General features: G+C 71.3%; 52 protein-coding genes (1 of these 52 cut by a window edge). 36 read left to right on the top strand and 16 right to left on the bottom strand.

Annotation, left to right across the window (positions count from 1 at the left end; genetic code table 11):
- The 5 genes from ACWDEW_RS23340 to ACWDEW_RS23320 all read left to right on the top strand — a co-directional run.
- A protein-coding gene (locus ACWDEW_RS23340; protein ID WP_450514863.1) for a hypothetical protein crosses the window boundary here: on the top strand, window positions 1–246 show its 3' portion. Its footprint begins 48 nt before the window's first position; only the last 246 of its 294 coding nucleotides appear in the window; its start codon lies beyond the left edge, outside the window; the stop codon is at window positions 244–246.
- 14 nt (window positions 247–260) lie between these two features.
- The gene (locus tag ACWDEW_RS23335) at window positions 261–1,076 is read left to right on the top strand and encodes a TlyA family RNA methyltransferase (protein ID WP_450514862.1); all 816 of its coding nucleotides are present in this window, start codon (window positions 261–263) and stop codon (window positions 1,074–1,076) included.
- Window positions 1,073–1,978 carry an NAD kinase gene (locus ACWDEW_RS23330; protein ID WP_026179466.1) on the top strand — a complete coding sequence of 302 codons (906 nt, stop codon included), beginning with the start codon at window positions 1,073–1,075 and terminating at the stop codon, window positions 1,976–1,978. The genes ACWDEW_RS23335 and ACWDEW_RS23330 overlap by 4 nt, the downstream gene beginning before the upstream one ends.
- A 137-nt stretch (window positions 1,979–2,115) precedes the next feature.
- Entirely contained in the window at window positions 2,116–3,834 is a 1,719-nt protein-coding gene (recN, locus tag ACWDEW_RS23325; protein WP_450514880.1) for a DNA repair protein RecN, read from the top strand.
- A gap of 227 nt (window positions 3,835–4,061) precedes the next feature.
- Window positions 4,062–5,198, top strand: coding sequence for a glycosyltransferase family 4 protein (locus tag ACWDEW_RS23320; RefSeq protein WP_450514861.1), 1,137 nt, complete (start codon window positions 4,062–4,064; stop codon window positions 5,196–5,198).
- Window positions 5,199–5,206: 8 nt separating this feature from the next.
- Here the strand turns inward: ACWDEW_RS23320 and ACWDEW_RS23315 are convergent, their stop codons facing one another.
- The 4 genes from ACWDEW_RS23315 to ACWDEW_RS23300 form a co-directional block, all read right to left on the bottom strand.
- Window positions 5,207–6,853 (bottom strand): PucR family transcriptional regulator, encoded by a 1,647-nt coding sequence (locus ACWDEW_RS23315; protein WP_450514860.1) that lies wholly within the window; start codon window positions 6,851–6,853, stop codon window positions 5,207–5,209.
- A gap of 44 nt (window positions 6,854–6,897) precedes the next feature.
- Window positions 6,898–8,280 carry an FAD-binding oxidoreductase gene (locus ACWDEW_RS23310; RefSeq protein WP_450514859.1) on the bottom strand — a complete coding sequence of 461 codons (1,383 nt, stop codon included), beginning with the start codon at window positions 8,278–8,280 and terminating at the stop codon, window positions 6,898–6,900.
- 159 nt (window positions 8,281–8,439) lie between these two features.
- Window positions 8,440–8,649 (bottom strand): DUF6243 family protein, encoded by a 210-nt coding sequence (locus tag ACWDEW_RS23305; RefSeq protein ID WP_450514858.1) that lies wholly within the window; start codon window positions 8,647–8,649, stop codon window positions 8,440–8,442.
- 56 nt (window positions 8,650–8,705) lie between these two features.
- Window positions 8,706–10,508, bottom strand: a complete 1,803-nt coding sequence (locus ACWDEW_RS23300; RefSeq protein WP_450514879.1) for a glycoside hydrolase family 15 protein — start codon at window positions 10,506–10,508, stop codon at window positions 8,706–8,708.
- 459 nt (window positions 10,509–10,967) lie between these two features.
- Here ACWDEW_RS23300 and ACWDEW_RS23295 point away from each other — a divergent pair, with 459 nt between their 5' ends.
- From ACWDEW_RS23295 to ACWDEW_RS23240, 12 genes are all read left to right on the top strand, one after another.
- On the top strand, window positions 10,968–12,635 hold the full coding sequence (locus ACWDEW_RS23295) for a CTP synthase (protein ID WP_450514857.1): 1,668 nt from the start codon (window positions 10,968–10,970) through the stop codon (window positions 12,633–12,635).
- Window positions 12,636–12,743: 108 nt separating this feature from the next.
- On the top strand, window positions 12,744–13,370 hold the full coding sequence (locus ACWDEW_RS23290) for an NUDIX domain-containing protein (protein ID WP_450514856.1): 627 nt from the start codon (window positions 12,744–12,746) through the stop codon (window positions 13,368–13,370).
- 199 nt (window positions 13,371–13,569) lie between these two features.
- Window positions 13,570–15,636, top strand: coding sequence for a tetratricopeptide repeat protein (locus ACWDEW_RS23285; RefSeq protein ID WP_450514855.1), 2,067 nt, complete (start codon window positions 13,570–13,572; stop codon window positions 15,634–15,636).
- A gap of 142 nt (window positions 15,637–15,778) precedes the next feature.
- Complete coding sequence (gene ald / locus ACWDEW_RS23280) at window positions 15,779–16,894, top strand: alanine dehydrogenase (RefSeq protein WP_450514878.1); 1,116 nt, start codon at window positions 15,779–15,781, stop codon at window positions 16,892–16,894.
- Window positions 16,895–17,307: 413 nt separating this feature from the next.
- Window positions 17,308–18,444 (top strand): ParA family protein, encoded by a 1,137-nt coding sequence (locus ACWDEW_RS23275; protein WP_078532803.1) that lies wholly within the window; start codon window positions 17,308–17,310, stop codon window positions 18,442–18,444.
- On the top strand, window positions 18,429–18,983 hold the full coding sequence (locus ACWDEW_RS23270) for a hypothetical protein (protein WP_381245578.1): 555 nt from the start codon (window positions 18,429–18,431) through the stop codon (window positions 18,981–18,983). The genes ACWDEW_RS23275 and ACWDEW_RS23270 overlap by 16 nt, the downstream gene beginning before the upstream one ends.
- A gap of 18 nt (window positions 18,984–19,001) precedes the next feature.
- On the top strand, window positions 19,002–19,979 hold the full coding sequence (locus tag ACWDEW_RS23265) for a segregation and condensation protein A (RefSeq protein WP_450514854.1): 978 nt from the start codon (window positions 19,002–19,004) through the stop codon (window positions 19,977–19,979).
- Complete coding sequence (gene scpB / locus ACWDEW_RS23260; RefSeq protein ID WP_450514853.1) at window positions 19,976–20,632, top strand: SMC-Scp complex subunit ScpB; 657 nt, start codon at window positions 19,976–19,978, stop codon at window positions 20,630–20,632. The genes ACWDEW_RS23265 and scpB overlap by 4 nt, the downstream gene beginning before the upstream one ends.
- The gene (locus ACWDEW_RS23255) at window positions 20,632–21,810 is read left to right on the top strand and encodes a pseudouridine synthase (RefSeq protein WP_450514852.1); all 1,179 of its coding nucleotides are present in this window, start codon (window positions 20,632–20,634) and stop codon (window positions 21,808–21,810) included. The genes scpB and ACWDEW_RS23255 overlap by 1 nt, the downstream gene beginning before the upstream one ends.
- Window positions 21,811–21,954: 144 nt before the next feature.
- Entirely contained in the window at window positions 21,955–22,683 is a 729-nt protein-coding gene (locus tag ACWDEW_RS23250; RefSeq protein WP_450514851.1) for an NUDIX hydrolase, read from the top strand.
- Window positions 22,680–23,702 (top strand): ADP-ribosylglycohydrolase family protein, encoded by a 1,023-nt coding sequence (locus ACWDEW_RS23245; RefSeq protein ID WP_450514850.1) that lies wholly within the window; start codon window positions 22,680–22,682, stop codon window positions 23,700–23,702. The genes ACWDEW_RS23250 and ACWDEW_RS23245 overlap by 4 nt, the downstream gene beginning before the upstream one ends.
- A 3-nt stretch (window positions 23,703–23,705) precedes the next feature.
- On the top strand, window positions 23,706–24,455 hold the full coding sequence (locus ACWDEW_RS23240) for a nucleotidyltransferase domain-containing protein (protein WP_450514849.1): 750 nt from the start codon (window positions 23,706–23,708) through the stop codon (window positions 24,453–24,455).
- On the opposite strand, the gene ACWDEW_RS23235 is transcribed toward ACWDEW_RS23240, so the two are convergent.
- From ACWDEW_RS23235 to ACWDEW_RS23220, 4 genes are read right to left on the bottom strand one after another with little or no spacing between them, the layout of a single operon-like run.
- Window positions 24,381–25,124 (bottom strand): nucleotidyltransferase domain-containing protein, encoded by a 744-nt coding sequence (locus ACWDEW_RS23235; protein WP_450514848.1) that lies wholly within the window; start codon window positions 25,122–25,124, stop codon window positions 24,381–24,383. The two genes, ACWDEW_RS23240 and ACWDEW_RS23235, sit on opposite strands and share 75 nt — an antisense overlap.
- 21 nt (window positions 25,125–25,145) lie before the next feature.
- Entirely contained in the window at window positions 25,146–25,556 is a 411-nt protein-coding gene (locus tag ACWDEW_RS23230; RefSeq protein WP_450514847.1) for a Rieske (2Fe-2S) protein, read from the bottom strand.
- Window positions 25,553–26,131 (bottom strand): DUF6529 family protein, encoded by a 579-nt coding sequence (locus tag ACWDEW_RS23225; protein WP_427923372.1) that lies wholly within the window; start codon window positions 26,129–26,131, stop codon window positions 25,553–25,555. Before ACWDEW_RS23225 ends, ACWDEW_RS23230 begins: the two co-directional genes overlap by 4 nt.
- Before the next feature lie 27 nt (window positions 26,132–26,158).
- Window positions 26,159–26,833, bottom strand: coding sequence for a hypothetical protein (locus ACWDEW_RS23220; RefSeq protein WP_450514846.1), 675 nt, complete (start codon window positions 26,831–26,833; stop codon window positions 26,159–26,161).
- Window positions 26,834–27,086: 253 nt separating this feature from the next.
- Here ACWDEW_RS23220 and aroH point away from each other — a divergent pair, with 253 nt between their 5' ends.
- The 5 genes from aroH (at window position 27,087) to der (ending at window position 31,715) form a co-directional block, all read left to right on the top strand.
- Window positions 27,087–27,455, top strand: a complete 369-nt coding sequence (gene aroH / locus ACWDEW_RS23215; protein ID WP_450514845.1) for a chorismate mutase — start codon at window positions 27,087–27,089, stop codon at window positions 27,453–27,455.
- The gene (locus tag ACWDEW_RS23210; RefSeq protein WP_450514844.1) at window positions 27,452–28,537 is read left to right on the top strand and encodes a prephenate dehydrogenase; all 1,086 of its coding nucleotides are present in this window, start codon (window positions 27,452–27,454) and stop codon (window positions 28,535–28,537) included. The genes aroH and ACWDEW_RS23210 overlap by 4 nt, the downstream gene beginning before the upstream one ends.
- Before the next feature lie 270 nt (window positions 28,538–28,807).
- On the top strand, window positions 28,808–29,503 hold the full coding sequence (gene cmk, locus ACWDEW_RS23205) for a (d)CMP kinase (protein ID WP_399123076.1): 696 nt from the start codon (window positions 28,808–28,810) through the stop codon (window positions 29,501–29,503).
- Window positions 29,461–30,162: a lysophospholipid acyltransferase family protein gene (locus ACWDEW_RS23200; RefSeq protein WP_450514843.1), complete on the top strand. Its 702-nt coding sequence runs from the start codon at window positions 29,461–29,463 to the stop codon at window positions 30,160–30,162. Before cmk ends, ACWDEW_RS23200 begins: the two co-directional genes overlap by 43 nt.
- Window positions 30,163–30,236: 74 nt before the next feature.
- On the top strand, window positions 30,237–31,715 hold the full coding sequence (gene der / locus ACWDEW_RS23195; RefSeq protein WP_431249650.1) for a ribosome biogenesis GTPase Der: 1,479 nt from the start codon (window positions 30,237–30,239) through the stop codon (window positions 31,713–31,715).
- 75 nt (window positions 31,716–31,790) lie between these two features.
- Here der and ACWDEW_RS23190 read toward each other — a convergent pair whose 3' ends face one another.
- Window positions 31,791–32,186: a hypothetical protein gene (locus tag ACWDEW_RS23190; RefSeq protein WP_450514842.1), complete on the bottom strand. Its 396-nt coding sequence runs from the start codon at window positions 32,184–32,186 to the stop codon at window positions 31,791–31,793.
- A gap of 37 nt (window positions 32,187–32,223) precedes the next feature.
- Entirely contained in the window at window positions 32,224–33,012 is a 789-nt protein-coding gene (locus ACWDEW_RS23185) for a hypothetical protein (protein WP_450514841.1), read from the bottom strand.
- A gap of 504 nt (window positions 33,013–33,516) precedes the next feature.
- Between ACWDEW_RS23185 and ACWDEW_RS23180 the strand changes: the two genes are divergently transcribed.
- Complete coding sequence (locus ACWDEW_RS23180) at window positions 33,517–34,248, top strand: transglycosylase family protein (protein WP_450514840.1); 732 nt, start codon at window positions 33,517–33,519, stop codon at window positions 34,246–34,248.
- Between the two features lie 58 nt (window positions 34,249–34,306).
- On the opposite strand, the gene ACWDEW_RS23175 is transcribed toward ACWDEW_RS23180, so the two are convergent.
- From ACWDEW_RS23175 to ACWDEW_RS23165, 3 genes are read right to left on the bottom strand one after another with little or no spacing between them, the layout of a single operon-like run.
- Window positions 34,307–34,942, bottom strand: coding sequence for an ATP-binding cassette domain-containing protein (locus ACWDEW_RS23175; RefSeq protein WP_450514839.1), 636 nt, complete (start codon window positions 34,940–34,942; stop codon window positions 34,307–34,309).
- A complete protein-coding gene (locus ACWDEW_RS23170) occupies window positions 34,939–37,944 on the bottom strand; it encodes an ABC transporter permease subunit (protein ID WP_450514838.1) in 3,006 nt (1,001 codons plus the stop codon). Before ACWDEW_RS23170 ends, ACWDEW_RS23175 begins: the two co-directional genes overlap by 4 nt.
- A complete protein-coding gene (locus ACWDEW_RS23165) occupies window positions 37,944–38,420 on the bottom strand; it encodes a hypothetical protein (RefSeq protein WP_450514837.1) in 477 nt (158 codons plus the stop codon). The genes ACWDEW_RS23170 and ACWDEW_RS23165 overlap by 1 nt, the downstream gene beginning before the upstream one ends.
- 122 nt (window positions 38,421–38,542) lie before the next feature.
- On the opposite strand from ACWDEW_RS23165, the gene ACWDEW_RS23160 reads away from it, so the two are divergent.
- The 4 genes from ACWDEW_RS23160 to ACWDEW_RS23145 all read left to right on the top strand — a co-directional run bounded on the left by ACWDEW_RS23160 (window position 38,543) and on the right by ACWDEW_RS23145 (window position 41,880).
- Window positions 38,543–39,100, top strand: a complete 558-nt coding sequence (locus ACWDEW_RS23160; protein WP_450514836.1) for a hypothetical protein — start codon at window positions 38,543–38,545, stop codon at window positions 39,098–39,100.
- Window positions 39,069–40,370 carry an ABC transporter substrate-binding protein gene (locus tag ACWDEW_RS23155; protein ID WP_450514835.1) on the top strand — a complete coding sequence of 434 codons (1,302 nt, stop codon included), beginning with the start codon at window positions 39,069–39,071 and terminating at the stop codon, window positions 40,368–40,370. Before ACWDEW_RS23160 ends, ACWDEW_RS23155 begins: the two co-directional genes overlap by 32 nt.
- 30 nt (window positions 40,371–40,400) lie before the next feature.
- Entirely contained in the window at window positions 40,401–41,402 is a 1,002-nt protein-coding gene (locus ACWDEW_RS23150; protein ID WP_450514834.1) for a helix-turn-helix transcriptional regulator, read from the top strand.
- Window positions 41,403–41,664: 262 nt separating this feature from the next.
- Window positions 41,665–41,880 (top strand): I78 family peptidase inhibitor, encoded by a 216-nt coding sequence (locus tag ACWDEW_RS23145; protein ID WP_450514833.1) that lies wholly within the window; start codon window positions 41,665–41,667, stop codon window positions 41,878–41,880.
- A gap of 97 nt (window positions 41,881–41,977) precedes the next feature.
- On the opposite strand, the gene ACWDEW_RS23140 is transcribed toward ACWDEW_RS23145, so the two are convergent.
- The gene (locus ACWDEW_RS23140; protein WP_450514832.1) at window positions 41,978–43,015 is read right to left on the bottom strand and encodes a phosphatase PAP2 family protein; all 1,038 of its coding nucleotides are present in this window, start codon (window positions 43,013–43,015) and stop codon (window positions 41,978–41,980) included.
- 417 nt (window positions 43,016–43,432) lie between these two features.
- Here ACWDEW_RS23140 and ACWDEW_RS23135 point away from each other — a divergent pair, with 417 nt between their 5' ends.
- Window positions 43,433–44,410, top strand: coding sequence for a helix-turn-helix domain-containing protein (locus ACWDEW_RS23135; RefSeq protein WP_450514831.1), 978 nt, complete (start codon window positions 43,433–43,435; stop codon window positions 44,408–44,410).
- Between the two features lie 205 nt (window positions 44,411–44,615).
- Here ACWDEW_RS23135 and ACWDEW_RS23130 read toward each other — a convergent pair whose 3' ends face one another.
- Window positions 44,616–45,008: a hypothetical protein gene (locus ACWDEW_RS23130; RefSeq protein ID WP_450514830.1), complete on the bottom strand. Its 393-nt coding sequence runs from the start codon at window positions 45,006–45,008 to the stop codon at window positions 44,616–44,618.
- A 394-nt stretch (window positions 45,009–45,402) separates the two neighbouring features.
- On the opposite strand from ACWDEW_RS23130, the gene ACWDEW_RS23125 reads away from it, so the two are divergent.
- A complete protein-coding gene (locus ACWDEW_RS23125; protein ID WP_450514829.1) occupies window positions 45,403–47,004 on the top strand; it encodes an MFS transporter in 1,602 nt (533 codons plus the stop codon).
- Window positions 47,005–47,305: 301 nt separating this feature from the next.
- Window positions 47,306–48,496: an acyl-CoA dehydrogenase family protein gene (locus tag ACWDEW_RS23120; RefSeq protein WP_450514828.1), complete on the top strand. Its 1,191-nt coding sequence runs from the start codon at window positions 47,306–47,308 to the stop codon at window positions 48,494–48,496.
- A 69-nt stretch (window positions 48,497–48,565) separates the two neighbouring features.
- Here the strand turns inward: ACWDEW_RS23120 and ACWDEW_RS23115 are convergent, their stop codons facing one another.
- Entirely contained in the window at window positions 48,566–49,006 is a 441-nt protein-coding gene (locus ACWDEW_RS23115) for a cell division protein SepF (protein ID WP_019074897.1), read from the bottom strand.
- A 333-nt stretch (window positions 49,007–49,339) separates the two neighbouring features.
- Here ACWDEW_RS23115 and ACWDEW_RS23110 point away from each other — a divergent pair, with 333 nt between their 5' ends.
- The 6 genes from ACWDEW_RS23110 to ACWDEW_RS23085 all read left to right on the top strand — a co-directional run bounded on the left by ACWDEW_RS23110 (window position 49,340) and on the right by ACWDEW_RS23085 (window position 56,586).
- Window positions 49,340–50,518 carry a DUF5685 family protein gene (locus ACWDEW_RS23110; RefSeq protein WP_450514827.1) on the top strand — a complete coding sequence of 393 codons (1,179 nt, stop codon included), beginning with the start codon at window positions 49,340–49,342 and terminating at the stop codon, window positions 50,516–50,518.
- Between the two features lie 212 nt (window positions 50,519–50,730).
- Window positions 50,731–52,962 carry a sensor histidine kinase gene (locus tag ACWDEW_RS23105; RefSeq protein WP_450514826.1) on the top strand — a complete coding sequence of 744 codons (2,232 nt, stop codon included), beginning with the start codon at window positions 50,731–50,733 and terminating at the stop codon, window positions 52,960–52,962.
- Window positions 52,959–53,387 carry a roadblock/LC7 domain-containing protein gene (locus tag ACWDEW_RS23100; RefSeq protein ID WP_019074895.1) on the top strand — a complete coding sequence of 143 codons (429 nt, stop codon included), beginning with the start codon at window positions 52,959–52,961 and terminating at the stop codon, window positions 53,385–53,387. The genes ACWDEW_RS23105 and ACWDEW_RS23100 overlap by 4 nt, the downstream gene beginning before the upstream one ends.
- Complete coding sequence (locus ACWDEW_RS23095) at window positions 53,384–53,740, top strand: DUF742 domain-containing protein (RefSeq protein ID WP_043681268.1); 357 nt, start codon at window positions 53,384–53,386, stop codon at window positions 53,738–53,740. Before ACWDEW_RS23100 ends, ACWDEW_RS23095 begins: the two co-directional genes overlap by 4 nt.
- The gene (locus ACWDEW_RS23090; protein WP_019074893.1) at window positions 53,724–54,323 is read left to right on the top strand and encodes a GTP-binding protein; all 600 of its coding nucleotides are present in this window, start codon (window positions 53,724–53,726) and stop codon (window positions 54,321–54,323) included. Before ACWDEW_RS23095 ends, ACWDEW_RS23090 begins: the two co-directional genes overlap by 17 nt.
- Before the next feature lie 403 nt (window positions 54,324–54,726).
- Window positions 54,727–56,586: an FAD/NAD(P)-binding protein gene (locus ACWDEW_RS23085; RefSeq protein WP_450514825.1), complete on the top strand. Its 1,860-nt coding sequence runs from the start codon at window positions 54,727–54,729 to the stop codon at window positions 56,584–56,586.
- Window positions 56,587–56,656: the final 70 nt, after the last annotated feature.

The raw sequence follows: 56,656 nt of genomic DNA, 5'->3' as shown, positions 1-56,656 counted from the left end.
GTACCGGAGGCGGAGCCCACGTACGACCCCGCCGCCCCCGCCCCGCTGAACGTGGACCGCACCCCGAGCGGCAACGCCGACGTCGACGCCCAGCTCGGGCGCCTCGCCGACACCGACCACCTCGCCACGGACGGCCACGTCGAGGTGTACGAGGATGTACACCGGGGGCTGCGCGACGCGCTCACCGCGCTCGACGCCCGCCCGGGACCTCCGGCGCCCCCATCGACGTATGGCAATAGGCAATAGGAGCTGAACGGAACGTGGCAGGAGTGGCACGCCGCCGTCTCGACGCCGAGCTGGTGCGGCGCAAGCTCGCGCGCTCGCGGGAGCACGCGAGCCAGCTGATCGCCGCAGGGCGGGTCACCGTCGGCAGGACCGTCGCGACCAAGCCCGCCACCCAGGTGGAGACGGCGGCGGCCATCGTCGTCGTGGCGGACGACGACGACCCCGACTACGTGTCGCGGGGCGGCCACAAGCTCGCGGGCGCGCTGGAGGTCTTCGTACCGCAGGGGCTCGTGGTCGGGGGGCGGCGGGCGCTGGACGCCGGCGCGTCCACCGGAGGCTTCACCGATGTGCTGCTGCGGGCGGGTGCCGCGCAGGTCGTGGCGGTCGATGTCGGGTACGGGCAACTCGCGTGGTCTCTGCAGAGCGATGAACGCGTCACCGTCAAGGACCGTACGAACGTACGCGAGTTGACGCTTGAAGCGATCGATGGGGAGCCTGTGGATCTTGTCGTGGGGGATCTGTCCTTCATCCCGCTCGGGCTGGTGCTGCCCGCCCTGGTGCGGTGCACGAAGCCGGACGCGGACCTGGTGATGATGGTCAAGCCGCAGTTCGAGGTGGGGAAGGAACGGCTGGGGAGCGGCGGTGTGGTCCGCAGTCCGGAACTGCGGGCCGAGGCCGTGCGCGGAGTCGCCCGGCGGGCGGCCGAGTCGGGACTCGGGGTGCAGGGTGTGACCGCCAGCCCGCTGCCCGGGCCGTCCGGGAATGTCGAGTACTTTCTGTGGCTGCGGGCCGGCGCACCCGAACTGGACCCGGCCGATGTTGACCGTGCAGTGGCGGAGGGGCCGCGTTGACACAGAACCGAGCTCGTACTGTTTTCCTCCTCGCGCACACGGGTCGCCCCGCGGCGATCCGGAGTGCCGAACTGGTGGTCAAGGGGCTCCTGCAGTCCGGCATCGGAGTGCGCGTCCTGGAGTACGAGGCACGCGACCTGCCGCTCCCGGACGAGGTGGAGACGGTCACCGAGGCCACCCCGCAGTGCCTTGAGGGCTGCGAACTGCTCATCGTCCTCGGCGGCGACGGCACCCTGCTGCGCGGCGCGGAGTTCGCGCGGGCGTCCGGGGTGCCGATGCTCGGCGTCAACCTCGGCAGCGTGGGGTTCCTCGCGGAGGCCGAGCGGGACGATCTCGACAAGGTCGTGGACCGGGTGGTCACCCGTGCCTACGAGGTCGAGGAGCGGATGACCGTCGATGTCGTCGTGCACAAGAACGGCAACATCGTGCACACGGACTGGGCGCTGAACGAGGCGGCGGTGCAGAAGGCCGGCGCCGAGAAACTGCTGGAAGTCGTGCTGGAGATCGACGGGCGCCCGGTGACTGGGTTCGGGTGTGATGGGATCGTTTGTGCGACGCCCACCGGGTCCACGGCGTACGCGTTCTCCGCGGGTGGGCCTGTGGTGTGGCCCGAGGTGGAGGCGTTGCTGATGGTGCCCATCAGTGCGCATGCGCTGTTCGCGAAGCCGTTGGTGACCTCGCCGGATTCCGTGTTGGCGGTGGAGGTGTTGCCGCACATTCCTCCGGGGGTGTTGTGGTGTGACGGGCGGCGGACGGTCGAGTTGCCTGCTGGGGCTCGGGTTGAGGTGCGGCGGGGGGCTGTGCCTGTGCGGCTGGCTCGGCTGCATCACGCGTCGTTCACCGATCGGCTTGTCGCCAAGTTCGCTCTGCCTGTTTCGGGGTGGCGGGGGGCTCCTCACTAGCTGCGGCTGAGTGGGGGCTGAGCGCACGGTTCCCCGCGCCCCAAGAAACAAAAACAGGTGGGGACACTCCCCCGGGTGACAGGGTGCCTCGCGCTTCTCCCGCCCTACCTCGTAAGGTCTTCACCGTGCTGGAAGAGATGCGGATACGGTCGCTCGGAGTCATCGACGACGCTGTCGTCGAGCTGTCGCCGGGGTTCACCGCTGTCACGGGTGAGACGGGTGCGGGCAAGACCATGGTCGTCACCAGTCTCGGGTTGTTGCTCGGGGGCCGGGCGGACCCGGCGCTGGTGCGGATCGGGGCGAAGAACGCGGTCGTGGAGGGGCGGATCTCCGTCCCTCCGGGCGGCGCGGCCGTGCTGCGCGCCGAGGAGGCCGGGGCCGAGCTGGAGGACGGGACGCTGCTCATCAGCCGTACCGTTTCCGCCGAAGGGCGGTCCCGGGCACATCTGGGCGGGCGTTCCGTGCCGGTGGGGGTGCTCGCGGAGCTGGCCGACGAGCTGGTCGCCGTGCACGGGCAGACCGACCAGCAGGGGCTGTTGAAGCAGTCCCGGCAGCGGCAGGCGCTCGACCGGTACGCCGGGGACGCCGTCACCGGGCCGCTGGCCAAGTATGCGGAGGCGTACCGGCGGCTGCGGGCCGTCGCCGTAGAGCTGGACGAGATCACCACACGCGCGCGGGAGCGGGCCCAGGAAGCCGACATGCTGCGCTACGGCCTCGACGAGATCGCGGGCGTGGAACCGCGTGCCGGTGAGGACGTGGAACTGGCCGCCGAGGCCGAGCGGCTCGGGCACGCGGAGGCGCTGGCGTCCGCCGCGACGGTCGCGCACGCCGCGCTCGCCGGCAACCCCGAGGACCCCGAGGGCATCGACGCGGCGACCCTCGTCGCCGGTGCGCAGCGGGCTCTGGAGGCCGTCCGGTCGCACGACTCGGCGCTGGCCTCCCTGACCGACCGGATCGGTGAGATCGGCATCCTGCTGGGCGACGTGGCGGGGGAGCTGGCGGGCTACGCCGACGACCTGGACGCCGATCCGCTGCGGCTGGCCGCCGTGGAGGAGCGGCGGGCCGCTCTCAACGCGCTCACCCGGAAGTACGGCCAGGACATCGCGGCCGTGCTCGCGTACGCCGAGCAGGGGGCCGCGCGGCTCACCGAACTCGACGGCGACGACGAGCGGATCGACGAGCTGACCGCCGAGCGGGACGCGCTGCGGGGTGAACTGGGCGGCCTGGCACAGGCGTTGACCGACGCCCGGACGGAGGCCGCCGAGCGGTTCGCCGCGGCCGTCACCGCCGAACTCGCCTCCCTCGCGATGCCGCACGCGCGCGTGTCGTTCGAGATCCGGCAGACCGAGGACCCGGAGGGCGTCGAGGTCGGGGGGCGCGCGGTCGCCTACGGCCCGTCGGGCGTCGACGAGGTCGAGCTGCTGCTCGCCCCGCATCCCGGCGCTCCGCCGCGGCCCATCGCCAAGGGCGCGTCCGGCGGTGAGCTCTCGCGCGTGATGCTGGCCGTCGAGGTCGTGTTCGCGGGGACCGATCCCGTGCCGACGTATCTCTTCGACGAGGTCGACGCCGGTGTCGGCGGCAAGGCGGCGGTCGAGATCGGGCGGCGGCTCGCGAAGCTCGCGAAGACCGCGCAGGTCGTGGTCGTCACGCACCTGCCCCAGGTCGCCGCCTTCGCCGACCGGCAGCTGCTGGTCGAGAAGACCAACGACGGGTCCGTGACCCGCTCGGGCGTGAAGGTCCTCGAAGGCGAGGAACGGGTACGGGAGTTGTCCCGGATGCTGGCCGGTCAGGAGGACTCGGAGACGGCCCGGGCCCACGCGGAGGAGCTGCTGGCGACGGCTAGGGCGGACGGCTAGGGCGGGCTCGTCGTTCAGGAGGCGCGCGCTCCTCACTCGTACGGGTGACATCCCCGCCCGTGTTGCCCTCCCGTACGGCCTCCGGGCTTTTTCGCGTTGCCGGAACACCCGTACGTACTGGCATCCTTGAGTTGGAACGCGTAGGAAGCGTGCGGTACACCCCCACCGCGCGATCCTTCTGTACTTTCTTCGTGACCGCCCGTCGCCGAACCAGGAGCCCCGGCCACGTGACCCCCGTGAGCAGCCACTCACCGCACGGCCAGTCGCCGCTGCGCACCGTGCAGGTGCTCGGCGGGGGCAACGCCGCCAGCAGCGCGCATGTGCGCTCCCTGGCCTCCGGGCTCGTCGCGCGGGGCGTGCGGGTCACGGTGTGCGCCCCTGTCGAGGCGGATCACACCTACGACTTCACGGGCGCCGGCGCCGAACACGTGCACGTCCCGCGCAGCAGCGACCCGTCCTCCGTGGCCGCGCTGCGGGCGGCCTGCGCCGACGCCGACCTCGTACACGCGCACGGACTGCACGCCTCCTTCCGCGCCGTCCTCGCGCTCAGCGGACGTCGGACGCCCCTCGTGGTCACCTGGCACGACCGCGCGCATGTCGAGGGAGCGCGCGCCCATCTGCTGCGGCTGCTGGAGCGGCGGGTCGTCAAGGCCGCCGTCGTGGTGCTCGGAGCCACGTCCGACCTCGTCGACCGGGCGCGCCGGACCGGTGCCCGGGACGCGCGGCTCGCCGCCGTCGCGCTGCCGGGGCCGCGCAAGGCCGTCGAGTACGAGGATCCCGACCGGCTGCGCCCCAAGCTCCGCGCCGAACTCGGCGCCACCGACCGCCCGTTGCTCGTCGCCGTCGGCTCGCTCGACCGGCAGCGCGGCTACGACACCCTCCTGGACGCCTCGCGCGGCTGGTGCCGCCTCGATCCGACCCCGCTGCTCGTGATCGCGGGGGAGGGGCCGCTGCGGGCCGAGTTGCAGCGCCGGATCGAGGACGAGGAGCTGCCGGTCCGACTGGTCGGCAGCCGCGACGACGTGGGTGAACTGCTCGCCGCGGCCGACCTCGCGCTCCTGCCCAGCAGTTGGGAGTCCCGCTCGGTGATCGCCCAGGAGGCCCTCCACGCCCGCGTCCCGCTCGTCGCCACCGCCGTCGGCGGCATCCCCGAACTCGTCGGCGACGCCGCCGAACTCGTGCCCTACGGCGACGCGAAGGCCCTCTCCGACGCGGTCATCCGGCTGCTGCGCGACCCCGAACGCCGGGAACTGCTCCGGGAGAAGGGCGTCCGACAGGCGGCCACCTGGCCCACCGAGGACGAGACGGTCGCCCAAGTGCTCAGCGTCTACGACGAGTTGACCCAGCCTCTGCCACTCACCTGAGAAGGGCTCTACGGCACGAGCCTGCGGGCGCGCAGCGCGAGGCTCAACGCCAGTACCGTCTGGGGGTCTTCGAGGTCCGTGCCCAGCAACTCCCCGATGCGGGCGAGCCTGTTGTAGAGGGTCTGCCGGTTGAGGTGCAGTTCGCGGGCCGTCTCCGCCTTGCGGCCCGCGTGCGCCAAGTACGTTTCCAGGGTGGGGAGCAGGGGCGGCTTGGAGCGGCTGTCGTGGTCGCGGAGCGGGCCGATCGCGCGGTCCACGAAGGCCGCCAGGTCGGGGTGGTCGCGCAGTCGCCACAGCAGCAGCTCGATGTCCAGGCGCCGGGCGTCGTACCAGGGGCGGTCCGACAGACCCTGTGCCGCCGTCGCCGTCTCGGCCGCGTGCCGCAGCCCCGCCGACGCCGCCGTCCAGCCGCCGGCCACCCCGACGACCACGATCGGCGGCTGTGCGCCCGGGCGTTGCATCCCGGCCCGCTCCACGCCCGCCCGCAGCGCCGCCGCGACCCGGTCCGCGACGGCCGAGCGTTCCGACTCCGAGCGCAGGCCCAGGAGCAGTGGGACCCGGCCCTCCACCGGTCGTACGCCCAGCAGGACCGGGACGCCCACCGAGGCCAGCTCCTCGGCGACCGCGCGGGCCAGGACCGCCCAGCCGCCGCCGGGTGCGGCCAGCGCGTCGCCCAGCCGCATCACCACGGGCAGCAGCGGGCTGGTGCCGGGCTTGAAGCCCAGTACGCGGGCCTGGGCCGGGGCGTCCTCGGCGGCGATGCGGCCCTCGGCGAGGTCGGTGAGGAAGTCGCCGCGTCCGCGGGCCGCCAGTTCCTCCTCCTGGCGGGCCTGCATCAGGACCACGGCGAGGATGCCCGCGGCCCGTTCGGCGGCGATGCGGTGCACGGGGGCGAGGGGAGCACGCACCGGGAGGAGGACGATCCGCGCCCGCACCGAACCCGTACCGGGGCCGCCTCCGGGCACGTCCACCAGCACCGAACCGGCGGGCGGCGAGCCGTCCTTGTGCTGGCCACGCAGCCCCTCCCACACCTGGAGCGGGTCGGCGCCCTCGGGCCCGGACCCGGCGGCGTAGAGGAGTTGGCCGTCCGGGGTCTCCAGGAAGACCGGGTTGCCGCTGAAGTCGGCCAGGATGCCCAGGACTTGGGGGATTCCGCCGCCGCCCAGCAGGGCCTGCGTGCAGCGGCGGTGGACCTCCTCGGCCTGCTGGAGGAGCGCGTAGTGACCGTTGACGATCTCGGTGTGGATCTCCTCGGTGACCGCCACGAACGGCACCTCGCGGTGCAACTGGACGAGGGGGAGACCGGTCGCGCGGGCCGTCTCGACGAGGGTGGCGGGGAGACGGGTGAACCTCGGGCCGAGCTCGACGACCAGGGCCGCGATGCCCCGCTCGGCCAGTGTGCGGACGAAGGCGCGCTGCTCCGCCGGGCGCGTGCCGAGGCCGTAGCCCGTGGTCAGGAGCAGTTCGCCGCCCTTGAGGAGGGAGGCGATGTTCGGGACCTCGCCCGCGTGCACCCACCGCACGGTCCGCTGCAGCCGGTCGGCGCCCGCCAGGATCTCCGGCAGCCCGCTGCGCAGCCCGGGCAGCTCCAGCGCCCGCTGAACGGTGATCCCGGCGCCCTGGCTGTCGAATGTGCTGTCCGTACGGCTGTCCATGCAGCGGACGCTACCTGCGTGGATGCCCTGTGCACATCTCGGGCTCAGGCAGGCGCGATGTTGTGGTTGAAGCGGAAGACGTTGTCGGGGTCGTGCTCCCGCTTCACGGCCGCCAGCCGCCGGGTGTTCGCGGCGCCCAGACCCGCCGTCACGCGGTCCGTGCCCTCGTCGCCCATGAAGTTGAGGTAGGCCGCGCCGGTGCTCCAGGGCTGGACCCGGGCGCGGACCTCCTTGACCCACGCGATGCAGCGTTCGTCGTCCGCCGGGTCCTCCCACATGCCGAAGGGGTGTACGGCCCAGGGAGCGCTCCGGAACGGCAGCGGGTACTCGGCGGGCCCGGACGCGATCGCGCCGCCCTGCGGGAACAGCACGTGCTGGGTGCCCGTGGGGACCGGCAGGCTCTCGCCGAGGGAGCAGAAGACGTCCATGAACTCGTCGGGCGCGCCCGTCAGATACTCGGCCGACCAGTAGTTCCGCATACCCGGCGGATCGTCGAACATCGTCTGGAACACGGCGTAGGGCAGGGCGGTGACGATCTCGATCTCGTGCGGCAGGGCCAGCAGCGGCTGGGCGAGCTTGCGCATGTCCTCCTCGGCACCGACGTAGGCGATCAGCGCACCGCACAGCCGCTTGCCGACCAGGTGCTCGGGCACGAACTCCTCGGGCGGGGCGGTCAGGTAGATGACTCCGCCGCTCGCCTCCTGCGGGCCGGACTCGATGATCTCGCGGTAGGTGCGCACGACGTCGGGGCCGTGCTCGGGCTCGTACATCACCATGGCGACGGAGAATTCGGGCAGTTCGTGCAGTCGCAGGGTGAGCGCGGTGGCGATGCCGAAGTTCCCGCCGCCGCCGTGCAGGGCCCAGAAGAGTTCCGGGTTCTCCTCGGCGCTCGCGTGCACCACGCTCGCGTCGGCCGTCACCAGGTCGACGCCGAGCAGGTTGTCGACGGCCAGGCCGAAGGAGCGGTCCAGCCAGCCGGTGCCGCCGCCGAGGACGAAGCCGCCGACGCCGGTCGTGGAGACCCGGCCGCCGGTGGTGGCGAGACCGTGTTCCTGGGTCGCGCCGTCCAGTTCGCTCATGGTGGCCCCGCCGGCGATCCGTACCGCCCGGGCCGCGGGATGGACCGTCACCTCGCGCATATGGCGCAGGTCCACGACGAGCGCCCCGTCGCCCAGTGCCATGCCCGCGACGCTGTGCCCGCCGCCGCGCACCGCGATCGGCAGGTCCAGCTCGCGCCCGAAGCGCACGGCCCGTACGACATCGGCCTCGTCCACGCACTGGGCGATCACGGCCGGTCGCCGGTCGATCATCGCGTTGTAGACGACACGGGCGTCGTCGTAACCCTGATCCCCCGGGGCGAACACGTCGCCGACCAGATCCTCGCGCAACGCGGTGAGGGCCGCGCTCGCCGTCGAGAGGGAAGCCATGGCCGCCCCCCTTTCAGAGAAGGGGCTTTTGTCCGCTTTCAGCCTAGGCGGGTGACGTGCGGGGGTCGCGCCGGGGCGCCGCACGTCACCAAGCCGTAAGGGGTAGCGCAGCAGGGCCCGGACCGCGCGTCACGGTCCGGGCCCTGCTGCTGAGGTGCGTCAGCTCTTCGCGGTGTCGTCGCCCGCCTGTCCGGTGGCCTCGGCCGCCTTCTCGCGCATCTTGCGCACCAGCTCCGCCTTCTGGTCGGCTGCGCCCTGGCGGTCGAGGTTGCGGTGCGGGCCGTGGTTCTGCCGTTCGGCGCGGGACTGCTTCTTGCGCTTGCCGCCGCCCTGGCCCACGGGGTTGTTGATGTTCTTGCTGACGGTCATGATTCTCCCGGTAGTGATGTCAAGTGGTCCGCGGATTCACCACCCCGGCGCCGGTGTCAGCCGCCGTAGGCCCCCGAAGCCGTCAGCCGCAGCGCGGTGTCGATCAGCGGGACGTGGCTGAAGGCCTGCGGGAAGTTGCCGACCTGGCGCTGCAGACGCGGGTCCCACTCCTCGGCGAGGAGGCCCAGGTCGTTGCGGAGCGAGAGCAGCTTCTCGAAGAGCTTACGGGCCTCGTCCACGCGACCGATCATCGCGAGGTCGTCCGCCATCCAGAACGAGCAGGCCAGGAACGCGCCCTCGTCACCGGGGAGGCCGTCGACGCCCTCGTCCGTGCCCGAGGTCGGGTAGCGCAGGATGAAGCCGTCAGGGGTGGACAGCTCGCGCTGGATCGCCTCGATCGTGCCGATCACGCGCTTGTCGTCGGGAGGCAGGAAGCCCATCTGCGGGATGAGCAGCAGCGAGGCGTCCAGCTCCTTCGAACCGTACGACTGCGTGAAGGTGTTGCGCTCCTTGTCGTAACCGCGCTCGCACACATCGCGGTGGATGTCGTCGCGCAGCTCGCGCCACTCCTCCAGCGGCCCGTCCGCGTCGCCCGACTCGATCAGCTTGATCGTGCGGTCGACCGCGACCCAGGCCATCACCTTCGAGTGCACGAAGTGGCGGCGCGGGCCGCGCACCTCCCAGATGCCCTCGTCCGGCTCGTCCCAGTGCTTCTCCAGGTAGCGGATCAGCTTCAGCTGGAGGAGGGAGGCGTAGTCGTTGCGGGCCAGGCCGGTCATGTGGGCCAGGTGCAGGGCCTCGGTGACCTCGCCGTAGACGTCCAGCTGGAGCTGGTGCGCGGCGCCGTTGCCCACCCGGACCGGGCCCGAGTTCTCGTAGCCGGGCAGCCAGTCCAGCTCCGCCTCGCCGAGCTCGCGCTCGCCGGCGATGCCGTACATGATCTGCAGGTTCTCCGGGTCGCCGGCGACGGCCCGCAGGAGCCACTCGCGCCAGGCGCGGGCCTCCTCGCGGTAGCCGGTGCGCAGCAGCGAGGAGAGGGTGATGGCCGCGTCGCGGAGCCAGGTGTAGCGGTAGTCCCAGTTGCGGACGCCGCCGATCTCCTCCGGGAGGGAGGTCGTGGGGGCGGCGACGATGCCGCCCGTCGGGGCGTACGTGAGGGCCTTCAGCGTGATCAGGGAGCGTACGACGGCCTCGCGGTAGGGGCCGTGGTACGTGCACTGGTCGACCCACTCGCGCCAGAAGTCCTCCGTCGCCTCCAGCGACTGCTCCGGCTCGGGGAGCGGGGGCGGCTGCTTGTGCGAGGGCTCCCAGGAGATGGTGAACGCGATGCGGTCACCCGGCGCGACGGTGAAGTCCGCGTACGTCGTGAGCTGCTTGCCGTAGGTCTCCGCCGATGTGTCGAACCACACGGAGTCGGGGCCCGCGACGGCGACCGTGCGGCCCTCGTGCTTGTGCACCCAGGGGACGACCCGGCCGTAGGAGAAACGCATCCGGAGGGCCGAGCGCATCGGGACGCGGCCGGAGATGCCCTCGACGATGCGGATCAGCTGGGGGGCGCCGTCGCGAGGGGGCATGAAATCGGTCACGCGGACCGTGCCTCGCGGGGTGTCCCACTCGGACTCCAGGATCAGCGAGTCGCCTCGGTAGCCGCGCCGGGCCGCGGTGGGCGGCGGCGCGTCGGAGGCGTGGGCCGGGCCCAGCCGCCAGAAGCCGTGTTCCTCGGTGCCCAGCAGACCGGCGAAGATGGCATGGGAATCGAATCGGGGCAGGCACAGCCAGTCCACCGTGCCGTCCCGGCAGACCAGGGCAGCGGTCTGCATGTCTCCGATGAGTGCGTAATCTTCGATGCGCCCGGCCACGTGCAACTCCAGTCGAACGGCCACGTCGCCCCACCGAAAAGGGGGCGGTCGCTGTGTGCGGTCAAGGGATCGTTTGTAGTGCGTCGTTGAGCCATGAAGCAAATGGGGGTCGTCGCCCAACGGGCTGACGAGCTCTCGTTGTTCCGGGTGATACGGGCGGGGGTGGTGCCGTGTTCCGGACCGGCTCGGCAGCGAGTGTCCGAGCAGGATACGACGCACGTAGATGATCTGTGTGCCGCTCTCGCCAACGGACCTGGGCCGAACGGGTGAGCAACAGGTGAGAAGCAGGTAACCAGGGTGAGTCTGTGTCGACGCGAGCGACCAGTGTGGCGAGGCGAGTGCGGAGCGTGGCCGGAAGCCATCTCGTCCGGGCGCTGATACCCTGGTAGCCCGTGGACCGGTGGGCGCAAATCCTCCGACCGCAACTCGAACCGCGACCACGGGAGCCCCCTCTTGGCCATGCCGACCGCTGCTTTTCGAAACAGCACAGCCACGACGACCAAGCACATCTTCGTCACCGGGGGTGTCGCCTCCTCACTCGGCAAGGGCCTCACCGCCTCCAGCCTCGGCATGCTCCTCAAGGCGCGGGGCCTGCGCGTCGTGATGCAGAAGCTCGACCCGTATCTGAACGTCGACCCCGGCACGATGAACCCCTTCCAGCACGGTGAGGTCTTCGTCACCAACGACGGCGCCGAGACCGACCTGGACATCGGCCACTACGAGCGGTTCCTCGACCGCGACCTGGACGGCAGCGCCAACGTCACCACCGGCCAGGTCTACTCGACGGTCATCGCCAAGGAGCGGCGCGGCGAGTACCTCGGCGACACCGTGCAGGTCATCCCGCACATCACCAACGAGATCAAGCACCGCATCCGGCGCATGGCGACCGACGAGGTCGACGTCGTCATCACCGAGGTCGGCGGCACGGTCGGCGACATCGAGTCGCTGCCGTTCCTGGAGACGGTCCGCCAGGTCCGCCACGAGGTCGGCCGGGACAACGTGTTCGTGGTCCACATCTCGCTCCTGCCGTACATCGGCCCCTCGGGAGAGCTGAAGACGAAGCCCACCCAGCACTCGGTTGCGGCCCTGCGCAACATCGGTATCCAGCCGGACGCGATCGTGCTGCGCTCCGACCGCGAGGTGCCGACCGCGATCAAGCGCAAGATCTCGCTGATGTGCGACGTCGACGAGGCCGCCGTGGTGGCCTGCCCCGACGCCCGCTCGATCTACGACATCCCCAAGACCGTGCACAGCGAGGGCCTGGACGCCTATGTCGTCCGCAAGCTGGACCTGCCGTTCCGCGATGTGGACTGGCGGACCTGGGACGACCTGCTCGACCGCGTCCACAACCCGCTGCACGAGATCAACCTCGCGCTGGTCGGCAAGTACATCGACCTGCCCGACGCCTACCTCTCGGTCACCGAGGCCCTGCGCGCCGGCGGCTTCGCCAACAAGGCCCGCGTGAAGATCAAGTGGGTCACCTCGGACGACTGCAAGACCCCGGCCGGCGCCGCCAAGCAGCTCGGTGACGTCGACGCGATCTGCATCCCCGGCGGCTTCGGCGACCGCGGTGTCTCCGGCAAGGTCGGCGCCATCCAGTACGCCCGCGAGCACAAGATCCCGCTGCTCGGCCTCTGCCTGGGCCTGCAGTGCATCGTGATCGAGGCCGCGCGCAACCTGGCCGGCATCGACGACGCCAACTCCACCGAGTTCGACCCGGCCACCGGCCACCCGGTCATCTCCACCATGGCCGAGCAGCTCGACATCGTCGCCGGCGAGGGCGACATGGGCGGCACCATGCGCCTGGGCATGTACCCCGCCAAGCTCGCCGAGGGCTCCATCGTGCGCGAGGTGTACGACGGCAAGGAGTACGTCGAGGAGCGCCACCGCCACCGCTACGAGGTCAACAACGCCTACCGCGCCGAACTGGAGAAGAAGGCCGGTCTCCAGTTCTCCGGCACCTCCCCGGACGGCAAGCTCGTCGAGTACGTCGAGTACCCGCGCGAGACGCACCCCTACCTCGTCGCCACCCAGGCCCACCCCGAGCTCCGCTCCCGCCCGACCCGGCCGCACCCGCTCTTCGCGGGCCTGGTCAAGGCGGCCGTCGCACGCAAGACGGGCAAGTAGTACGAGGGTTGTACGGTGACCGGGGTGCGCGCCTTCAAGAGGTGTGCACCCCGGTTTCTTTGTAATGCAGGTCTTTGCAATGCAGGCACGTGCGCGGGAGGACAGGGCATGACCATCAAGGACACCCCGGAGGAGTGGGAGATCCGGGCGACCGCGACCCCCTTCGTCGGCAACAAGACCTCCGTGCGCACCGACGACGTGGTGATGCCCGGCGGCACGATCGTGCACCGCGACTACCAGGTCCACCCCGGCTCCGTGGGCGTCCTCGCCCTCGACGAGCAGGACCGGGTGCTGCTCATCAGGCAGTACCGCCACCCCGTACGCCAGAAGCTGTGGGAGATCCCGGCCGGACTCCTCGACGTCCCCGGCGAGAACCCGCTGCACGCCGCCCAGCGCGAGCTGTACGAGGAGGCGCACGTCAAGGCCGAGGACTGGCGGGTGCTGACCGACGTCTACACCACGCCCGGCGGCTGCGACGAGGCCATCCGGATCTTCCTCGCCCGCGACCTGTCCGAGGCCGACGGACAGCGCTTCGAGGTCGAGGACGAGGAGGCCGACATGGAGCACGCGCGCGTGCCCCTCGACGACCTGGTCCGGGGGATCCTCGCCGGCGAACTGCACAACAACTGCCTCGTCGTCGGCGTCCTCTCCCTGGTCGCCGCCCGGCACGGCGACGGCATCGACGCGCTGCGCCCCGCCGAGGCGCCGTGGCCCGCGCGTCCCTTCGAGTCCTGAAGCCGCAATTCCCCTGAAGCCACACCTCATCCTTTGCGCGCGTTTCGGCGTCTTCCGGTGTGACCATCGGCTGATCCGATCGGGGGATGTGCCCGCCGTGCTCCGCACGATTCGTCGCAGAGCGTGAACTAGGCTCTGGAATCACCCGATCCGGAGTCCCGGCGGGCTATGCGCGTGCAGTGGGACGGGAGTGTGGCCCGTGACGGATCAGGCGGTGGACACAGATGGCGTGAGGCTGTCCGAGGACACTTCTGCCGAGGGTCAATTCCTGGGCCGCGCAAGAGAGTTGAAGGAGCTGCGGGCCGACATCGAGCGCGCGGGCCTGGACACCATCGCCGGCCGGAAGGCGCCCCGCGCGCGCGTCCTGCTCATCGCGGGCAAGCCCGGCTCGGGACGTACCGCCCTCGCCGGGGAACTCGTCCGGCAGGTCGCTGACCGTTACGACCACGGTGTGCTCCGGGCCCGCCTCAGCGAACCCGACGGCACCCCCGTCCCCACCGAGCGCACCGCCCGTGAACTGCTCACCGCCCTGGAACTGCCGACCCCGGCCGGAGCCTCCGCGGACGACCTCTCGGACATCCTGCGCGCCGCCCTCGCCGACCGGCGGGCACTGCTCCTGCTCGACGACGCGGCCGACGCCGAGCAGGTCGACGCGCTCCTTCCGGACTCCCCGGACTGCCTGGTCGTCGCCGTCTCCGGCGGCCCGCTCACCGGTATCGCCGACGTCCGCCCCTGCACCCTGGGCGGCCTCGACACCAAGTCCGCGCTGGAACTGCTCACCCGCTACACCGGCGCGGTCCGCATCACCGTCGACCCGCTCGCCGCCGAGGGCCTGGTCGAGGTCTGCCGGGCCCAGCCCGCCGCGCTGACCCTGGCCGGCGGCTGGCTCGCCGCCCGCCCGCAGGCCGCCGTCGCCGACCTCGCCAAGCACCTGCACGCCGAGAGCGACGAGGGCACCCCGCTGAGCCGTGTCTTCCGGCTCGTCTACGGCTCGCTGCCCAGCCCCGCCGCCCGGATACTGCGACTGCTCTCCCTCGCCCCGGCCGGCCAGGTCGACCCGCAGACCGCCTCCGCGCTCGCCGGCTGCTCCGTCAACGGCGCCCGCGCCGCCCTGGACGACTTCGTCACCGCGGGCCTGCTGCGCGCCCTGGACTCCCCGCTGCCGCAGTACGAGGTCCCCGGCTGCCTCCAGCCCCTCCTGCGCGCCCTCGCCGAGACCCAGGACCGCCCGGCCGAGCTCCAGCTGGCCCGCGCCCGCATGCTGGAGCGGACCGTACGGCTGCTCCAGTCCTGCCGTGCCATCACCGAGACCGACAGCCCCCAGGCCCGCGAGAAACTCCTCGGCATGCCCAGCTCGCTGCGGTTCCCGAACCCCCGGGCCGCCGCCGACTGGCTGCGGCTCAGCCGGCCCGCCCTGCTGGCCTCCGCGCGGCTCGCGGTCGCCGACGGCGAACTCGACACGCTGGCCCGCCGGTTGATGTCCCAGCTGGTGCGCGCGATGGTCGCCCACTTCGGCACCCAGTCGGCCGCCCCCGAGCTCTACGGCATCCACCGCCTCGTCCTCGACGTGGCCGAGCGGCGGAACCTGCCCCGGGAGAAGGCCGCCGCTCTGCTGAACCTCGCCGATCTGGACGCGCAGACCGGCCGTACGACCGAGGCGCTGGCCCGCTACCGGGCCGCGCTGGACGCCGGACGCGAAGCGAATGACCCGTACGCGACCGGTCGCGCGATGGAATCCGTAGGCGGCGCGCACCAGGAGCTCGGCGACTACGACAGGGCCGCCGACTGGTTCGGCCGCGCGCTGGCCCAGCGGCTGGCCCGGGACGAGCGCGCGGAGGCCGCCCGGCTCTACGGCCGGATCGGCGCCGCGCACACCTACGCGGGCCGCTACGGCGAGGCACTGAGGAACTGGCGGGCGGCCGTCGCCGGGTACCGCAAGAACGGCGATGTGCCCGCCCAGGCACGGGCGTTGAGCGAGCTGGCCCGGGTCCAGGAGTACGCGGGCCGCCCCGAGGAGTCGCTGCTCACCTGTCACGAGGCGGTCGAGTGGGCGCGCCGCGCCGAGGACGTACGACTCCAGGCGGCGCTGCAGCTGCGGCTGGCCGACACCCTCGACCGGCTGGGCGACCCGGCGTCCGCCGCGCTGCACCGCGGCACGGCCGAACGGATGCTCGGCGAGGAGCTTCAGGAGGGTGATCCCGCCCCCGAATCTCTGGAACATGACGCTAACGCCTGCGAAATCCGTAGTACATCCACGGAAGATTGATGCATTGAAAGGCTAGACACCGAGAACGCCTTCATTAAACTGGCTCTGCCGCACCTTCTCCTGCGGTCTCCCGGTGCGCTCACGCATGTCCGGGTATGAGATGTATTGCCCCACACCCTCTGAGCCAAGGACCGTGATCGACGTGAAGGTCGGCATCCCCCGCGAGGTCAAGAACAACGAGTTCCGGGTGGCCATCACACCCGCCGGCGTGCACGAGCTGGTGCGCCACGGCCACCAGGTCGTCATCGAGCAGAACGCCGGCGTCGGCTCCTCGATCCCGGACGACGAGTACGTGGCGGCGGGCGCGAAGATCCTCGCCACCGCCGACGAGGTCTGGGCCACCGCCGACCTGCTGCTCAAGGTCAAGGAGCCCATCGCCGAGGAGTACCACCGCCTCCGCAAGGACCAGACGCTCTTCACCTACCTGCACCTGGCCGCCTCCAAGGAGTGCACCGACGCGCTCATCGAGTCCGGCACCACCGCGATCGCCTACGAGACCGTCGAGCTGCCCGGCCGCGCCCTGCCGCTGCTCGCCCCGATGTCCGAGGTCGCGGGCCGCCTCGCCCCGCAGGTCGGCGCCTACCACCTGATGCGCTCGGTCGGCGGCCGCGGTGTGCTCCCCGGCGGTGTCCCCGGCACCCAGCCCGCGCGGGCCGTCGTCATCGGCGGCGGTGTCTCCGGCTGGAACGCCACGCAGATCGCCGTCGGCATGGGCTTCCACGTCACGCTGCTCGACCGCGACATCAACAAGCTCCGCGAGGCCGACAAGGTCTTCGGCACCAAGGTCCGGGCGATCATGTCCAACTCCTTCGAGCTGGAGAAGGCCGTCCTGGACGCCGACCTCGTCATCGGCGCGGTGCTCATCCCGGGCGCCAAGGCCCCGAAGCTGGTCACCAACGAACTCGTGTCGCGGATGAAGCCCGGAAGCGTGCTTGTCGACATCGCGATCGACCAGGGCGGCTGCTTCGAGGACTCGCGTCCGACCACCCACGCCGAGCCGACCTTCCCGGTCCACGACTCGGTCTTCTACTGCGTCGCCAACATGCCCGGCGCGGTGCCCAACACGTCGACCTACGCGCTCACCAACGCCACGCTCCCGTACATCGTGGAGCTCGCCAACCGCGGCTGGGTCGAGGCGCTGCGACGTGATCCTGCTCTCGCCAAGGGCCTCAACACCCATGACGGCAAGGTGATTTACCGCGAGGTCGCGGAGGCGCACGGACTGGAGCACGTCGAGCTGGAGAGCCTGCTCGGCTGACCGTTCGGCGACTCTGTCGACTAAGTCACCGTTCAGCAAAAGGCGATACGTCAACACAGGTCGTCAACACCGCACGCCCGGCCGGACCTTGGTCGACAGGTCCGGCCGGAAGTGTGTGTATGGTCACTTTGCGGCACTCGGTCAACTCGCGCCGAACATAACCCTTGAACCGATTCGTGCACCGGTGAAACCTGCCGTGCGACTGCCGTACGCCCTTGACAGAGGGATGTTTCATTGCCGACACATCGGGCCGGGTCCGGCGGATTGTGTTGCTGCGAACACCCGACACGCCATAGAGTCGCCAACCGTCGGCATGGTGCCACGCTGACCTATCGAGAAGTTCCCTGGTCACCAAGGAGGTAAGACGACTTGTGAATGAGTCGACATTTTCTCCCGGGGGTGGTCAACCAGGAATGCCGGCAAGGGGCCAGGAGCCCGCGGGGTTCGAGGCTGTCGGCTCCGTCGCTGTGCGCACCTTCGCAGCCCACCAGGGTCACCACAAGCCAGGGGTGACCCAGCCAGCACACCAGAGCATGGATGGCCATCACGTGAACGCCATGGCCGGCGACGGAAGGGGCGCGCCCCACAACCATTTCGCCGACTACGACGAACTGCCCGACGGGCACTTCTACGACCCCGACGCCGAGTACGAGCCCGATCCCGAGTACGCGGCCACACTCGCGCCCGACGCCGCCCGCCAGCGCCGTGAGCGCGTGGGCCCGACCGGACGCCCGCTCCCGTACTTCCCGATCCCGGGCCCGCTGACCAGTCACGGCCCCGCGACGATCATCGCGATGTGCAACCAGAAGGGCGGCGTCGGCAAGACCACGTCGACCATCAACCTGGGTGCCGCGCTCGCGGAGTACGGCCGCCGCGTACTGCTCGTCGACTTCGACCCGCAGGGCGCGCTGTCGGTCGGACTGGGCGTCAATCCCATGGAGTTGGACCTCACCGTCTACAACCTGCTCATGGAGCGGGGCATGTCGGCCGACGAGGTGCTCCTCAAGACGGCGGTCCCGAACATGGACTTGCTGCCGAGCAACATCGATCTGTCCGCCGCCGAAGTGCAGTTGGTGAGCGAGGTCGCGCGCGAGTCCACCCTGCAAAGGGCGTTGAAGCCGCTGATGGCCGACTACGACTACATCGTGATCGACTGTCAGCCCTCCCTCGGCCTGCTCACCGTGAACGCCCTGACGGCGGCCCACAAGGTGATCGTGCCGCTGGAGTGCGAGTTCTTCGCGCTGCGCGGTGTCGCGCTGCTGACCGAGACGATCGAGAAGGTCCAGGAGCGGCTCAACCCCGAGCTGGAGCTCGACGGCATCCTCGCCACGATGTACGACTCCCGGACCGTGCACAGCCGTGAGGTGCTCGCCCGCGTCGTCGAGGCGTTCGACGATCACGTCTACCACACGGTCATCGGGCGCACGGTGCGCTTCCCGGAGACCACGGTCGCCGGTGAGCCGATCACCACGTACGCCTCCAACTCCGTCGGTGCCGCCGCCTATCGCCAGCTCGCCAGGGAGGTGCTCGCCCGGTGTCACGCCGAGTGAGTCTGCCGGGGGCCGACGAACTGTTCCGTACGACAGGGGGGATGGCGCTCCAGGCGTCCACCCCCAGGCGCCAGTCCAACGGAGAGGCACGGGTGCCGGCTCCGGCGGGGGAGAGCGACGGTGCCGCCGCCGGGGAGGACGCCCCGCAGTCCGTACCCGCACAGGGCGGTGACGGCGAGGGCGCGGAGCACGTGGCGGCCGACGCGGACGCGGGCGAGTCCCGCAGCCGGGCCGTGGACGGCTCCGTACGACGCCAGGAGGCGCAGGAAGGTTCTGCCGCCCCGCAGCCCCGCAAACGCGGCCGACAGCCCGCCCAGCGGCGTCCCAGCGGGCGGGAGCGGCACGACGAGAAAATCACCGTGTACGTCTCCGCCGAGGAGCTGATGGACCTGGAGCACGCCCGTCTGGTGCTCCGGGGCGAGCACGGCCTCGCGATCGACCGCGGCCGGATCGTCCGCGAGGCGGTCGCCGTCGTCCTGGCCGATCTGGAGTCCCGCGGGGACGCGAGCATTCTCGTACGCCGGCTTCGCGGGCGGTAGCGGTAGCCTGCGGGGGCCATGACCTCGAACGACGCTCCCGCCGCCGGCGCACCCGCCGGACGTCGGCGTGCGCTCGGGAAAGGGCCGGGTGCGGCTCCGGAGCCGGAGCCGGAACCCGAGGTCGTCGTCGAAGAAGCGGTTGTCGACGAAGTCGCGGGCGAAGTCGCCGAAGAACCCGACGACGGGGTCTTCAAGGTGCGGCTCGCCAACTTCGAGGGGCCCTTCGACCTTCTCCTCCAGCTGATCTCGAAGCACAAGCTCGATGTCACCGAGGTGGCGCTGTCCAAGGTCACCGACGAGTTCATGGCGCACATCAGGGCGATGGGGCCCGATTGGGATCTCGATCAGACGACCGAGTTCCTCGTCGTCGCGGCCACCCTGCTGGATCTGAAGGCGGCCCGGCTGCTGCCCGCCGCCGAGGTCGAGGACGAGGCCGACCTGGCGCTGCTGGAGGCCCGGGACCTGCTGTTCGCGCGGCTGCTGCAGTACCGCGCGTACAAGCAGATCGCCGAGATCTTCAACCGGCGCCTCGACGAGGAGGCCCGGCGCTACCCCCGTACCGTCGGGCTCGAACCGCACCACGCCGAGCTGCTGCCCGAGGTGGTCATCAGGATCGGCCCGGAGGGCTTCGCCCGGCTCGCCGTGAAGGCGATGCAGCCCAGGCCCAAGCCGCAGGTCTACGTCGACCACATCCACGCCCCGCTGGTCAGCGTGCAGGAGCAGGCCGGGATCGTGGTCGCGCGGCTGCGGGAGCTCGGCGAGGCCAGCTTCAGCGTGCTCGTCGACGACACCGACGACACCCTGACCGTCGTGGCGAGGTTCCTGGCGCTGCTGGAGCTGTACCGCGAGAAGGCCGTCGCCCTCGACCAGGAGACCGCGCTCGGCGATCTGATCGTGCGCTGGACGGGCGGGGAGGGGGAAGTCGAGCCGGTGGTGACCGACGAGTTCGACCGGCCGCCCGAGGTGCCCAAGGAGACCAAGGAGGAGTCGGCGTGAGCGAGGAGACCACGGGAGTACCGGCGAGCCCGTCCGCCGTCGCGGAACTCGACCTCAAGCCCGCCCTGGAGGCCGTCCTCATGGTCGTGGACGAGCCCGCGACCGTGGAGCACCTCGCGAAAATACTCCAGCGGCCCAAACGGCGGATCGCGGACGCGCTGCGCGAGCTGGCCGACGAGTACACCGTCCAGGGGCGCGGTTTCGAGCTGCGGCTGATCGCCGGAGGCTGGCGTTTCTACTCCCGGCCCCAGTACGCGCCGGCCGTCGAGGGCTTCGTCCTGGACGGCCAACAGGCCCGGCTCACCCAGGCGGCGCTGGAGACCCTGGCGGTCGTCGCGTACCGCCAGCCGGTCAGCCGCAGCAGGGTCTCGATGGTCCGCGGAGTCAACTGCGACGGTGTGATGCGCACCCTCTTGCAGCGGGGTCTGGTCGAGGAGGCGGGCACGGAACCCGAAACAGGTGCGATCCTGTACGTGACGACGAACTACTTTCTGGAGCGGATGGGCCTGCGAGGCCTGGACGAGCTCCCGGAGCTCGCGCCCTTCCTCCCTGAGGCCGAGGCGATCGAGGCGGAGACGCTGGAAGGGGTCCCGTCGTTCGATCCGGATGCACCGGATGCAGATGCAGACGACACGACGACGACGGAACTTTGATGCGAAGCAGTGGCAGTGGCAGCGGTAGTGGCAGGAACAGCGGGCGCGGCAACCCCCGCGGGACCGGCGGGGGCGGCAATCCCCGGGGTTCCGGTGGAGGCGGCGGCGGCCGTGGCTCCGGCGCGGGCAACTCCCGGGGTGCCGGTGGCGGCGGCTCCCAGCCGAGGGGTGCGGGAGGCCGCGACGACAAGCCGAAGCGCGCCGGAAAGCCGCGTCCCGAGGAGCGGCGCTACGACGTAGGCCCCACGGGATCCCACGAAGGGCCCAAGTCGGGGCGCGGTGCGGCCGCGCGCGGCGGTGCCAAGGGCGGCCCCAAGCAGGGCCAGGGCACCGGGCGCGGGCGCTGGGCGCCGGCGACCTCGCGTGAGTACGACGCGCGGGCCGAGGAGCGCAACCGGGAGCGGTACGCGGGCAAGAAGGACGTCAAGCTGCCCAAGACCTTCCCGGGCGCCGAGCAGGAGGGCGAGCGGCTGCAGAAGGTCCTCGCGCGCGCGGGCTACGGCTCCCGGCGCTCCTGCGAGGAGCTGATCGAGCAGTCCCGCGTCGAGGTCAACGGCGAGATCGTCGTCGAGCAGGGCCTGCGCGTCGACCCCGAGCACGACGAGATCAAGGTCGACGGGCTGACGGTGGCGACACAGTCGTACCAGTTCTTCTCGCTGAACAAGCCCGCCGGTGTCGTCGCCACCATGGAGGACCCCGAGGGCCGGCAGTGCCTCGGCGACTACGTCACCAACCGGGAGACGCGCCTCTTCCACGTCGGACGGCTCGACACCGAGACCGAGGGTGTGATCCTGCTCACCAACCACGGCGAGCTGGCGCACCGGCTGACCCACCCCAAGTACGGCGTGAAGAAGACCTACCTCGCGCACATCGTGGGCCCGATCCCGCGCGATCTGGGCAAGCAGCTGAAGGACGGCATCCAGCTGGAGGACGGGTACGCGCGTGCGGACCACTTCCGGGTCGTCGAGCAGACCGGCAAGAACTACCTGGTCGAGGTGACCCTCCACGAGGGCCGCAAGCACATCGTCCGCCGCATGCTCGCGGAGGCCGGCTTCCCGGTCGACAAGCTGGTGCGGGTCTCCTTCGGCCCGATCACCCTGGGCGACCAGAAGTCGGGCTGGCTGCGACGGCTGTCGAACACCGAGGTCGGGATGCTGATGCAGGAAGTCGATCTCTAGGCACAGGGTTTGGGTGCGGCCGGTTCCGGAGTTGCTCCGGGGCCGGCCGTTCCGTTTTCGGCTGCCTCTCCGTCCGTCGTGGGGGTTGTGCGGGACCGCGACCACTCTTTATAGTCGAGATGACTATTAACGGGGTGGATCACCATGACCGCAACACCGGCCTACGACAAGTACGCCTTCGAACCCTTCGCCGTCACCGCCGACCTCGCCGTCCTCACGATCCGGGCCGGCGCCCTGCACGTCCTGCTCGTCGAGCGCGGCCAGGAGCCGTACGCCGGGCACTGGGCGCTGCCCGGTGGCTTCGTGGCGCCCGACGAGTCCGCCGAGACGGCCGCCCGGCGTGAACTCGCCGAGGAGACCGGCCTGTCGGACGTCTCCGGGCTGCATCTGGAGCAGCTGCGCACCTACAGCGAGCCCGACCGTGACCCCCGCATGCGGGTCGTCACCGTCGCCTTCGCCGCACTGCTGCCCGGCCCGCCCGAACCGCGTGCGGGCAGCGACGCGGCACAGGCCCGCTGGCTGCCGTACGACGGACTCGGGCCGCTCGCCTTCGACCACGACCAGATCCTGGCCGACGCGCACGAACGGGTGGGCGCCAAGCTGGAGTACAGCTCCCTCGCCACCGCCTTCTGCCCGCCGGAGTTCACGCTCGGGGAGCTTCAGCAGGTCTACGAGACCGTGTGGGGCGCCGAGTTGGACCGCCCCAACTTCCGCCGCAAGGTGCTCGCCACGCCGGGGTTCGTCGAACCGGTGCCGGGCGGCGCCAAGTTGACCGGCGGCCGTGGCAAGCCGGCCGCCCTGTACCGCGCCGGCACCGCCACCACCCTGTACCCGCCGCTGCTCCGCCCGACCCGGGAAGGAAGCCCCGCATGACCACGACCAGTGTCCGCAAGCGCGCCGCCACCGGAGCCCTGATCGGCCTCGCCCTCGGGGACGCGCTCGGCTTCCCGACCGAGTTCAACGCCGTGCCCGACATCCTCGCCAAATTCGGTCCCTGGCGGGAGATGGAGCTGCCGAAGCCGGCGATCGTCACCGACGACACACAGATGACACTGGCGCTGGGACGCGGGCTGCGAACCGCCATGGACCGCGGGCTGCTTGGGCCCAAGCGGATGGAGCGGCCGGTACGCGAGGAGTTCGTGGACTGGTACCAGTCGCCGGACAACAACCGTGCCCCCGGCCGGACCTGCCTCGTCGCCTGCAACCTGCTGAAGGCCGAGGACCGGCTCTGGCAGGACGCCAGCCAGATCGGTTCGAAGGGCTGCGGGGCCAATATGCGCGTCGCGCCGATCGGACTCGCCCCCGGTCTGAGCGACGAACAGCGGTCCGGCGCCGCCCAGTTGCAGTCCGCGCTCACCCACGGCCACCCGACCGCGCTCGCCGCCTCCGACCTCACCGCGCACGCCGTACGGCTGCTCGCACAGGGCGCCGAGCCGACCGGACTGGTCGGGCTGCTGCGGTCGTACGCGCTGGAGAACCGCACCCACTACCACCACCGCTGGCTCGGCGACCTGTGGACCCGGAGCCAGGACCCCACGCCCGAGCACTTCATCGCGCGCGGCTGGGACGACTGCCTGGAGATCCTGGACCGCCTCCAGGACGCCGTGCGCGCCAACTCCCCGGAGACCGACCCCTGTCTGGCCACCGGAGAGGGCTGGATCGCCGAAGAGGCCCTGGCGACAGGCCTGTTGTGCTTCCTCCTCTTCGTCGAGGAACCCGTCACCGCGCTGCGCCGGGCCGCCTGCACCTCCGGCGACTCGGACTCGATCGCCTGCCTCGCGGGCGCCTTCGCGGGCGCCCACCTCGGCGCGGACGCCTGGCCCGCGGAGTGGGCGGAGCGGATCGAGTACCGGGGGGACCTGCTGGCGCTCGGGGCGCTCTGGGACGCTTGACGGATGATCGACGTTCTGGACATCGACCTCAAGCCCGTGGTGGCGGAGCAGCCCGACCCGCTGCTCTTCGCCACCGTCTCCGGTGCGCACCTCTACGGCTTCCCGTCCCGCGACTCGGACGTGGACCTCAGGGGCGTGCACCTGCTGTCGGCCGCCGAACTCGTCGGCCTGCGCGAGCCGGACGAGACCCGGTCGAAGATGTGGCTGCGGGACGGCGTCGAGATGGACCTCGTCACCCACGACCTGCGCAAGTTCGTACGGCTGATGCTGCGGCGCAACGGCTATGTGCTGGAGCAGCTGCTGTCGCCGCTCGTCGTGCACACCACCGACGCCCACCGCGAGCTGGCCGCGCTCGCGCCGGGCGTTCTCACCAGCCATCACGCCCACCACTACCGCGGGTTCGCCACGACACAGTGGCGGCTGTTCGAGAAGACCGGTGAACTCAAGCCGCTGCTCTACACGTTCCGGGTGCTGCTCACCGGCATCCACCTGATGCGCAGCGGCGAGGTGCAGGCCCATCTGCCCACGCTCGTCGGCGAGGTCGAGGCGCCGTCGTACGTGACAGAGCTGATCGCGGCCAAGGCCGAGCGGGAGCACGGGGCCGCCGATGTCGACCAGGCGCGGGTGCGGGCCGACATAGAGGCCCTGCACGGTGAACTGGACGCGGCCCAGGAGGCGTCAGCGCTCCCGGACGCCCCGAGTACCTACGACGCCCTGCACGAGTTCGTCGTCCGGGTCCGGCTGAAGGGCTGAGGCGCGGCGGACCCGGATCAGGAAGTCCTCGACGCGAGCGCGGTCCGGCTCCGCCGGGAGCGGGGTCCGGGCCGCCGCCTCGTCCGTCTCCGCCGCCAGGCGGGTCATCCACGACTCGACCTCCGGCCAAGGGACTTCGCCGCGCTTGACGGACAGCAGGGGGTCGCGCCGGTCGCCCACGTCGATCGTCAGGATGCCCGTGCGGAGCAGGTCGCGGGCGCTCATCAGCAGGCGGAGCAGATGCATCGCGTGCTTCCAGCGCGGGGCGCCGTGCAGGCGGATGTCCGCCTCCAGCTTCTTGCGCTGGCCCAACGCGTAGCGCGTGAACGTCTCGTGGACCTGACGGGAGAGGAACGCGCCGCGCAGGGCGAGGAGTTCACGGCCCGTGTCGTCGATGTGCTCGACGACGGGGGAGTGCAGGCACTCCAGGATGTTCGGGTTGGCGCGCAGGGCCAGCTCGCAGAAGCGCTCCAGCTCCCAGCTGAACTGCTCCTCGGCGGGGCCCTCCACATGCGTCGGCGGCTTCTCGAAGCGCCAGAACAGGGGAGTGGGGGCGACGAACACGCCCCGGCGGTCGGTGTCGCTGCCCTCGGTCGCCAGGCCGAAGGCGCGCGACCCCATCACGCAGGCGTAGACCGTGTGGTCGCGGACCAGGGACTCGGGGTGCATTCCGGGAGCGTACGCGGCAGGTCACGCCAGGCGGATCGAATTTCCCTCCACCTTGATCTGCTCCGCCGGGAGCGGCTTCGGCGCCGGGCCGCCCGCCACGGAACCGTCCGCGATGCGGTACTTGCTGCCGTGGCACGGGCAGTCGATCGTGCCGTTCGCGACGGCGTTCACCGTGCAGCCCAGGTGGGTGCAGATCGCCGAGAAGGCCTTGAACTCGTCCTTCTTCGGCTGGGTCACCACGACCTTCTGGTCGTTGAAGATCTTGCCGCCGCCGACCGGGATGTCGGACGTCTTCGCCAACTCCTGGCCGCCGGTCGCCTTCACGGACGCCGAGCCCGAGGAGTTGTTGTTGCCGTACTTGCTGCACCCGGCGGCGAGCGCGGCGGCCGCGCCCGTCGCGAGAACCGTGCGGCGCGTCGAGCTGTCGGTCATGTACTCACTCCGAAGGTGCGGAAGAACCAGAGGGCGGACGTCAGCCAGAGCAGGGTGAGGCCGGTGAAGACCAGCCCGCCGACGAGCGGCAGCAGCCAGCCGGGGAGGCGCTCCGAGCGGAGCAGCAGCATCTTGGCACTGAAGGCGCCGAAGAACAGGCACCCCAGGAGGGAATGCCACATCACGCGTGTCGAGTACGTCTGGTACCCGAACGCGTAGAGGCAGTGCACCGCGACCGGCACCGCCACCAGGAACGCGATCCGCCCCGACCAGCGGTGCAGGGTCCCCGACCAGCTCGGTCCCGGCAGCTTGCCGTAGACCATGAAGGCCGAGACGACCTGGACGAGGGCGAAGAAGAACGCGGTCGTCGCGAGCCAGGACTTCACCGCGCCCGTGCTGCTGAAGCCGGCGAGGTTGAAGGCGGTGCCGGCCGGGTCGTGGACCTTGCCGTAGACGCCGAGCCCGACGGCCACGGCCGCGGCCACCAGGGCCGGCACCAGATAGCGGGCGGGGCTGTCGCGGCGGCGCGGGGGCGGTGGGAAGGCCTGGGTGGCGGCGTTCGGATCGGCGGTCATGATCGGCTCCCTGAGGCGGATGGTGGGTCAGGGGGTGACGGGCTGTGCCGTGAGCTGCTGTCCGTCGACCGTGACCGCGCCGGTCTCCGGGTCGATACGGGGTGCGGCGGAAACCTTGCCGTCGCGGGTGACGATGCCGGTCTGGCGGCCGTTCGGCAGCACGATCCAGCCGCCGTCGATCTTGGCGCCGCGCACCTTGGCCGTGGCCCGCCACAGCCCGGACGGCTTGACGGCCTTGTCGGCGGTGAAGGCGTACTTCCGGCCCTCGTCCTTGACCGTGCCGCGGATCTTCGTACCCTGCTGGAGCTTTCCGTCGAGTACGGCGCCGTTCGGGGCGGTGAGCTTCATCGTGCCGTCGTCCGCGACCGGGCCGCGCAGCCAGGCCTCCTTGTAGCGACCGTCGCAGAAGTACGCGACCGCCCTGCCGTCACGGATCCTCACGGCCACCGAGGCGGTGTCGTCGTCGGTGCGGCCGGCGTAACTGGCGTTCGGCACGGCCGACTTGGACGGTGTGGGGCTCGGCGTGACGGTCGGCGTCGGTGACGCGGGCGCCGATTTCTTCGGGGACGCCGACGCGGACGGCGATGCCTCGCTGTACGAGGAGGACGCGGTCTTCGTCCCCGACGTCACATTGAGCGTCAGCATGAACAGGCCCAGCACCAGACCAGCCAGAAGTGTGAGCAGTGGTCCAGGACGCTTCATTACTGTCCTCCCCCGAGGCGAGCTACCAGCCCATGAGAGCGGACTCGCGGCCGTGCGTAAAGAGGCATACCGGGATGATCTCACCACCTGTAGCGGACCAGTAGCGGAACAGAGTGATCCAGGTGACATTGGCAGGGTTCGCGAGGCCCGCTCCGGCCCGTCTCAGGGGGCGGGCGCCGGGCAGCCGTACCGGACGGGCTGACTAGGCTGGACGTGCACAGAGCCGTGAGGTACATCAGCGAGGAGCAGAGCAGTGGCGGTACGAGCGGTCCGGGGCGCCGTCCAACTCGACAGGGACGAGGCCGGCCACATGGACGAGCGGGTCGGCGAGCTGCTCACGGCCGTCCTGGAGCGCAACGGCCTCACCCCCGACGACCTGATCAGTGTCTGGTTCACGGCCACGCCCGACCTGCACAGCGACTTCCCGGCCGCCGCCGCCCGCAAGCTCGGCAGCGCCTTCGCCGACGTACCGCTGATCTGCGCGCAGGAACTCGACATCGCGGGTGCCATGCCCCGCGTGGTCCGCATACTCGCGCACATCGAGTCCGACAAGCCCCGCGCCGACATCGCGCACGTCTACCTCGGTGCCGCCGCCGCCCTCCGCAAGGACATCGCCCAGTGAGAACCGCGCTCGTCATCGGCACCGGCCTCATCGGCACCTCCGCCGCGCTCGCCCTCGCCTCCCGGGGCGTCGTCGTCCACCTCGCCGACCACGACCCCGAGCAGGCCCGTACGGCCGCCGCGCTCGGCGCCGGGACCGACGAGGCGCCGGAGGGACCCGTCGACCTCGCGATCGTCGCCGCCCCGCCGGCCCTGGTGGCCGGGGTGCTCGCCGACGCGATGCGCCGGGGCGTGGCCCGCGGCTACCTCGACGTGGCCAGCGTCAAGGGCGGCCCGCGCCGCGAGCTGGAGGCGCTCGGCCTGGACCTCTCGTCGTACATCGGCTCGCACCCCATGTCAGGGCGCGAGAAGTCCGGCCCGCTGGCCGCGACCGCCGACCTCTTCGAGGGCCGTCCCTGGGTGCTGACGCCCACCCGCGACACCGACACCGAGGTGCTCAACCTCGCCCTGGAACTGGTCTCGCACTGCCGGGCCGTACCGGTCGTCATGGACGCCGACGCCCACGACCGCGCGGTCGCCCTCGTCTCCCACATGCCCCACCTGGTGTCCAGCATGGTCGCCGCGCGGCTGGAGAACGCCGAGGAGGCCGCCGTACGGCTGTGCGGGCAGGGGATTCGCGATGTGACCCGGATCGCCGCGTCCGACCCCCGCATGTGGATCGACATCCTCTCCGCGAACCCGGGGCCGGTCGCCGACCTGCTCACCGATGTCGCCGGGGACCTGCAGGAGACGGTGCGGGCGCTGCGTGCCCTGCAGTCCGCCGACGACGTCAAGCGGGGCGAGGGTGCCGCCGGCATCGAGGACGTGCTGCGGCGCGGCAACGCGGGGCAGGTCCGCGTCCCCGGCAAGCACGGGTCCGCGCCGCGGGTGTACGAGGTCGTGGCCGTGCTGATCGACGACCAGCCGGGCCAGCTGGCCCGGATCTTCGCGGACGCGGGGACGGCGGGGGTCAACGTCGAGGACGTCCGCATCGAGCACGCGACCGGGCAGCAGGCGGGCTATGTCCAGCTGATGGTGGAGCCGAAGGCGGCGGGTGCGCTGATCGCCGGATTGCGGGAGCGGGGTTGGGCGATCCGGCAGTAGGGAGTGCGCGGTGTCGGTGTGGGCGTCTCCCGGGGGCTGCGCCCCCGGACCCCCGCTTCGGCCCTGAAGGGGCCTCGTCCTCGAACGCCGGACGGGCTGATTTCGTGGGCCTGCGTTGAATGGCGCCGGACGGGCTGAGGACTGGCGGCCTGCGTTGGCAGGGCGCCGCGAAGGCGCGGCCGGACGAGTGACGCGCACCCAGTAACCTTGTGCGGGGCGCACTCGCGCCCCCACCCCGCTCACCACCACGCACCAGGAAGGTGTCCTCCCGTGGAAAACGGCGCCGCCCGGACCGCCCCGGCAGTGATTGTCGCCATCGACGGCCCCTCCGGCACGGGCAAGTCGAGCACGTCGAAGGCCGTGGCCGCGCAGCTCGGGCTGAGCTATCTGGACACCGGCGCCCAGTACCGGGCGATCACCTGGTGGATGGTGAACAACGGGATCGACCTGACCGACCCCACCGCGATCGCCGATGCGGCAGGCAAGGCGGAGATCGTCTCGGGCACCGACCCGGCGCACCCGACGATCAGCGTCGACGGCGTGGACGTGGCCGGCCCGATCCGCACCCAGGAGGTCACCTCCAAGGTCAGCGCGGTCAGCGCGGTCCCCGAGGTGCGGGCCCGGATCACCGAGCTGCAGCGTTCGCTGGCCGCGGAGGCGGAGCACGGCATCGTCGTCGAGGGGCGGGACATCGGTACGACCGTGCTGCCCGACGCCGACCTGAAGATCTTCCTCACCGCCTCTCCGGAGGCACGTGCCGCCCGCCGCAGCGGTGAGCTGAAGGGCGCCGACGTACAGGCCACCCGCGAGGCGCTGCTGAAGCGGGACGCGGCCGACTCCTCGCGCAAGACCTCGCCGCTCGCGAAGGCGGACGACGCGGTCGAGGTGGACACCTCCGACCTCACCCTCCAGCAGGTCATCGAGTGCGTGGTCACCCTGGTCGGGGAGAAGCGGGCCGCCAAGTGACAGCTCCAACAGCTCCAACCGCCGCATCGGAGCGGGGCGCCGAGGTCGGGCGGCGCATCGGTGTCGGCCTGATGTACGGGCTGTGGAAGCCGCGCGTGCTGGGCTCCTGGAAGGTGCCCGCCGCCGGTCCGGTGATCCTTGCCGTGAACCACTCCCACGGCGTCGACGGCCCCATGGTCATGGGCGTGGCACCCCGGCCGACGCACTTCCTGATCAAGAAGGAGGCGTTCATCGGCCCGCTTGACCCCTTCCTGCTGCGCATCGGCCAGCTGAAGGTGGACCGTTCGGTCGCCGACCGTACGGCGATCACCGGGGCGCTGGACGTCCTGGCGGCCGGCGGTGTGCTGGGGATCTTCCCCGAGGGCACCCGGGGTGAGGGCGACTTCGCCTCGCTGCGCGCCGGGCTCGCCTACTTCGCGGTACGCAGCGGCGCCCCGATCGTGCCGGTGGCCGTACTGGGCACTGCCGAGAAGAGCGGACGACTGATAAAGGCGCTGCCTCCGCTGCGCTCCCGCGTCGACGTCGTCTTCGGTGACCCGTTCGACGCGGGCGACGGCTCCGGCCGCCGTACGCGCAGGGCACTGGACGAGGCGACCGAGCGGATCCAGAAGCAGTTGGCCGCCCACCTGGACGATGCCAGGCGCCTCACCGGGCGCTAAGAGACACTTGAGTAGTGGATCACCCGAAATCCGGGGGTTCCACCGATCACCACGATGAACGAGGTACCCACTTCATGAACGACCAGATCCAGCCCGACGGCTCCGGCGAGGAGCACGAGCACGGGGCGCTCGGCGACGCCGAGTACGCGGAGTTCATGGAGCTCGCCGCCGTAGAGGGCTTCGACATCGAGGACGTCGAGGGCGCCATCGAGGAGGCCGGTCACGGGCCGCTGCCCGTGCTCGCCGTGGTCGGCCGGCCGAACGTCGGCAAGTCGACTCTCGTCAACCGCATCATCGGGCGGCGGGAAGCCGTCGTAGAGGACAAGCCCGGTGTCACCCGCGACCGCGTGACCTACGAGGCCGAGTGGGCGGGCCGCCGCTTCAAGGTCGTCGACACCGGCGGCTGGGAGCAGGACGTCCTCGGCATCGACGCCTCCGTGGCCGCCCAGGCCGAGTACGCGATCGAGGCCGCCGACGCGGTCGTCTTCGTCGTCGACGCCAAGGTCGGCGCCACCGACACCGACGAGGCGGTCGTACGGCTGCTGCGCAAGGCCGGCAAGCCCGTCGTGCTGGCCGCCAACAAGGTCGACGGCCTCAGCGGCGAGTCCGACGCGGCCTACCTGTGGTCCCTGGGCCTCGGCGAGCCGCACCCCGTCTCCGCGCTGCACGGCCGCGGCACCGGCGACATGCTGGACGCCGTCCTGGAGGCGCTTCCGGAGGCGCCCGAGCAGACCTTCGGCGTCGCCGTCGGCGGTCCGCGCCGGATCGCCCTGATCGGCCGCCCGAACGTCGGCAAGTCCTCGCTGCTGAACAAGGTGGCCGGCGAGGAGCGCGTCGTCGTCAACGAGATCGCGGGCACCACCCGTGACCCGGTCGATGAGCTCATCGAACTCGGCGGTGTGACCTGGAAGTTCGTCGACACCGCCGGTATCCGCAAGCGCGTCCACCTCCAGCAGGGCGCCGACTACTACGCCTCGCTGCGCACCGCCGCGGCCGTCGAGAAGGCGGAGGTCGCGGTCATCCTGATCGACGCCTCCGAGTCCATCTCGGTGCAGGACCAGCGCATCGTCACCATGGCCGTCGAGGCGGGCCGCGCGATCGTCCTCGCGTTCAACAAGTGGGACACCCTCGACGAGGAGCGCCGCTACTACCTGGAGCGCGAGATCGAGACCGAGCTCGCCCAGGTCGCGTGGGCGCCCCGGGTGAACATCTCGGCGCGCACCGGCCGCCACATGGAGAAGCTGGTCCCGGGCATCGAGACCGCCCTCGCCGGCTGGGAGACCCGCGTCCCGACGGGCCGCCTGAACGCCTTCCTCGGCGAGCTGGTCGCCGCCCACCCGCACCCGGTCCGCGGCGGCAAGCAGCCCCGCATCCTCTTCGGCACCCAGGCCGGCACCAAGCCCCCGCGCTTCGTGCTCTTCGCCTCCGGCTTCATCGAGGCGGGCTACCGCCGCTTCATCGAACGCCGCCTGCGCGAGGAGTTCAGCTTCGACGGCACCCCGATCCACATCTCGGTACGGGTGCGCGAGAAGCGCGGCAACAAGAAGAAGTAGCGGTACGGCAGTTGCTACGACGAGGAGGGCGGCCCCTGTTGGAACAGGGGCCGCCCTCCTCGTGTACGTGCCGCGTCAGATGCCTCGGCGTGGGCCGGGCGGCAGGGCCGGGATGTGGTGCATCCCGGTGTGGCCCTGCTGCTGGCCGACGTGACCGAGCTGTCCCACGCGCTGCCACTGCGACTGCTGGCGGGCGCTGTAGGCCCCCGCGCTGTACGCGCTGTACGAACTCCCGCCGAACGAACCGCCGCCGAACGTGCCCGTGCTGTGCGGGCTGTGGCCGAAGGCCGTGAAGCCCAGCTCCTCCTCGCCGCTGCGGTCACCCGGCAGCGAGCGGAAGGTCTTGACCCACTCCGAGTAGAGCCGGTCGTAGATCGGCGTGGCCGACGGGCCGCCCGGGCTGTCCCGGTCCGATCGCGAGGACGGGATCGGCTGGTAGGGCCGGCTGCGGGGAACATCGTATGCGTGCACGTATGTCCAAACGACGCGTGACCTGAAGGGATGCGGCTCAGGTGCCCGCGAGCGGGAGCGCGGAGCCGACCAGCTTGCCGCCTGCCGCCGCCTTGTCGAGCGCGCTGCGCAGCAGGTCCTCGCGGGGCTGGCGGCCGATCGAGCCCACCGGCGCCGCGAACATCAGCACCTGCTGGTGCTTGTTGGCGGCGGCCCGCCAGCTGTCGGTGACCTGGAGCGGCTGGTGCGCCTGCCACCAGGCCACCGGGGAACCGCCGTTGGAGTTCGGCTGGAGCACCGCGTGCAGCTGGCCCGCGGCGAGCAGCACCGACCAGCCGTGCAGTACGGGCGGCACGGTGGTGATCTCGCTGAGCGGCATGAAGCCCTGCTCGATCAGCAGCGGGAGGAAGTCGTCGCCGGCGCCGGTCGAGCCGGGCCGCACGATGGCCGCGGTCGGCTCCACCACCAGGGCGGGGTGCAACTCCCCTGAGATCAGGACGAGTCCGCTGGTCACACCGAGCACGGCCTGCTCGGGTACGGCCTTCTCCGGTTCGCCGGCCGGGGCGTGCGCGTTGCCGCTGATGGAGCGGACGGCGCCCTGCAGCTGCTCCTCGGTGACCTGGACGATCTGGGAGGGCAGGCAGGTGGCGTGGGCGAAGGCGAGGACGGCGGTCTCGTCGCCGATGAACAGGACGGTGCTGGTGCGCTCCTGATCGGAGTCGCCCTGGGTGCGGCACGACGTGCAGTCGTAACTGCCCGGGGCGTTGTCTCCGGCGAGCAGCCGGTCGGCTTCTTCGTCGCCGATCTCGGCGCGTACGTCGTCGCTGACGTCGAGCATGCGCGGCACGGGTGGCTCCCTCGGAATGCGGTGCCCGGTGGGTCCCGGGCTCATGAAGAAGACAACGGAGGATCTGTGGCGGGGGTCACGCCCCGGAGCGGACCGAATCGAAGCGACCGACGCGGACGGTCACGGCTGGTACGGAATCGGACACTCCCTGTCAACTCTGTGAAAGGTCAAGGGAGTTGGCCGCGTGAACCGAGTCACAGCGTTTGTCGGCAACTGGTCGAAAAATCGTGAAATCAGCGAATGTAGTGGGTGGCCGAAAAATGCCGATACCCGCGGTAACAGTGAACTGGCCTGCGGCGACGGGCAGTTGGTCGACATCCGCTCGCCCACCTCCGTACATTCCTCCGCCGTGTGCAACGAGCACCGCTCGGGACACGTCCGCCGGCCGAACGAGCCAGCAAGCAGCACCACTTCCGGCGGACGGGGAGGAGCGCGAGGACCACGTCGATGCGTGGGAGCCGCGAACCACCTTGGGGGACCCCGGGTTGTTGGAGAGGGAACTACATGTCCGAATGTGCCGATACCACTCGCGACAACACGCCTGAGACCCCCCGCAAGGGCCAGGCACGTACGGCGGCGGTCCTCGCCGGAGCGGCCCTGCTAGCCCCCCTGGGCGTGCTGGCGGCCACCGGCAACGCCGCGGCGGCCGACAGTGGAGTGTGGGACCGCATCGCCCAGTGCGAGAGCGGCGGCAACTGGCACATCAACACCGGCAACGGCTACTACGGAGGACTCCAGTTCTCCGCCGGCACCTGGCGCGCCTACGGCGGCTCGGCCTACGCGGCCACCGCCGACCAGGCCTCGCGGTCCGCGCAGATCGCCGTGGCCACCAAGGTCCAGCACGCCCAGGGCTGGGGCGCCTGGCCGGTCTGCTCGGTACGGGCCGGGGCGAGCGGTAGCGCACCCGGAGCCTCGTCCGGCACGGTCACCGAGAAGTCCACGAAGACGAAGACCTCGAAGACGCCGAGGACGACGAAGAAGTCGTCCACCGAGTCGACGGTCGAGTCGGCCAGGAAGGCGGCCCCTTCGAAGCCCGCGGCGAAGACGCCGGACCGCGGCACGAACGACGTCTCGCGCGGCACGTCCCGCGGCGACTACACCGTCCGTAAGGGCGACACCCTCAGCGGCATCGCCGCCGAGCACGGGACCACCTGGCGGAAGATCTACGCCGCCAACAGGGCCGTCATCGGCGGCGACCCCGACCTGATCGTGCCCGGGCAGCGGCTCGACCTCTGAGCCGAACCGCTCCCGCGCCGCCCCCGCCCGGTCCTCCGACCGGGCGGGGGCGTGCCCGTTACGCCAGTTCGGCCGCCTCGCCGCCGAACACGACCGCGCCGCGCCGCAGTTCGTACACGAGGGCGGCCCGGCCGCGCAGCACGGGCGGCAGCCGCTGCTCGGCGACGACCACGCACGCGTCCAGCCCGCCCAGCAGTTGGTACGTACGGTCCGCGACCGCCGGTGACATGCCCTGCGCCGGCTCGTCGACGAGCACCACGCGCGCGCGTGCCAGCAGGGCACGGGACAGGGCCAGCATGCGCTGCTCGCCCCCGGAGAGGGTGCCGGCCCGGCGGGGGAGCAGCGGGCCCAGCTGCGGGTACGCGTCGAGAGCCACGGAGTGGTCCCGCGCCGCGAGTTCGAGGTTCTCGTGGACGGTGAGGGACCCGAACACGGCCCGCCGCTCCGGCACCAGACACAGTCCCCGGCGGGCCCGTTCGTAGGCCGGCACACGGGTCACGTCGGCGCCGTCCCACACCACCGCGCCGCCCGACAGCGCGACCGTACCGGCGAGGGCGCGCAGCGCGGTCGTACGGCCGGAGCCGTTGCGGCCGAGCAGGACGGTGAGCCCGTGGGCGGGCGCGGCGAGGGTGACGCCGTGCAGGGCTTCGAGGGGGCCGTAGCGCACGCGCGCGTGGCGCAGGGAGATGGTCATACGGGGCTCTCCCAGGCGCTGGGCGTGTCGAGGACGCGGTCCGGCGGCCCGGAGGCGACGATGCGGCCCGCCGCCATCACGTGGACCATGTCCGCGAGGTCGGCGACCAGATCGAGGTCGTGCTCCACGACGAGCAGGGCGGTGCCCTCGGCGGTCAGCGCCCGCAACACCATGGTCAGAGCGGCCACTTCGGCGGTGTCGAGCCCGGCGGCGGGCTCGTCGAGGAGCAGCACACGCGGACTTCCGGCGAATGCCCGCGCCAGTTCGACCCGGCGCAGCGTCCCGGTGGGCAGCCCGGCGGCGGGTAGCGACCGGAGCTCGCCGTCGAGCCCGAACAGCCGCAACGCCCGCTCCACCGCGCCGGGTTCGGCGGCCCGCCCCTGCTCGGCCCCCACCCGCACGTTCTCGGCGACGGTCAACGAGGGGAAGACGGCGAGCTGTTGAAAGGTCCGGGCGACCCCGAGCCGGGTCCGTGCGTGCGCGGCCAGCCGGGTGATGTCCCGCCCACCGAGCCGGACCCGCCCGCGCACGGGCCGCACGGTCCCGGCCAGACAGTGGAACAGGGTGCTTTTCCCAGCCCCGTTGGGCCCGACGACAGCGGTCACCCGCCCCGCCCGCACAACGAGATCGACACCGTCGAGGGCGGTGAAGCTGCCGTAACGGGCGTACAGGGCATGGGCGGTGAGGAGGGGTGGGGAGGGCGGGGTCCGCACCGGGGCGGTGCGCGCCCGCAGGTCCTGAGCCCTGGAGGCCCATCCGGGGGCGGCCTGTGCTGGGCGCGCAACGTCCCTGCGGGCGGCTGCTGTTGGGCCGGTCTCGCTTCTGCGGGTGGCTGCCGTTGATCCCGTCTCTTCCTGCTGCCCGGGGTCAGCGGTGTGTCCCCGCGGGTCCCGCGCCCCGGGTGTCCGCTCGGCGTCGGCCTGTGCTGGGCGCGCCGCGCCATCGCGGATGGCTGCCGTTGAGTCCGCCTCGCCCCGCTGGCCAGGCTCGGCGGTGCGTCCTCGCGGGTCCCGCGCCCCCGGCGTCCGCCCGGCAGAGCGCCCCAGCGGGTCCCGGGCACCGTCGGACACCCGCCCGCCACCAACCTTCACGCGGTGCACAACACCCGCATACACAGCAGGCGTTGACCCTGTCCGCCCCAGCCCGCCCACCACCCGCAACCTCCGCCGCACCCACACCCCCAACGGCGTGAGCCGCGCCCGACGTTGGGGCCGCAGGCGCCCGACCGCCGTCCGTAGTGCCTCGTACGGTCCCCCGGGGAAACGCCCCACGCACACCGCCAGCACCCCGATCAGTGCCGCCGCTACTCCGCCGCGCGCGCCCGCGTCCAGGCCGACCAGGAGGGCCGCGGCCGTCAGTGCGCCCAGGGTGCTGTCGGCGCCCAGGACGACCACCGCGGCGAACCACAGCAGGCCCCGGACGGGGTCGTAGGCCGAAGGGTCGAAGGCGCGCAGGCCCATGCCGAGCATGGCGCCGCCGAGGGCGGCCAGGGCGGCGCCCGCGACGAAGGCCAGGAGTTTCAGGGAGGGGACCCGGACGCCCGCGGCGGACGCGCCCGCCTCGTGGTCGCGCATCGCGGCGAGGGCGCGGCCCGTGCGGCCCCGGCGCAGGGCGTGGGTCGCCAGCAACGCGCAGGTCAGGAGGGCGAGTTCGAGAACGTAGTAGGCGCGGTCCCCGTCGAAGCCGGACGGGCGCCCCAGTGCCAGGCCCGACGTGGCGTACGGCTGGGCGAAGACGAAGCGGCTGACCCCGACGCCGACCGCGAAGGTCGCGAGGGCCAGGGACAGGCCGTGGCGGCCGATCGCGGGCCAGCCGGTGAGCAGACCCAGAGGGGCGACCAGGAGGACGGCGACCGCGAGCGCGGCCAGTTCGGGCAGGCGGGGCAGGCCCGGGAAGCGGCCCGCCGCCAGCAGCGCCGTGAACAGGGCACCCAGGCCCGCGTACGCCGCCTGCCCCAGCGAGAGCTGGCCGCCGCGCCCGGTGACCACCACCAGGGACAGCAACACCACGCCCAGCGCCGGGACTTGGACCGAGGTGTGCAGGTCCGAGCCCGCGAAGCCGAGGGGGAGCAGGAACAGCACCCCGGCCACGATCCAGGCCCCGGCAGGTGTCGCGACGCGCGCGGAAGCCGTACGGGGGAGGGCGTCCCTCCCACCGACACCCGGCAGCACCAGCGCCACGGCCAACAGCGCGACCACGAACAGGTTCGCGCCCACCGCCTGCACCAACTGCCCGCCCCAGCCGGACAGATGGACCCTCGTCAACTGGCTCTGCCCGACCCCGATCCCCAGCGCCACCACCACGGCGACCGGCAGACTCCGCATCCGTGCGGCCACCGCGACCGCCACCACCTCCATGACGAGCAGGGGCAGGCCGTACGGGTCCAGGCGCACGGAGGGGGCGAGGAGCACACCCGTCAGTCCCGCCGTGAAGGACCCGAACGCCCAGCCCGCCGCCGCCACCCGGTCCGCGTCCACCCCGCCCAGCACCGCGAGCTGCCGGTCGTCCACGACGGCCCGCAGCTCCCGACCGAAACGCGTCCAGCGGATCACCGCCCCGACGCCCGCCGCGAGCACGAGCACCACCGCCAACTGCCCCCAGGGGTCCGCCGGCACGAGCTCCGGCGCGTCGTCCCGCGCGCCCTGCCCCCACACCAGCGCGGCCCCGCCGACGAGCAGCACGAACACGCCGATGGACGCGACCAAGGTCTGCGCCGGATCGCCGCCGAGGACCGACAGCGGCCGGAAGACGAACCGTTCCAGCACTACTCCGAGCGCGGGCGCGAGGAACAGCAGCGTCACCACCGCGCCCAGCCACAGCGGCCAGCCCCACCCCACCACGCACTGCCGCAGCGCGTACGCGCAGACCATCGCGACCGCGCCGTGCGCGAAGTTGAGGACGCCGGTCGCCCGGTACGTCACGATCAGGCCGATCCCGGTGAGCGCGGCGGCGCTGCCGACGGAGAGACCGGCGAGGGTGAGGTCGTAGGTCAGCGAGGACATCAGTCGTCGGCTTCGGCGGGCTCGCAGATCGGGCAGGGGCTCAACTCGCCGTTCGCCACCAACTTCGAGTCCACCGGCACCGCTTCGGCCTTCCCGGCGACCAACGGGCAGTCCGCGCGGTGCCACAGCGTGCCGCCGGGCACCATCAGCAGGTCCCCGCTGACCGCCAGGGGCGCGGCGGCGGCCTCCGCCGACTCCTCAACATCGTCGGGTTCGGAGGCCACGAGAAGGGCGTACAGCTCCTCCACGCGCGCGGTGGCGAGGGCGCCGCGGCCATGGGTGAGCAGGATCGCGCCGGCGACGATCAGCGCGGCACCGGGGATCGTGCAGGAGGCCAGGTAGGGGAGCTGCCGCTCGGCGTAGCGCTCGCCGGAGACGCCGTACCAGCCGAGCACGCACAGCACCGCACCCGCGGCGAGCGCGGCCCAGCCGGCCCACAGGGCGGGACGCGCGGTCCGCAGTCGGGCTGTCCGCATTTACGGCTCCCACATGTCATGTGTCTGTCCATGCCGGCCAATGGCTTGCACTATGCCTTCTGACACCCGACCTGAAAACACCGGGCGCGCACGGCCCGGACCGACACCCGGCGGTGAGCCAGATGGTTCTCGGGAGCGATCTCAGGCGAAGGAACACAAGGCGCGGACGGGGCGCGGCAGTTGGGGCCGCCGCCCTGGTGCTCGCGCTCGGCCCCGCCCTGGCGGCCTGCAGCGACGACAGCGGGGGCGGCAGCGGTGCGGCGCCGCCCACCCCGTCCGTCGAGCGGACCACGAGCGCACCGGCGACCGCGCCCGCCGACCCGGCCGCCGCCACGGCCCAGGTCAAGGCCAACTGGAAGAAGTTCTTCGACCCGGCCAGTTCCACCGCGGACAAACAGGCCGTCCTGGAGAACGGCGACAAGATGGGTGCGGTGCTGAAGGCGTTCAACGGCGACAAACGCGGCGGGCAGGTACAGGCGGAGGTCACCAAGGTCGTGTTCACCCAGGCGGACAAGGCGACCGTGACCTACACGCTGACCCTCAACGGCGCCACCGCCCTCCCGGACGCCTCCGGGACCTCCGTCGAGCAGGGCGGCACCTGGAAGGTGTCCGTCAACACCCTGTGCGCGCTGGTGGCGTTGAGCGGCGATGCCTCGCCGGCGCCCGGGTCGGGCTGCTGAGACCGCTGCCGCGGTGCTGCTGCTCCTGGTGGGCACGGCCTGCGGCAGCCGTCTCCCGGAGAGCGACTTCGAGCACGGCGACACCCGTACGCCCGCGCCGAGCACCGGCACACCGATCCGGGTCGGCATCATCACCAGCGCGACCAGCCCGGTCGGCGGCGACGCCTTCACCGGCCCCCGTGACGGCGCCGAGGCGTACTTCGGCCGCGTCAACGCGCGCGGGGGCATCGCCGGACGCCGGGTCGAGGTGCGGCTGTGCGACGACGGCGGCAGCGGGGTCGGCAACAACGAGTGCGTGCACAAGCTGGTCGACGAGGACAAGGTCGTCGCCCTGGTCGCCACCACCACCCTCGACTACGCGGGCGCCTCCCGCGTCTCCCACGCGCGCGTGCCCGACATCGGCGGCCAGCCCATCGGCGCCGCCTACGACACCTGGCCGCACCTCTACGGCATCTACGGCAGCCTCGCGCCCCGCGCGGGCACCCCGGGCTGGGGCGGGAAGCTGTACGGCGGCACGGAGGTCTACCGCTACTTCAAGCGCGAGCAGGGCGCCCGTACCGCCGCCGTCGTGTCGTACAACCAGGCCGCGTCCGCCGCCTACGCACGGCTCGTCGAGCAGGGGCTGAAGGCCGAGGGCTACAAAGTCGTCCCCGAGCAGGTCGACTTCGCGCTGCCCAACTTCCGCGCGGCGGCGGCCGACCTGAAGCAGCAGGGCGCCGACCTCGTCTTCGACGCCCTGGACACGCACGGGAACGCCCAGTTGTGCGCGGCGATGGACCAGGTCGGCGCGCAGGTCGTCGCCAAAGTGACGAACGTACAGAATTGGACATCCACTGTCCCGGAGGACTACAAGAACTCCCCGCACTGCCGCAACGCCCTGTGGGCGACCGGGTCCAGCCGTGACTTCGACGACGTGGCGCAGCCTGCCGTACGGGAGTTCCGGGACGCCACCGAGGGGCTGAAGACGCATTCCCAGTGGCAGTTGGAGGGCTGGGCGGCGGCGATGTGGTTCACGGACGCGGCCAAGGCGTGCGCGAGGACGGAAACGGGCGTCACGCGCGCGTGCGTCGACGGGTTCATGAACCGGAGCGAGAACTACACCGCCGACGGCCTGCTGGTTCCCGTCTCCTTCGAGCGGCTCGCCGAACCGCCGACGAACCGCAGGACGTGTCTGTCGGTGGCCCGCTGGCAGGACGGCAAGGGGTGGGTCCCGCAGGGGGACATGAACAGCACCTGTTTCGAGGTGCCGCAACTCCCGTACAGCCCTTGATCCAGACAGCCCTTGATACAGACTTCGACCATGTTGGAGACCTCGGCACGACTCCTCCGTCTGCTCTCGCTGCTCCAGGCCCACCGCGAGTGGTCCGGCGCCGACCTGGCCGACCGGCTCGGGGTCACCCCGCGCACCGTGCGCCGGGACGTCGACCGGCTGCGTGAGCTGGGCTACCCGGTCAACGCCAGCCCCGGCACGGGCGGCGGCTACCAGCTGGGCGCCGGCGCCGAGTTGCCGCCGCTGCTCCTGGACGACGACGAGGCGGTGGCCGTGGCGGTCGGCCTGCGCACCGCCGCCGGACAGGGCATCGAGGGCATCGGGGAGACCTCCGTACGCGCCCTCACCAAGCTGGAACAGGTCCTCCCGAACCGACTGCGCCGCCGGGTGGGCGCCCTCAACGCCTTCACCGTGCCGATGCTGCACAGCACCCTCCCGTCCGCCGTGGACCCGGCCGTCCTGACCGAGCTGGCCGCCCTGTGCCGGGACGCCGAGCGGCTGCGCTTCGAGTACGAGAGCCACGACGGCGCCCCCACCCGCCGTACCGTCGAACCGCACCGCCTGGTGTGCACCGAGCGCCGCTGGTACCTGGTCGCCTGGGACCTGGACCGCGAGGACTGGCGCACCTTCCGCGTCGACCGCGTCACGCCCAGGCCGCCGCACGGGCCGCGCTTCACCCCGCGCGAGCCACCGGCGGAGGATCTCGCCGCGTACGTCTCGAAAGGGGTCTCCACGCGCGCGTACGCCTCGCAGGCCGTCGTCCGGCTCCTCGTGCCCCTGGAGCGGGCCGCCGAGCGGATCTCACCGTCCGCCGGGACGCTGGAGGCGGACGGCCCGGACGCCTGCCTGCTGCGGACCGGGGCGCCGAACCTCGATGTGATGGTGATCCACGTGGTGATGACGGGCTTCGACTTCGAGGTCCTGGAACCGGCCGAGCTGACCGGGGCGATCAGGACGGCCCGGGACCGGCTGTCCCGCGCGCTGGACCGGTACGGCCCGGGGGCATACGACGATTCTGTGCCGGAACGGTGAATCTCTTATGCGGTGTCAGCTCCCGCCGTACCGCACGGAATCGGAATGGAAAGGGGGGCGCCGGACGGTTCTCGCGGAACTCTCCGCCCGGCTATTCGGCGAGCCGGGCCGACATGCGGGAATTACGTTCGAATGCCCGCGGAAGGCGTACGGAACCGCTCATACGTGTGAGGGACGATGAACAAAACACACGTCCTGATCCTGTGACAGAAGTGTGACCGGAGAGGGACGGAGAGAGCCGAAGAGGGGCTAGCGTGGCGGCATGGCACCCATTCCGACTCCACCGGCAGAGCCCCAGGACAGTCCGAACGCCTATGTCGGCCTCGACGCGGCAGAGGCCGAGCGGCTCGCGCGGGAGCGGGGGTGGTCGACCGTGCGGACGCTGCCGCCGGGGGCGATCATCACCATGGAGTACCGCGTGGGGCGGCTCAACTTCGAGGTCAGGGACGGCACGGTGGCGCGCGCCTGGAAGGGCTGACCGCAGACCTGACGAAGGCCCCGGTTCCGCTGGCGGAACCGGGGCCTTCGTCGTGCGGGGATCGATGGTGCGTACCGGACCCGCCTGCTGGTGGCGGTCAGCCGCCCGTCGCCGGACGGGCCGTGGCCGCCGTGGTGCCACGTGCCACCCGGTCCGAATGCGGCGGGCGGCGGCTGCCGATCGGGGTGACCGGCGTCCGCTCCGAGCGGGTCGTGTGCGGGCCGGGGGCGAGATGGGCGGGTGGCCGGGCCGAACGGCTCGTGGTGACCGTCTCGCGGGCCGCCGGGACCTCGTCGCCCGACGAGGAGGCGCGCGGCTTGAGCAGCACGGGCGCGGTGACCGGGGAGGCCGGTGCGGGGGCGGGCTCCGGACGGCCGCGGCGGGCGCGCCGGCGGTCGCGCAGGTCGAAGATCCAGGTCTCGGCGCGGGCGATCAGCGGCTCGCACCAGGGGAGGGCGAGCAGCACCAGCAGACCGGCGGCCCAGCCCAGCAGCACGTCGCTCAGCCAGTGCGTGCCGAGGTAGACCGTGGCGAGACCGACGCCGAGCGAGGTCACCGCGGACGCGGCGGACAGCCAGCGGCGGGCTGCCGGCGTGGAGGCCAGATACGCCAGGATTCCCCAGGTCACGACGGCGTTGGCGGTGTGGCCGCTGGGGAATATATCGCCGCCCAGGCCCATCTCGTTCGAGCCGATGACCGTGGCGTAGTGCGGGCCGAGGCGCCCCATGCCGAGCTTCGCCGCGCCGACCGTGATGTTCAGCAGCAGGATCGCGGTGCCCAGGGTGAGCAGCGGGCGCAGGGTGTGCTGCCGCCACGAGCGCCAGCCCAGCCAGGCCGCGACCATCACCGCGGTCGGGCCGCGCTGGCCCAGCACCACGTAGTAGTCGACGAACCAGTGGATGCCCGCCCACTGTTGGTACGGCCGGAAGAACATGACCTGCCAGTCGAGCCGGACCAGCCATGACGTGGTCACGACGAGCCACACGATCGCCAGATAGAAGGCCAGGGTCCCGGTCAGCAGCGCGACCCGGTGCCTGCTCATCTTGGGCACATCGAAGTGGGCCGGGCGTTCCGGCTCCCGGTCGAGCCTGGCGAACACCCGGTCCAGACGGGTGAGGTGTCGTTCGGTATGCACCCAATCGACATTACAGCGAGTGAGGTCGGAAGCCTGTCGAATCCACGGTTCTGTGATGACGATGTGATGTGGGATTGCTCTCAGGTGGAGGTTTATTTCCGAGCAATCCATTATCGGCCCAGGCTGCTTCCTGCAATTCCTTTGATCATTCCGAGTGGCGGTTTATTGACCTTATGAATTCGTTCACTGGAACGTCGTGTGAAATTACCCGCACGGCCACCGGTGTCGACCGCCGTCGCGAGGGTGCCGCTGCCGTCCTGGGCGCGCGGGCCCGGTGTGCGGCTGCCGGGAGCCCTGGGGGGCGTGGTGCGCCGGTGGCGGTCGGACGCGAAACGGGTCTATTAGGTGGACACGTCACTAAGGGGGAGTGGAGTATGCACTTCGGCCGGACCTCGGGGGGAAAGGTTCTGGGGGAACATGATCGAGAAGATGTGCCGGAGCAGAATCCTGTCACCTGCGGAGTCGTCGGACCCGTGCGGCTGCTTACGGTCCGGCAGGTGCCGTCCGACGCGCACGACGAGCGGCGAGCCGGATCGCTCCTGGTCCACGGCGCAGGCACTGGAGCTCGGGGCGGTGGACGTCGTGGAGCTGACCCACTCCTCGTCCGACGCGGGGCGCGCACCGAAGCTGATCCGACAGACCCACCCGCGGCTGTGCTCGGTGGTGTTCGCCCGCCGGGGGGCACTGAGGGTGGTCCAGGCGGACCGCGAGACGGTGCTGGACGCGGGGGACTTCGCGCTGTGCGACAGCTCGCGACCGTTCAGGATCGGGAACGCCGGCCGCACCTGCGCCACCATGGTGCGCGCCCAGGCGCCCCGGTCGGTGCTGCCGCTGTCGGCCCGGCAGATCGGCCGGCTGCTGGTGACGCGTGTGTCAGGGCAGGAAGGTACGGGGGCCCTGTTCACCCAGTTCCTCAGCGGGGTGACCGACGACCCCGCGTCCTACCGGCCCGACGACGTCGTGCGGCTCAGTACCGTGGGCCTGGACCTGCTGGCGATGGCGCTCGCCTCGCATCTCGACGCCCCGGCTCCCGAGCCACCGGAGGGGTCCCGTCATCTCACCCTGTTGCTGAGCGTCGAGGCGTTCATCCGCGAACACCTGCACGATCCGGACCTGTCGACGCGGGCCGTCGCCGCCGCCCATCACATCTCGGTCAGCCATCTGCATCGCGTCTTCCGGACCCGGGGCACCACGGTCGCGGCGCTGATCCGCCGTGAGCGCCTGGAGGGTGCGCGCCGTGATCTGACCGATCCACGTGCACGGGACGTGCCGGTGCACCGGATCGCCGCCCGCTGGGGCTTCAAGGGGCATGCCGCCTTCACGCGCACCTTTCGTGCCGCGTACGGCGTAACGCCCGGGGACTGCCGCCGCCAGGCTCTCGGTCTGTCTATATGAGACCCATATGAGACCCATATGAGACCCATGTGGGATCCATGTAAGACCCATATGAGACCGCCCGTCTGTCCGCAGCAAGCTGCGGACAGACGGGCGGTGGCGGCGTCTTCGCGCCTGCCGGTACGGCGTCAGCCCGGTCGGCGTTCAGCCGTCACGCCTCGTCGCGGTCTGCCGCGCCGGGGGTGTCCGGGCCCTCGGGCGGCTGTCAGCCGGCCCACACCGCGCTGTCGCAGTAGGAGTCGCCGCTGGTCTTGTGAAGGCAGATCTTGAACGTGTACGCGATGCCCTCGCCCAGGTTGTACACACCGCCGTCGCTGGCGCTCACGGTCTTGTGGGTACCGGCGGTACCTGCCTGCAGCGTGTAGCGCGTCGTCCCGTTGGGGTTGTAGACGAACAGCTTGGCGGCGTACCCGTCCGCCTCAAGGTCGTCGACCCTGACGATGTCGCCGTTCGAGGTGAACTGGACCCGGCCGCCGGGGTCGCCGTCGTCGGTGTGCAGCTCGTGGTCGACGGCGAGCGCCGGGCTGCCGGCCAGGAGCAGGAGCCCGATGGCGGCGACGGGTATTCCGATGGGAGTAAGTATTCGCTTTGCGCGCATGTGCACTCCTCGTGATGCGATTCCATGGTCATGACGCCGATCCACCCCGGCGCCCTTGCTTTGCCAGGCTGCCGTGATCACCGCTGGACAGTCGTTAGCGGTATGTCCACGGTTCTGTGCAGAGAGTGGTCACGGGGGCGGGTGCGGCCGCAGGGGAAGAGCTCCGGGACGGATCGGGGTGTGCCAGGGACGCCACGCGAACGTGGCGCATGCCACACGCCGGCCGGGAGGAACGTGACCTGGGACATCCGTCCTTGGCCGGAACTCGCGTACGCTGACGTGTCACTCGCCTTCGTTGCGCGGGTCGGAGACACCGCTCCTCTCCGGCCGCAGTCACGGGGAGTCCCCACCCCGTGAGCCCGCCGAACGCGAGGGAACATCTGGGAGGTAGTACATGTCCGGGACGACCACGGCCGCCGCAGCGCTGCGCCGTCGGGCGGCCGGGGCCGGTGCCAACCGCTGGGTCGTCCTCGTCGTCCTCTGCGTGAGCCTGCTCCTCGTCGCGCTCGACGCCACCGTGCTCCATGTCGCGGTGCCCGCCGTCACCGAGGACCTCAAACCCGGCGCGATAGAGCTGCTCTGGATCGTCGACGTCTATCCGCTGGTCTGCGCCTCGCTCCTCATCCTCTTCGGCACGCTCGGCGACCGAGTGGGCCGCAGGCGCATCCTTCTCCTCGGCTACGGCCTCTTCGGCATCGCCTCCGGCCTGGCCGCCTGCGCCCATGACGCCCAGGTCCTGATCCTCGCGCGGGCGCTGCTCGGCGTCGGCGGCGCGATGATCATGCCGGCCACACTCTCGATCCTCCGCCAGGTCTTCCCCGACCGGCGCGAGCGCGCGGTGGCGATCGGCGTGTGGAGCGCGGTGGCGGCGGTCGGCGCGGCGGTGGGCCCGCTGCTCGGCGGCTTCCTCCTCGAACACTTCTGGTGGGGCTCGGTCTTCCTGGTCAACATCCCCCTGATGCTGATCAGCCTGCCGATCGGCCGCCTCCTGCTCCCCGAGTCCCGCGGCGACCGCGACGGCCCGTGGGACGTCGTCGGCGCCCTGATGGCCGCCGGCGGCCTCTTCGGAGTCGTCCTGGGTGTGAAGCGGCTCGGCGGCGGAGAGCCGGTCGAGAGCGCCTGGACCGTGGCCCCGCTGCTCGTGGGCGCGGTGCTGATGGTCCTTTTCGTACGACGGCAACGCAGCCGTACGCATCCGCTGGTGGACCTGAGCATGTTCCGCAGGCCGGCGTTCAGCACCTCCGTCGGCTGCATCGTGCTGGCGATGCTGGCCTTGGTGGGCCTGGAACTGATCGCCGCCCAGTACCTGCAACTGGTCCTGGGCCTGTCGCCCCTCCAGACGGGTCTACGGCTGCTGCCGCTGACGTTCGCGGCAATGGCGGCCGGGCTGTTCGGGGCGCGGATGCTCCGGCGTTTCGGCCCGCGCCGGATGGTGTGCTTCGGCTTCTGCCTGACCGCGTTCTCGGTACTGACGCTCACCATGATGGGCGGCCGGGACAACACCGGGCTGCTGCTCTTCGGGTTCCTGCTGCTCGGGTTCGGCCTGGAGATGACGCTCTTCGGGGCGTACGAGTCGATGCTCAGCGAGGCACCGCCTGCCCAGGCGGGAGGTGCGGCGGCGATCGGCGAGACCTCCTACCAACTTGGCGCCGGCATCGGCATCGCGCTCCTCGGCAGCGTCATGAACGCGGCGTACGCGCCCGGGCTGCGGTCCGTACCCGGCGTACCGACCTCGGCGTCGGCCTCGGCGGGCCATTCACTGGGCGAGGCGTACGACGTCGCGTCGCGTCTCGGTGGAGTCCGTGGCGCCGCCCTGCGCGACGCGGCCCGGCACGCCTTCGTGCACGGTCTGCACGTCACCCTGCTCGTCAGCGCGGGCCTGCTGCTGTTGGGCGCGGTGATGGCGTTGCGGTTGCCGCGAGTCATGCAATGCGAGGCACCTCTGACCAAGGTGCCCGCCCCTCGCGAAGTCACACAGCCCCGCGTCTCCGCCTGAACAACCTTCTCCCCCGCACGCACCGCCGGTGACGGGCACTTGAAGGGTGGACGTTTCCCGTGGGGGTTCCCCGCCGGCGGCGACCACGGGTCCGGGAGGGGAGAGACGGAGGTGATAGTCGTAGCCGCGGCCGCCAACGGCGCTCAGCCCCCGCGGCAGGCGTTCACCCCTCGGACGCCCGTGAACGGGTGGCGGGTGGGAGAAGGTCTGGCATGTGGTGGACGTGCTCGACTCGGCGTCGTAACGTCGACCCCGTTGTCGTAACTAGCGGTGATAGTTTTTAGGTGCCGGAGGCTGAGCCATGTCATCGTCCTCGAAGTTGCCCCCCTTCGACCCCGCCGACCCCCTCGGCATCGACGACCTGCTCGACCCCGAGGACCTCGCGATCCGCGACACCGTGCGCGCGTGGGCCGCCGACAAGGTGCTGCCGTATGTCGCCGAGTGGTACGAGAAGGGCGAGTTGCCCGGGATCCGGGAGCTCGCGCGGGAGTTGGGCGGTATCGGGGCGCTCGGGATGTCGCTCGACGGGTACGGGTGCGCCGGTGCCTCCGCCGTGCAGTACGGGCTCGCCTGCCTGGAGTTGGAGGCGGCCGACTCGGGGATCCGGTCGCTCGTGTCGGTACAGGGCTCCCTCGCCATGTACGCGATCCACCGCTTCGGGAGCGAGGAGCAGAAGCAGGCCTGGCTGCCGCGCATGGCCTCCGGCGAGGTCATCGGCTGCTTCGGGCTGACCGAGCCCGACCACGGCTCCGACCCGGGCGCGATGCGGACGTACGCCAAGCGCGACGGCGGGGACTGGGTGCTCAACGGGCGGAAGATGTGGATCACCAACGGCTCGGTCGCCGGGGTCGCCGTCGTGTGGGCGCAGACCGACGACGGGATCCGCGGGTTCGTCGTACCGACCGACGTCTCCGGATTCTCCGCGCCCGAGATCAAGCACAAGTGGTCCCTGCGTGCGTCCGTCACCAGTGAACTCGTCCTCGACGACGTGCGGTTGCCGGCCGATGCCGTGCTGCCGGAGGTCGTCGGGCTGAAGGGGCCGCTGAGCTGTCTGTCGCACGCTCGGTACGGAATCGTGTGGGGCGCGATGGGCGCGGCGCGCGCTTCCTTCGAGTCCGCCGTCGAATACGCGAAGACCCGGGAGCAGTTCGGGCGGCCCATCGGCGGCTTCCAGCTCACCCAGGCCAAGCTCGCCGACATGGCGGTCGAACTGCACAAGGGGATTCTGCTCGCCCATCACCTGGGGCGGCGCATGGACGCCGGGCGCCTGCGTCCCGAGCAGGTCAGCTTCGGCAAGCTGAACAACGTACGGGAGGCCATCGAGATCTGCCGTACCGCACGGACGATCCTCGGTGCCAACGGGATCTCGCTGGAGTACCCGGTGATGCGGCACGCGACGAACCTGGAGTCGGTGCTCACCTACGAGGGCACCGTCGAGATGCACCAGCTCGTGCTGGGCAAGGCGCTCACCGGACTCGACGCCTTCCGCTAGGAAGACCCGAAGACCGCTGATCCACGCTGATCAACCCTGCGGGAGGCAGGGCCGGTAAGCGGCCCTGCCTCAGCTCTGGTTGAAGAAACCGTCCTCGCGGCGCGCGACCGGGTCGCCGCTGACGATCTCGGTGTTGGCGGGGGTCAGCAGGAAGACACGGTTGGCGACCCGCTCGATCGTGCCGCGCAGGCCGAAGGTCAGGCCGGCCGCGAAGTCGACCACGCGCTTGGCGTCGGTCGCCTCCATCGCCGTGAGGTTCACGATCACCGGAACCCCTTCCCGGAACAGCTCACCGATGGCTCGGGCGTCCCGGAAGCTGTCCGGGGTGACCGTGCCGATGCGCCGGCCCTTCACCTCGGCGACGTCCGAGGCCACCTTCACTCGCGGGTCCGTCACCCAGGCATCCCCGGGCTGCTCGGTCCCTTCGGAGTAGTCGTCGTCGTAGTAGCGCTCGTCATCGTTGTCGTCAACGAGCCCAAGCCAGGCACTCGCCTTGCGTACCGATCCCATGGACGCCTCCTCTCACAGCGGTCTTTATTGCTATCCGCATCCCTATGGTCATCCATGATGCGGATCGCGCGCCAAGTGGATAGACGCCGCGCGGGGGGTTTGTGACGCTACTGGTGCACAGCCAATACGTCGAGGGCCCCCGTGTATCAAGGGTGTTGCCGCATATGGCTGCTGACTGAGAGTGAAATATGATTCTTCCCGGCGTCCGGGTGACGGCTGGTGCGTACGGGTGAACGGAGTGGTCGATGCGATGCGGCTGCTCAACGCCCGGTCAGATGCCATGTCGATCTCCGGATGCCCCGTCAGTTGTCGTTCACGCCGCGGGGGGTTGTCGTGTTCGGAATGGTCCGGCCTTGCAGTCATCGGCTCGGCGAGAACCTGAAGACCCAGTGGCTGGCGCATTTGTGCGGGCTGTGTCTCGCGCTGCGCGGGGACCATGGGCAGTTCGCACGGGTTGTCACCAATTACGACGGTCTGCTCCTCTCGGTTCTGACGGAGGCTCAGGCCGAGCGGGAGGGCGGTGGCCGGCGGCGCACGGCCGGGCCCTGCCCGTTGCGCGGGATGCGGACCGCGTCCGTCGCGCAGGGCGACGGGGCGCGCCTCGCGGCGGCCGTCTCGCTGGTGCTCGCCTCCGCCAAGGTGCGCGACCATGTCGCCGACGGGGACGGGCTGCTGGCCCGCAGGCCGGTGGCGCTGGCCGCGCGGCGCGTCGCCGGGAACTGGGGGCGGGCCGGGGCGCGGACCGGCGCTGACGTCGGGTTCGACGCCGGTGTCCTCGTCGAGGCCGTGGAGCGGCAGTTCGGCATCGAGGTGCTCGCCGGGCCCGGCACGCCGATCCTGACCGTCACCGAACCGACCGAGACCGCCACCGCGGCCGCCTTCGCCCACACCGCGCTGCTGGCCGGACGGCCCGGCAACGCCGTACCGCTCGCCGAGGCCGGGCGCCTCTTCGGCCGGCTCGCGCATCTCCTGGACGCCGTGGAGGACCGGGAGTCCGACGCGGCGTCGGGTGCCTGGAACCCGCTCTCCGCGACCGGCACCCCGCTCACCGAGGCCCGGCGACTGGCCGACGACGCGCTGCACGGGATACGGCTCGCACTGCGGGAGGCGGAGTTCACGGACGGCAAGTTGGCGCATCTGCTGCTCGCGCACGAACTGGGGCGCTCGGTGGACCGGGCCTTCGGGACACAGTCGTGCGGGCACGGACCCGAGGCCGCGTTCGGGCCGCCGCAGACGCCCTACCTGCCGGGCGATCCGCGCCACGACGGCAATCCCTACGGCGGCAACCCCTTCGGCGGTGAGCCGCCGCGGCCCGACAAGCGCGGTTTCTGGGCCGGGTGCGCCGCAGCGCTCGGGCTGTGCTGCACCTGCAAGGTGTGCTGCGCCGACGAGTTCGAGGGACCGTGGTCGAGGCAGCGGCGCGAGGGGTGCTGCTCCAGCTGCGACTGCGACTGCTGCGACGCCTGTGAATGCTGCGAGTGCTGTGAATGTCTCTCGTGCTGTGATTGCTGAACGTGACGGTGACGGGTAGTCACCATCGTTGTATACGACCGTCTCGCGGGGGCATTGCCGACCTGCGAGGCCGAGGGGCCCGTGTTTCGGCGCGGTAAAACAAAAACATGATCCGGTGACCGGTGTGCCGTGAGGGTCGTTGGGCGGGAGCAGAACCATTTCTGCCTCAGGTTCGACTCTTGATCAACTCGCCACCCACTTAAGGCACTTCAGTGGACGTCACAACAAAAGCGACCACCAGCATCCGCGCCAGGCTGCTGAGGATTCTTATCCTCGCCCTCGCGGTCCTGCTCGCTCTGCTCGGCATCGCGGCCACCGAGCAGATCTCCGCCTACCGCAACGCCTCCGCGACCGCCGACAACGCCCGCCTGGAGATCACTCTCCAGGGACTCGTGCACGAACTGCAGAAGGAGCGCGGGCTCACCACCGGATACGTCGGCGGAGTCCAGCAGTTCAGCACCAAACTGCCCGCGCAGCGCAAGGCGACCGACGCCGCGCGCCGGCAGCTGGACGTGACCCTGAAGGGGCGCGAGGACTCGGCCGCCGGTTCCGTGCGCGAGTCCCTCGGCCGACTCGACGGCCTGGTCGGGATCCGCAAGGACGCCGACGACGGCACCGGCGTGGTGAAGGACACCTTCGACTACTTCACCACCACCATCACCGTCCTCGACCGGCTCGACCTCGGCCTCGAAGACGTCCACGACGCCACCCTGCGCGACGCCTACCAGGCACTCCAAGTCCTCGGCAACGCCAAGGAGTTCACCGGCGAGGAGCGGGCCATCGTGCTCGGCTCGGTACGCGCCGGGAGGTTCCGCGGCGACGACTACGGCCGGTTCATGGAGATCCGCGCCGGACGCCTCGCCGCCCTCGACGCCTTCCCCCGGTCGGCCACCGCCGTGCAGGAGCGGCGGCTGGACACCGCCCTGACCACGCCCGACGCCGAGCGCGCGCTGGCGTACGAGAGCAAGGCGGTGCACGGCACCGGGAAGCTGAGGTCGAGCGCCATTCCGCCCATGGCCTGGTGGGACTCGATGACCTCCACCATCAACGGGCTGCGTGACGTACAGATCTCCCTCGGCACCGATGTCGAGAACCGGGCCGCACAGCTGGAGAGTTCGGCCCAGCGCGACCTGCTGCTGTTCCTGCTGCTCGCGCTCGGCACGGTCGCCGCGCTCGGTGCGCTGGCCCTCGACTGCGTACGGTCCGTCTCCTCGCCGCTGGTCGAACTCGCCCAGCAGGCACGGGAGGTGGCCGGGACCCGGCTGCCGCAGGCCGTGGCCGCCGTACAGGACGGCTCGTCCGGGGCCGCGCCGCAGCCGCCCGCCCGGCTGGTCGTCGCCGACCGGGCCGGGGCCGAAGTCCGGGAGGTGGCCGAGGCGTTCGACCGGGTGCAGCGGTCCGCCTTCGATCTCGCCACCGAGCAGGCCGTGTTGCGGCGCAACGCCACCGACTCGCTGGTGAGCCTGGGCCGCCGCAACCAGAACCTGGTGCGCCGCCAGATCAGCTTCATCAACAAGCTGGAGCACGAGGACGCCGACCCCGCGACCCTCGCCAACCTCTTCGAACTCGACCACCTGGCCACCCGTATGCGCCGCAACGCCGAAAGCCTCCTCGTGCTCGCCGGAGAGTCCAGCCCCCGCCCCTGGTCCACCCCGCTGGCCGTCAACGACGTGCTGCGCGCGGCGCTGTCCGAGGTCGAGGAGTACCGCCGGGTCACCCTGCGCCGGATCGAGCCCGCGTTCGTCACCGGCTCCGTCGTCGTCGAAATCGCCCACCTGCTCGCCGAGTTGGTGGAGAACGCGCTGAGCTTCTCGCCGCCGGACTCCGACGTGGAGATCGAGGGGCGGCGCACCAGCGCCGGTTATCTGATCGCGATCGTCGACCACGGGCTCGGCATGGACAACCAGGCCATCGCCGAGGCCAACGTACGGCTCTCCGGCACCGCCAGCTTCATGGCCGAACCCACCCGGTTCCTGGGCCACTTCGTGGTCGGCGCACTCGCCCGAAAGTGCGGTATCGAGGTACGGCTCGGCGAGGCGCCGGCGGCCGGTGTGGTCGCCCGGGTGCTGATCCCCGCGGCACTGCTGACGGAGAAGGCGGTCGAGGCGAAGTCCTCGGTCCCGGCGCCGAGGAAGGCGGAGACGGACATGGAACCGAAGACCGAACCGGCGGCGACCCCGGTCGCCGCCAAGGGCGGTTCGTCCGCCGCGCGCACCCGCAACGGCCTGGTCAAGCGGCCGCAGCGGAGCGGTATCGCGGCAGCGGTGAGCGAGACCGACCGCACCGACCGCACCACGCCCGCCGCGCCGCCCAACCCGGAACGGACCCCCGAACAGGTCTCCGGGATGCTCTCCACCCTGCGCAGCGCCCATATGCGGGGCGGGATCAGCGTCGAGAAGGAGAAGCAGCAGAACGCCGAGACGAACGAGGGTGCCGCCAAGTGACCGCCGTCGACACCCAGCACGACTCGCAGACCTTCAACTGGCTGCTCGCCAACTTCGTCAAGAGCACCGACGGCGTACGGGACGCGGTCGCCGTCTCCTCCGACGGACTGCTGATCGCCGTGTCGGACGGGCTCGGGCGGACCGAGGCCGACCATCTCGCCGCGATCGTCTCGGGGCTGAGCAGTCTGGCCCGCAGCGCGTCCAAGCGGTACAGCTTCGACGGGGTCAAACTCATCATGATCGAGATGGGCCGGGGTTTCCTGCTCGTCTCGGCGATCCGGGACGGCAGCTGTCTCGGTGTCCTCGCCGACAGCAGCGGTGAACTGGGCCTGGTCGGCTACGAGATGGCGGTGCTCGCGGAGCGGGCGGGTGATCTGCTCACCCCGACGCTCATCGCCGATCTGCGGCAGGCGTTGCCACGGTGAACGGTGAACAGTCCAGGGACGTAGAACCTGAAGAGGACGCGACGTTCGTCCGGCCGTTCATCATCACCGGCGGCCGGTCCGAGCCCCTCCAGGCCGACCTGCGGCTGGAGACGCTGGTCGTCGCCGTCGGCGTGCCGGATCCGTCGCTCGCTTTCGAGCGGCGCCACATCGTCGCGGTGTGCGAGCGGCCGACGACCGTCGCCGAGGTCGCGCACCGGGTCGGGGTGCCGCTCGGAGTGGCGAAGGTGCTGATCTCCGACCTCGTCGTCGCCGGGCAACTCGCCTGCCGGCAACCCGCGGAGCTGCCGCTCCCGATGCTCGAAAGGATCAGGGACCATGTCCGGGCGCTCTGACAAGATCGTGCCGTTGGCCGTGAAGATCGTGGTCAGCGGCGGCCTCGGGGTCGGCAAGACCACGTTCATCGGGGCCATTTCGGAGATCGAACCCCTCGACACCGAGGCGGCGATCACCCAAGTCTCCGTGGGCGTCGACTCGTTGGTGGGGGTCGAGGCGAAGACCACCACGACCGTCGCCCTCGACTTCGGACGGATCACGCTCGATCCGACGATGACGCTGTATCTGTTCGGGACGCCCGGACAGGACCGCTTCTCGTTCCTCTGGGACGACCTGGTGGAGGGCGCGCTCGGCACGGTGGTCCTCGTGGACACCCGCCGGATCGAGGACTGCTTCCCGGCGGTCGACTACTTCGAGTCGCAGGGCGCGCCCTTCGTCCTCGCCGTGAACCGCTTCGACGGCGCAGACCGGTTCGACGTGGAGGAGGTCCGGGAGGCGCTCGGGCTGAGCGCGGACGTACCGGTGCTGGAGTGCGACGCGCGGAGCCGGGACTCCGTACGGGATGTGCTCGGTGCGCTGATGGACCGGGTGATCGGGGTCCGGGCGACACCACGACGGCGTACGGCCGCGCTGACGCGGTAGGTGTGCTGGTGGAAGTGCGGACGAAACCCGAGGGGAGGGGTGCGTGTGAAGGCGGAACGGGTGGCGCGGGAGAACGCGTGAGGCGCACGGTCAGAGGGAGATTCCGGCGACCGGGACGCGCAGTGGGTCAGCTCAACAGGAAGAGGACCACACGCGACCGAGGTCGATGTGGGAGCGCTTGACCAGCCACTGCTGCCGATGCATGGGCCAAGTGGAACAGGCATTCGGTGGGGCGTCAACCGAGATGAGACGTACTGCTCACAGTGTGGACGTCCTTGACAGTGAGGGGAAACGGCGCCGTACAGTCGGTGGACGGCCCTGCTGAGGGGCTCGGCCGTACGGTGCCGTCAGGCGCCCTGTGTGAAGGCATTCGCCCGTGTTGCTCACGTCACGGAGTCTTCGCATGTCTTCCGACATTCCCACCCCCATATCCGCCGTCCCGGGCACCAGACCGTCACTCGTGATCGTCGGAGCCGGACCGCGGGGGACCGGTCTCATCGAGCGCATCGCCGCCAACGCGCCGGAGCTGTACGCCGGTTCGGGCGCAGAGGGTGCCCAGGGCGCCGAGGGTTTCGACATCCACCTCGTCGACCCGCATGCACCGGGCGCCGGACGCATCTGGCGCGCGGCCCAGTCGCCGCTGCTGTGGATGAACTCGCACGCCGAGGACGTCACCATGTTCACCGACGAGACGGTGGTCATGGACGGCCCGGTACGCCCCGGACCCACGCTGCACGAATGGGCGGAGATCGAGGGCTCCACCTTCGCCGACCGGCAGCTCCAGGGCGCCTATCTGCGCTGGGTGCACGAGGAGGCCGTGGCCGCGCTGCCGCCGGGCGTCACCGTCCACCACCACCCGCGGCGCGCCCTGCGGGTGAGCGGCTCGCGCGAGGGGCGGCAGCAGGTGTGGCTTGAGGGCCGTCCGCGCCCGCTCCTCGCCGACCTCGTCGTCCTCGCGATCGGCCACCTCGACGCCGAACTCGACGAGGAGCAGCGCGAGTTGGCTGCCTACGCCCGCGCCCACGACCTGGTCCACCTGCCGCCCGACTTCACCGCCGACAGCGACCTGACCTCCCTCGCGCCCGGCGAGAGCGTCATCGTCCGCGGCTTCGGGCTCGCCTTCGTCGACCTGATGGTGCTGCTCACCGAGGGGCGGGGCGGGCGCCACGACGGCGACACCTACATCCCCTCGGGGCAGGAGCCGGTGCTGTACGTCGGCTCGCGGCGCGGAGTGCCGTACCACTCGAAGATCGGTTACGAGTGGACCGGTGAACGGCCGCCGCTGCCACGGTTCTTCGGGCCCGCCGAGGTGGACGCGCTGCTCGCCCGGCCATGGGGGTCCCCCCGGTCGAGCGAAGCCGAGAGCGGGGGAGGTTTCGACTTCCGGCGGGACGTATGGCCTCTCGTCGAGAAGGAGTTGGGGTTCGCGCACTACCACCGGCTGTTCGGTGTGCACCCCGAGCGGACGGCGATCGCCTGGACCGACTTCGAGGAGAAGTACGCGGCCGGGGAGGCGGCGGAGCGCGAGGCGCTCGTGGCGTCCGCCGTGCCCGACCCCGCCGACCGGCTCGACCTCGCGGCGCTGGACCGCCCGCTGGACGGGGTGCGGTATCCGTCACCGGAGGCGTTCCAGGAGGGCCTGCGGGCGTATGTCGAGGACGATCTGACGCGCCGTCACGATCCCTCCAACAGCCCCGACTTGGCGGTCTTCCTCGGACTGCTCTCCGTCTACGGGCAGTTGATCCGGCTCGGTGACATAGGGCCCTGGTGGCACGGCTTCTTCAGCTATCTCGCCTCCGGGCCGCCCGGGCCCCGGTTGCGCCAGCTGCTCGCGCTGTCCCGGGCCGGCGTCGTGCGGTTCGTCGGCGCGGACATGGCCGTGACCGCCGAGGACGGCGTGTTCCGGGCGTCCAGCCCGACCGTGCCGGGCGTCACCGTCGAGGCGCGGGCGCTCGTCGAGGCCCGGCTGCCCGAGCCCACCGTCGGGCGGGCCCTCGACCCGCTGCTGCGCGAACTGCACGCCGACGGAGCCGTGGAGACCCCGGAGGGGCTGCTGCGGGTGGACCGCACCGACGGCCGGATCCTCGACGCGGCCGGACGACCGCACCCCCGGCGCTTCGCGCTCGGCCCCTACACCGACGTCCGGACCCCCGGCGCCTTCACCCGCCCGCGCACCGGCGGCCCCGCCTTCCGGCAGAACGACGCCACCGCCCGGGCCGTACTGGCATTTCTTCGGGACCTCGCGTGTCGGGCCGCCGCGTAGCCCCGAGCAGGTCGGTGAAGTCCCGGGCTTCATCGAGGACTTGGCCCTCTCCGAGGCGCTCCCGAACGAC

The sequence above is a fragment of the Streptomyces sp. NPDC001100 genome (assembly GCF_053598575.1).
This window is presented reverse-complemented; position numbering and strand designations above follow the sequence as displayed.

Excerpts from the sequence above, each read along its gene's own strand:
- recN (WP_450514880.1), top strand. The coding sequence starts at position 2,116 with ATGCGGATACGGTCGCTCGGAGTCATCGACGACGCTGTCGTCGAGCTG.
- ACWDEW_RS23315 (WP_450514860.1), bottom strand. The coding sequence starts at position 6,853 with ATGGACAGCCGTACGGACAGCACATTCGACAGCCAGGGCGCCGGGATC.
- ACWDEW_RS23310 (WP_450514859.1), bottom strand. The coding sequence starts at position 8,280 with ATGGCTTCCCTCTCGACGGCGAGCGCGGCCCTCACCGCGTTGCGCGAG.
- ACWDEW_RS23305 (WP_450514858.1), bottom strand. The coding sequence starts at position 8,649 with ATGACCGTCAGCAAGAACATCAACAACCCCGTGGGCCAGGGCGGCGGC.
- ACWDEW_RS23295 (WP_450514857.1), top strand. The coding sequence starts at position 10,968 with ATGCCGACCGCTGCTTTTCGAAACAGCACAGCCACGACGACCAAGCAC.
- ACWDEW_RS23290 (WP_450514856.1), top strand. The coding sequence starts at position 12,744 with ATGACCATCAAGGACACCCCGGAGGAGTGGGAGATCCGGGCGACCGCG.
- ACWDEW_RS23275 (WP_078532803.1), top strand. The coding sequence starts at position 17,308 with ATGCCGGCAAGGGGCCAGGAGCCCGCGGGGTTCGAGGCTGTCGGCTCC.
- ACWDEW_RS23265 (WP_450514854.1), top strand. The coding sequence starts at position 19,002 with ATGACCTCGAACGACGCTCCCGCCGCCGGCGCACCCGCCGGACGTCGG.
- ACWDEW_RS23255 (WP_450514852.1), top strand. The coding sequence starts at position 20,632 with ATGCGAAGCAGTGGCAGTGGCAGCGGTAGTGGCAGGAACAGCGGGCGC.
- ACWDEW_RS23250 (WP_450514851.1), top strand. The coding sequence starts at position 21,955 with ATGACCGCAACACCGGCCTACGACAAGTACGCCTTCGAACCCTTCGCC.
- ACWDEW_RS23245 (WP_450514850.1), top strand. The coding sequence starts at position 22,680 with ATGACCACGACCAGTGTCCGCAAGCGCGCCGCCACCGGAGCCCTGATC.
- ACWDEW_RS23240 (WP_450514849.1), top strand. The coding sequence starts at position 23,706 with ATGATCGACGTTCTGGACATCGACCTCAAGCCCGTGGTGGCGGAGCAG.
- ACWDEW_RS23235 (WP_450514848.1), bottom strand. The coding sequence starts at position 25,124 with ATGCACCCCGAGTCCCTGGTCCGCGACCACACGGTCTACGCCTGCGTG.
- ACWDEW_RS23230 (WP_450514847.1), bottom strand. The coding sequence starts at position 25,556 with ATGACCGACAGCTCGACGCGCCGCACGGTTCTCGCGACGGGCGCGGCC.
- ACWDEW_RS23225 (WP_427923372.1), bottom strand. The coding sequence starts at position 26,131 with ATGACCGCCGATCCGAACGCCGCCACCCAGGCCTTCCCACCGCCCCCG.
- ACWDEW_RS23220 (WP_450514846.1), bottom strand. The coding sequence starts at position 26,833 with ATGAAGCGTCCTGGACCACTGCTCACACTTCTGGCTGGTCTGGTGCTG.
- der (WP_431249650.1), top strand. The coding sequence starts at position 30,237 with ATGAACGACCAGATCCAGCCCGACGGCTCCGGCGAGGAGCACGAGCAC.
- ACWDEW_RS23180 (WP_450514840.1), top strand. The coding sequence starts at position 33,517 with ATGTCCGAATGTGCCGATACCACTCGCGACAACACGCCTGAGACCCCC.
- ACWDEW_RS23175 (WP_450514839.1), bottom strand. The coding sequence starts at position 34,942 with ATGACCATCTCCCTGCGCCACGCGCGCGTGCGCTACGGCCCCCTCGAA.
- ACWDEW_RS23170 (WP_450514838.1), bottom strand. The coding sequence starts at position 37,944 with ATGTCCTCGCTGACCTACGACCTCACCCTCGCCGGTCTCTCCGTCGGC.
- ACWDEW_RS23165 (WP_450514837.1), bottom strand. The coding sequence starts at position 38,420 with ATGCGGACAGCCCGACTGCGGACCGCGCGTCCCGCCCTGTGGGCCGGC.
- ACWDEW_RS23160 (WP_450514836.1), top strand. The coding sequence starts at position 38,543 with ATGGTTCTCGGGAGCGATCTCAGGCGAAGGAACACAAGGCGCGGACGG.
- ACWDEW_RS23155 (WP_450514835.1), top strand. The coding sequence starts at position 39,069 with ATGCCTCGCCGGCGCCCGGGTCGGGCTGCTGAGACCGCTGCCGCGGTG.
- ACWDEW_RS23150 (WP_450514834.1), top strand. The coding sequence starts at position 40,401 with ATGTTGGAGACCTCGGCACGACTCCTCCGTCTGCTCTCGCTGCTCCAG.
- ACWDEW_RS23145 (WP_450514833.1), top strand. The coding sequence starts at position 41,665 with ATGGCACCCATTCCGACTCCACCGGCAGAGCCCCAGGACAGTCCGAAC.
- ACWDEW_RS23135 (WP_450514831.1), top strand. The coding sequence starts at position 43,433 with ATGATCGAGAAGATGTGCCGGAGCAGAATCCTGTCACCTGCGGAGTCG.
- ACWDEW_RS23130 (WP_450514830.1), bottom strand. The coding sequence starts at position 45,008 with ATGCGCGCAAAGCGAATACTTACTCCCATCGGAATACCCGTCGCCGCC.
- ACWDEW_RS23125 (WP_450514829.1), top strand. The coding sequence starts at position 45,403 with ATGTCCGGGACGACCACGGCCGCCGCAGCGCTGCGCCGTCGGGCGGCC.
- ACWDEW_RS23120 (WP_450514828.1), top strand. The coding sequence starts at position 47,306 with ATGTCATCGTCCTCGAAGTTGCCCCCCTTCGACCCCGCCGACCCCCTC.
- ACWDEW_RS23115 (WP_019074897.1), bottom strand. The coding sequence starts at position 49,006 with ATGGGATCGGTACGCAAGGCGAGTGCCTGGCTTGGGCTCGTTGACGAC.
- ACWDEW_RS23090 (WP_019074893.1), top strand. The coding sequence starts at position 53,724 with ATGTCCGGGCGCTCTGACAAGATCGTGCCGTTGGCCGTGAAGATCGTG.
- ACWDEW_RS23085 (WP_450514825.1), top strand. The coding sequence starts at position 54,727 with ATGTCTTCCGACATTCCCACCCCCATATCCGCCGTCCCGGGCACCAGA.